48 protein-coding genes, 1 pseudogene and 1 riboswitch (2 of these 50 cut by a window edge) are annotated in these 57,671 nt (G+C 35.8%); of the genes and pseudogenes, 14 read left to right on the plus strand and 35 right to left on the minus strand.

Annotation, left to right across the window (positions count from 1 at the left end; translation table 11 throughout):
- Together BUA89_RS04215 and BUA89_RS04220 are read left to right on the plus strand one after the other, a co-directional pair.
- Window positions 1–1,452, plus strand: partial view of a UvrD-helicase domain-containing protein gene (locus BUA89_RS04215; RefSeq protein ID WP_072953430.1) — the 3' end only. It extends 1,689 nt beyond the left edge of the window; only the last 1,452 of its 3,141 coding nucleotides appear in the window; the start codon falls outside the window, past its left edge; the stop codon is at window positions 1,450–1,452.
- Window positions 1,453–1,454: 2 nt separating this feature from the next.
- Window positions 1,455–1,907 carry a hypothetical protein gene (locus BUA89_RS04220; RefSeq protein ID WP_072953431.1) on the plus strand — a complete coding sequence of 151 codons (453 nt, stop codon included), beginning with the start codon at window positions 1,455–1,457 and terminating at the stop codon, window positions 1,905–1,907.
- A gap of 58 nt (window positions 1,908–1,965) precedes the next feature.
- On the opposite strand, the gene BUA89_RS04225 is transcribed toward BUA89_RS04220, so the two are convergent.
- The 8 genes from BUA89_RS04225 to folE form a co-directional block, all read right to left on the minus strand.
- Entirely contained in the window at window positions 1,966–2,475 is a 510-nt protein-coding gene (locus BUA89_RS04225) for a ferritin (RefSeq protein WP_072953433.1), read from the minus strand.
- 127 nt (window positions 2,476–2,602) lie between these two features.
- Complete coding sequence (locus BUA89_RS04230; RefSeq protein WP_072953435.1) at window positions 2,603–3,058, minus strand: hypothetical protein; 456 nt, start codon at window positions 3,056–3,058, stop codon at window positions 2,603–2,605.
- Window positions 3,059–3,235: 177 nt separating this feature from the next.
- Entirely contained in the window at window positions 3,236–4,288 is a 1,053-nt protein-coding gene (locus BUA89_RS04235) for a hypothetical protein (protein ID WP_072953437.1), read from the minus strand.
- A 135-nt stretch (window positions 4,289–4,423) separates the two neighbouring features.
- Window positions 4,424–7,075 (minus strand): 4-alpha-glucanotransferase, encoded by a 2,652-nt coding sequence (locus tag BUA89_RS04240; RefSeq protein ID WP_072953440.1) that lies wholly within the window; start codon window positions 7,073–7,075, stop codon window positions 4,424–4,426.
- Window positions 7,076–7,197: 122 nt separating this feature from the next.
- Window positions 7,198–8,364, minus strand: a complete 1,167-nt coding sequence (locus BUA89_RS04245; RefSeq protein WP_072953441.1) for a T9SS type A sorting domain-containing protein — start codon at window positions 8,362–8,364, stop codon at window positions 7,198–7,200.
- 358 nt (window positions 8,365–8,722) lie between these two features.
- Window positions 8,723–10,189 carry a cysteine--tRNA ligase gene (gene cysS, locus BUA89_RS04250; protein WP_072953443.1) on the minus strand — a complete coding sequence of 489 codons (1,467 nt, stop codon included), beginning with the start codon at window positions 10,187–10,189 and terminating at the stop codon, window positions 8,723–8,725.
- Window positions 10,190–10,339: 150 nt separating this feature from the next.
- Window positions 10,340–10,771, minus strand: coding sequence for a DinB family protein (locus BUA89_RS04255; protein ID WP_072953445.1), 432 nt, complete (start codon window positions 10,769–10,771; stop codon window positions 10,340–10,342).
- Between the two features lie 14 nt (window positions 10,772–10,785).
- Window positions 10,786–11,451 carry a GTP cyclohydrolase I FolE gene (gene folE, locus BUA89_RS04260; RefSeq protein WP_072953447.1) on the minus strand — a complete coding sequence of 222 codons (666 nt, stop codon included), beginning with the start codon at window positions 11,449–11,451 and terminating at the stop codon, window positions 10,786–10,788.
- 53 nt (window positions 11,452–11,504) lie between these two features.
- Here folE and BUA89_RS04265 point away from each other — a divergent pair, with 53 nt between their 5' ends.
- Complete coding sequence (locus BUA89_RS04265; protein WP_317043374.1) at window positions 11,505–12,704, plus strand: hypothetical protein; 1,200 nt, start codon at window positions 11,505–11,507, stop codon at window positions 12,702–12,704.
- A gap of 65 nt (window positions 12,705–12,769) precedes the next feature.
- Here BUA89_RS04265 and metF read toward each other — a convergent pair whose 3' ends face one another.
- The 7 genes from metF to BUA89_RS23490 form a co-directional block, all read right to left on the minus strand.
- Complete coding sequence (gene metF / locus BUA89_RS04270; RefSeq protein WP_072953450.1) at window positions 12,770–13,729, minus strand: methylenetetrahydrofolate reductase [NAD(P)H]; 960 nt, start codon at window positions 13,727–13,729, stop codon at window positions 12,770–12,772.
- 151 nt (window positions 13,730–13,880) lie between these two features.
- Window positions 13,881–16,547, minus strand: coding sequence for a methionine synthase (metH, locus tag BUA89_RS04275; protein ID WP_072953452.1), 2,667 nt, complete (start codon window positions 16,545–16,547; stop codon window positions 13,881–13,883).
- Between the two features lie 5 nt (window positions 16,548–16,552).
- Window positions 16,553–17,644 (minus strand): fatty acid desaturase family protein, encoded by a 1,092-nt coding sequence (locus tag BUA89_RS04280; RefSeq protein WP_072953454.1) that lies wholly within the window; start codon window positions 17,642–17,644, stop codon window positions 16,553–16,555.
- Between the two features lie 82 nt (window positions 17,645–17,726).
- Window positions 17,727–18,737 (minus strand): homocysteine S-methyltransferase family protein, encoded by a 1,011-nt coding sequence (locus BUA89_RS04285; protein WP_072953456.1) that lies wholly within the window; start codon window positions 18,735–18,737, stop codon window positions 17,727–17,729.
- A 166-nt stretch (window positions 18,738–18,903) separates the two neighbouring features.
- Window positions 18,904–20,070 (minus strand): O-succinylhomoserine sulfhydrylase, encoded by a 1,167-nt coding sequence (locus BUA89_RS04290; protein WP_072953458.1) that lies wholly within the window; start codon window positions 20,068–20,070, stop codon window positions 18,904–18,906.
- A gap of 193 nt (window positions 20,071–20,263) precedes the next feature.
- Entirely contained in the window at window positions 20,264–21,805 is a 1,542-nt protein-coding gene (locus BUA89_RS23485) for an ACT domain-containing protein (RefSeq protein WP_378158505.1), read from the minus strand.
- 3 nt (window positions 21,806–21,808) lie between these two features.
- Window positions 21,809–22,747, minus strand: coding sequence for an alpha/beta fold hydrolase (locus tag BUA89_RS23490; RefSeq protein ID WP_378127362.1), 939 nt, complete (start codon window positions 22,745–22,747; stop codon window positions 21,809–21,811).
- Window positions 22,748–22,807: 60 nt separating this feature from the next.
- Window positions 22,808–22,915, minus strand: a riboswitch (SAM riboswitch).
- Window positions 22,916–23,103: 188 nt separating this feature from the next.
- Between BUA89_RS23490 and BUA89_RS04300 the strand changes: the two genes are divergently transcribed.
- Together BUA89_RS04300 and BUA89_RS04305 are read left to right on the plus strand one after the other, a co-directional pair.
- Window positions 23,104–25,719, plus strand: coding sequence for an MGH1-like glycoside hydrolase domain-containing protein (locus tag BUA89_RS04300; RefSeq protein ID WP_072953460.1), 2,616 nt, complete (start codon window positions 23,104–23,106; stop codon window positions 25,717–25,719).
- Window positions 25,720–25,949: 230 nt separating this feature from the next.
- Window positions 25,950–27,632 carry a T9SS type A sorting domain-containing protein gene (locus BUA89_RS04305; protein WP_072953462.1) on the plus strand — a complete coding sequence of 561 codons (1,683 nt, stop codon included), beginning with the start codon at window positions 25,950–25,952 and terminating at the stop codon, window positions 27,630–27,632.
- Window positions 27,633–27,709: 77 nt separating this feature from the next.
- Here BUA89_RS04305 and BUA89_RS04310 read toward each other — a convergent pair whose 3' ends face one another.
- The 8 genes and pseudogenes from BUA89_RS04310 to BUA89_RS04345 all read right to left on the minus strand — a co-directional run bounded on the left by BUA89_RS04310 (window position 27,710) and on the right by BUA89_RS04345 (window position 34,920).
- Window positions 27,710–28,135 carry an OsmC family protein gene (locus BUA89_RS04310; protein ID WP_072953464.1) on the minus strand — a complete coding sequence of 142 codons (426 nt, stop codon included), beginning with the start codon at window positions 28,133–28,135 and terminating at the stop codon, window positions 27,710–27,712.
- Window positions 28,136–28,163: 28 nt separating this feature from the next.
- Window positions 28,164–29,486, minus strand: a complete 1,323-nt coding sequence (locus BUA89_RS04315) for a DUF58 domain-containing protein (protein WP_072953466.1) — start codon at window positions 29,484–29,486, stop codon at window positions 28,164–28,166.
- A 57-nt stretch (window positions 29,487–29,543) separates the two neighbouring features.
- Window positions 29,544–29,900 (minus strand): annotated as a pseudogene (locus BUA89_RS04320) (four helix bundle protein).
- A gap of 58 nt (window positions 29,901–29,958) precedes the next feature.
- On the minus strand, window positions 29,959–30,990 hold the full coding sequence (locus tag BUA89_RS04325) for an AAA family ATPase (RefSeq protein ID WP_072953468.1): 1,032 nt from the start codon (window positions 30,988–30,990) through the stop codon (window positions 29,959–29,961).
- A 33-nt stretch (window positions 30,991–31,023) separates the two neighbouring features.
- Entirely contained in the window at window positions 31,024–32,178 is a 1,155-nt protein-coding gene (locus tag BUA89_RS04330) for a hypothetical protein (protein ID WP_072953470.1), read from the minus strand.
- A 19-nt stretch (window positions 32,179–32,197) separates the two neighbouring features.
- The gene (locus tag BUA89_RS04335; protein ID WP_083531598.1) at window positions 32,198–32,998 is read right to left on the minus strand and encodes a DUF4129 domain-containing protein; all 801 of its coding nucleotides are present in this window, start codon (window positions 32,996–32,998) and stop codon (window positions 32,198–32,200) included.
- The gene (locus tag BUA89_RS04340) at window positions 32,991–33,950 is read right to left on the minus strand and encodes a DUF4013 domain-containing protein (RefSeq protein WP_072953472.1); all 960 of its coding nucleotides are present in this window, start codon (window positions 33,948–33,950) and stop codon (window positions 32,991–32,993) included. Before BUA89_RS04340 ends, BUA89_RS04335 begins: the two co-directional genes overlap by 8 nt.
- Window positions 33,937–34,920: a stage II sporulation protein M gene (locus BUA89_RS04345; protein WP_072953474.1), complete on the minus strand. Its 984-nt coding sequence runs from the start codon at window positions 34,918–34,920 to the stop codon at window positions 33,937–33,939. Before BUA89_RS04345 ends, BUA89_RS04340 begins: the two co-directional genes overlap by 14 nt.
- A gap of 26 nt (window positions 34,921–34,946) precedes the next feature.
- Between BUA89_RS04345 and BUA89_RS04350 the strand changes: the two genes are divergently transcribed.
- Window positions 34,947–35,696 carry an RDD family protein gene (locus BUA89_RS04350; protein WP_072953476.1) on the plus strand — a complete coding sequence of 250 codons (750 nt, stop codon included), beginning with the start codon at window positions 34,947–34,949 and terminating at the stop codon, window positions 35,694–35,696.
- A gap of 144 nt (window positions 35,697–35,840) precedes the next feature.
- Window positions 35,841–36,131 (plus strand): GNAT family N-acetyltransferase, encoded by a 291-nt coding sequence (locus BUA89_RS04355; RefSeq protein WP_072953479.1) that lies wholly within the window; start codon window positions 35,841–35,843, stop codon window positions 36,129–36,131.
- On the opposite strand, the gene BUA89_RS04360 is transcribed toward BUA89_RS04355, so the two are convergent.
- The 5 genes from BUA89_RS04360 to smpB form a co-directional block, all read right to left on the minus strand.
- A complete protein-coding gene (locus BUA89_RS04360; RefSeq protein WP_072953481.1) occupies window positions 36,120–37,091 on the minus strand; it encodes a glycosyltransferase family protein in 972 nt (323 codons plus the stop codon). The genes BUA89_RS04355 and BUA89_RS04360 overlap by 12 nt on opposite strands.
- Entirely contained in the window at window positions 37,088–37,915 is an 828-nt protein-coding gene (locus tag BUA89_RS04365; RefSeq protein WP_072953483.1) for a UDP-2,3-diacylglucosamine diphosphatase, read from the minus strand. Before BUA89_RS04365 ends, BUA89_RS04360 begins: the two co-directional genes overlap by 4 nt.
- A 57-nt stretch (window positions 37,916–37,972) precedes the next feature.
- Entirely contained in the window at window positions 37,973–38,713 is a 741-nt protein-coding gene (locus tag BUA89_RS04370) for a YebC/PmpR family DNA-binding transcriptional regulator (protein ID WP_072953485.1), read from the minus strand.
- Between the two features lie 94 nt (window positions 38,714–38,807).
- On the minus strand, window positions 38,808–40,298 hold the full coding sequence (locus BUA89_RS04375; RefSeq protein WP_072953487.1) for an OmpA family protein: 1,491 nt from the start codon (window positions 40,296–40,298) through the stop codon (window positions 38,808–38,810).
- Between the two features lie 77 nt (window positions 40,299–40,375).
- On the minus strand, window positions 40,376–40,834 hold the full coding sequence (gene smpB, locus BUA89_RS04380) for an SsrA-binding protein SmpB (RefSeq protein ID WP_072953489.1): 459 nt from the start codon (window positions 40,832–40,834) through the stop codon (window positions 40,376–40,378).
- Window positions 40,835–41,025: 191 nt separating this feature from the next.
- Between smpB and BUA89_RS04385 the strand changes: the two genes are divergently transcribed.
- Window positions 41,026–42,648 carry an ABC-F family ATP-binding cassette domain-containing protein gene (locus BUA89_RS04385; RefSeq protein WP_072953491.1) on the plus strand — a complete coding sequence of 541 codons (1,623 nt, stop codon included), beginning with the start codon at window positions 41,026–41,028 and terminating at the stop codon, window positions 42,646–42,648.
- 78 nt (window positions 42,649–42,726) lie between these two features.
- Here BUA89_RS04385 and BUA89_RS04390 read toward each other — a convergent pair whose 3' ends face one another.
- The 3 genes from BUA89_RS04390 to BUA89_RS04400 all read right to left on the minus strand — a co-directional run bounded on the left by BUA89_RS04390 (window position 42,727) and on the right by BUA89_RS04400 (window position 45,481).
- Window positions 42,727–43,524, minus strand: a complete 798-nt coding sequence (locus tag BUA89_RS04390; RefSeq protein ID WP_072953493.1) for an SDR family NAD(P)-dependent oxidoreductase — start codon at window positions 43,522–43,524, stop codon at window positions 42,727–42,729.
- 26 nt (window positions 43,525–43,550) lie between these two features.
- Complete coding sequence (locus BUA89_RS04395; RefSeq protein WP_072953495.1) at window positions 43,551–44,357, minus strand: helix-turn-helix domain-containing protein; 807 nt, start codon at window positions 44,355–44,357, stop codon at window positions 43,551–43,553.
- Between the two features lie 308 nt (window positions 44,358–44,665).
- Window positions 44,666–45,481 (minus strand): M48 family metalloprotease, encoded by an 816-nt coding sequence (locus tag BUA89_RS04400; RefSeq protein ID WP_072953497.1) that lies wholly within the window; start codon window positions 45,479–45,481, stop codon window positions 44,666–44,668.
- 132 nt (window positions 45,482–45,613) lie between these two features.
- Here BUA89_RS04400 and recJ point away from each other — a divergent pair, with 132 nt between their 5' ends.
- The 6 genes from recJ to BUA89_RS04430 all read left to right on the plus strand — a co-directional run bounded on the left by recJ (window position 45,614) and on the right by BUA89_RS04430 (window position 52,688).
- The gene (gene recJ, locus BUA89_RS04405) at window positions 45,614–47,326 is read left to right on the plus strand and encodes a single-stranded-DNA-specific exonuclease RecJ (RefSeq protein WP_072953498.1); all 1,713 of its coding nucleotides are present in this window, start codon (window positions 45,614–45,616) and stop codon (window positions 47,324–47,326) included.
- Window positions 47,327–47,348: 22 nt separating this feature from the next.
- Window positions 47,349–47,933 (plus strand): nicotinate (nicotinamide) nucleotide adenylyltransferase, encoded by a 585-nt coding sequence (gene nadD, locus BUA89_RS04410; protein WP_072953500.1) that lies wholly within the window; start codon window positions 47,349–47,351, stop codon window positions 47,931–47,933.
- A gap of 5 nt (window positions 47,934–47,938) precedes the next feature.
- A complete protein-coding gene (locus tag BUA89_RS04415) occupies window positions 47,939–48,742 on the plus strand; it encodes a hypothetical protein (protein ID WP_072953502.1) in 804 nt (267 codons plus the stop codon).
- Between the two features lie 6 nt (window positions 48,743–48,748).
- Window positions 48,749–49,087 (plus strand): DUF3817 domain-containing protein, encoded by a 339-nt coding sequence (locus BUA89_RS04420; RefSeq protein ID WP_072953504.1) that lies wholly within the window; start codon window positions 48,749–48,751, stop codon window positions 49,085–49,087.
- 404 nt (window positions 49,088–49,491) lie between these two features.
- Window positions 49,492–51,744: a TonB-dependent receptor domain-containing protein gene (locus tag BUA89_RS04425; RefSeq protein ID WP_072953506.1), complete on the plus strand. Its 2,253-nt coding sequence runs from the start codon at window positions 49,492–49,494 to the stop codon at window positions 51,742–51,744.
- A gap of 98 nt (window positions 51,745–51,842) precedes the next feature.
- Window positions 51,843–52,688, plus strand: a complete 846-nt coding sequence (locus BUA89_RS04430) for an alpha/beta hydrolase (RefSeq protein WP_072953508.1) — start codon at window positions 51,843–51,845, stop codon at window positions 52,686–52,688.
- A gap of 45 nt (window positions 52,689–52,733) precedes the next feature.
- Here the strand turns inward: BUA89_RS04430 and BUA89_RS04435 are convergent, their stop codons facing one another.
- From BUA89_RS04435 to BUA89_RS04450, 4 genes are all read right to left on the minus strand, one after another.
- Window positions 52,734–53,948: a serine hydrolase domain-containing protein gene (locus tag BUA89_RS04435; RefSeq protein WP_072953510.1), complete on the minus strand. Its 1,215-nt coding sequence runs from the start codon at window positions 53,946–53,948 to the stop codon at window positions 52,734–52,736.
- A gap of 156 nt (window positions 53,949–54,104) precedes the next feature.
- On the minus strand, window positions 54,105–55,862 hold the full coding sequence (locus tag BUA89_RS04440; protein ID WP_072954240.1) for a discoidin domain-containing protein: 1,758 nt from the start codon (window positions 55,860–55,862) through the stop codon (window positions 54,105–54,107).
- Between the two features lie 215 nt (window positions 55,863–56,077).
- Window positions 56,078–57,103: a hypothetical protein gene (locus BUA89_RS04445; protein ID WP_072953511.1), complete on the minus strand. Its 1,026-nt coding sequence runs from the start codon at window positions 57,101–57,103 to the stop codon at window positions 56,078–56,080.
- Window positions 57,100–57,671: the final stretch of an NAD(P)-binding protein gene (locus tag BUA89_RS04450; protein WP_083531599.1), read on the minus strand. 1,015 nt of this gene lie beyond the right edge of the window; the window shows 572 of its 1,587 coding nt (coding positions 1,016–1,587); its start codon lies beyond the right edge, outside the window; its stop codon occupies window positions 57,100–57,102. The genes BUA89_RS04445 and BUA89_RS04450 overlap by 4 nt, the downstream gene beginning before the upstream one ends.

The raw sequence follows: 57,671 nt of genomic DNA on the forward strand, positions 1-57,671 counted from the left end.
ATTTTCAGCTACTCTCAAAAATTAGGTAATCTGAAAGTCAATTATAAAGGTGAAGAAACGAATATTAAAACCATTTCCGACAAAGGACTTACCTTAGAATTATCAAATACCTTAAAAGCCGTCATTGAATTTCTGAAATGGGAAACCAATCCGAAAAACAGACCGAATCTGATCATGATGATGTATTATCTGAACCAGCTGGAGAGAATCAGAATGGCAGATTTTACTTTGGAAATGAAAGAAATCTTGGCGATTGAAACGCATGAAGGGATTCTTCAGTTTATACAGCAGAAATATGCTCTGCACCTGAAACAGGATCATTTCCCGAGATTTAATTTGTATAATTTTGTGGAATACTACATCAATGAATTTTCAGTAGAGCATAAAGAAACGGATTTCCTTCTGAATTTTCTTGAAATGCTGTTCAACTTTACTCAAAATGCAGGGGCCAGCACAAAAGAATTTTTAAAATACTGGGACGAAGAAGCTTCTACCTACACGATTCAGGCTTCAGAAAATATCGATGCGATACAGATTATGACCATTCATAAGGCAAAAGGTTTGGAGTTCCCCATTGTTTTTATCCCAATGATGAATAAAAACCGTGATGCAGAATTTACGAATTGGTTTGAAACCTCTAATGACAGCCCTTTGAAGTCTGTAAACATCAATCAATTCAGTAAAAATCTGGAAGTTTATGATGAAGAAATCGAAATATTTAACAAATTAAATTCTTATAAAAACCTTGTTGACCGATTGTGCCTGCAATATGTGGCAACGACAAGGCCTGTGGAACAATTGTTCTTTTATATTCAGAAAGCCAATAAAACTTCCAATAATCTGGAACTGCTGGAATTTCTTCAGTCCAAAAATCCTGAAAGCTTGGATGAGTTTGATCTGTATGAGGTGAATCCTGAAATGCTGAAAAAACATTCAAAACATAAAACGTCACATTTCGAAACCAGAGATATCCAAAACCTCAAAAATATAGACGAAAAAAGTACTTCGATAAAAATTGCCACGCCTTCCAAAAATTATCAGGTAAGAAATGAGAAAGTAAGAATCGGGCTTTTCGTCCATGAGCTGCTTTCCCAGATTAATACAGCTAAAGATATTAGTAAAGTTTTGGAACGTTATGTCCTGGAAGGGCAAATCACCATCGAAGAAAGAGCAACCATTGAACTGGATCTCCTGCAAATTATTGAAACCTATTCTGAGTTTTTTGATGAAAAATGGGAAGTGATCAATGAAAAAGATATTATGATTTCCGCCAATGGAGAAAGCAGAATTTATCGCCCCGACAGGATACTGAAAAGTGATGAAGGCTACATTATTGTAGACTTTAAAACGGGTGAAGAGAACCAAAAGGATGAGCGACAGATTGAGAATTATAAACAAATTCTGGAAAGGTTGGGAAGAAAGGTGATAAAGACCCAGCTTATTTATTTGTAATCATGATGGATATTATAAAAAAATACCATATCTATTTTTGGGTTATCCTTATTATCGCTCTGCTTATTTATGACAATCATACACGAAATTTATATTCCAGATTTTATAAGACAGATGGTGTCTGTACTTCCGGAACCATAAAAGAAATTGAAGGATATGGAAGAGGAACGGGCTATGTTTTTGTCTACACGTTTTCTGTAAATAACAAGACGTATGATTCTAAAACAGATACTGGAAGTCTGAATTTTAATGATGCCCGAAAACTTAAAGGCAAAGACTTTTTAGTGGTTTATTTAAAAAGTAATGTTCATGTAAACAGAATGTATGTATCCATTCCTTCTTCCCAAAAAGTCGGTCAGACTGGATATAAAAACTTTCTCACAGAAAATCCGAAAATGAAAAATAAACTGGAAGCTATCCCCAATCCTGGCTGGTTTTGGGAAAATTATTTTTAAATAGTTTCGGCGGAGCCTTTGGCTCCGCCGAAACTATTATTCCTCAAAAATATTCAAATTAAGCTGTTGGATCCGGAGTAAAAACTCTCTGTGCCAATTCCTGATCAAAAAGGTATAAAGCTGATGGATTATCAGAAACCATTTTAATTTTTGTTACATACTGAGAAGCACTTGCTTCCTCTTCCACCTGCTCGTTGATGAACCACTGTAAAAAAGAAGTAGTTGCAAAATCTCCCTCTTCATTAGCATTTTTCACAATATTGAAAATACTCTTTGTTACTTTTTTTTCGTGTTCCAGTGCCTTTTCAAAAATGTCGATAGCATTTGCAAATTCATGCGGTGGTTTCGCAATTTCTCCTATGATGATTTCTCCCCCTACATCATTTAAATAATCAAACATTTTATCTGCATGCATCAGTTCCTCTTTGCTCTGCACTCTGAAATAATTTGCAATACCGTCTAAATCCTTGCTTGAAAACCAAGCAGACATAGAAAGGTAATATTGTGCAGCATATTGTTCGTGAGCTATCTGTTCGTTAATTAATTTTGCAATTTTCTCGCTAACCATAGTAATAAATTTATATTCAAAATTAGGGAATTAAACCCCGAAATCAAAAGTTTTAATGAAAATTAATAAAAAAGGACAGAATTATATTCCGTCCTTATTAACATTAAAAAATCAAAGCTGTATGCTACTAATTGGTTTCAGGAGCAGCCGTATTCATGGGTTTGTGCATTCTGCCTTTAAATCCTCTTTCCTTCATTGCCATCTTTCTCTGCTCCATTTTTGCCTTTCTGTCCGCCTGCCATTTATCATATTGCTGAGGAGTTAAGATCTGTTTCATTTCTGCATCCATCTGAGCTCTTTTCGCCTTCATTTCCTCCATTTTTGCCTGTCTCTGTTCTTTGTTTTTATCAAATTCGGCTTTCATTTCTGCTTTTCTCTTGTCCTGAAGTGCTTTGATTTTATCAACCTGAGTCTGATTCAAATTTAAATCTTTTTGCAATTGAACCAAACGTTCCTGCTCTTTTTGCTGACGTTTCTGCTGAAATTCTGCTTTTCTCGCTTCCTTATCCTGAGGAGTTATCTGCTGAGCCATTGCTAAGCTCCCCATTCCTATAAATGCTATTGCTAAAACTAACTTTTTCATCTTTTTAAAATCTTTAATTAATTGTTATACATCTTTTTGATTATTAGTTAAAACAAAAGTTAAAAAGAAAAATCCATAAAAAATGTTAAATTTCAATATTAAATAATCAATTTAAAAACAAAAAAAGAGCAGATCCTAAAATCTGCCCTCACACCACTTAAATATAATATATGAAAATTAATTTTTTGCAAATCCGTTTCGGAAACCACCGTTTCCTCTTCCTTCATTTCCGCCTCTGTTTTGTTCTCTCGGAGCAGAATTTTCATTTCTTCTGAATCCTCCATTATTTTCCCGTCTTGGCGCTTCCTGTCTTCTTACTTCATTTCCTCCCCGGAACCCGCTGTTATTTCTTCCACCTCCATTGTTTCCATTATCAGCTCTTTCAGCTCGGAAGCCTCCATTGTTCCTTACTCCACCGTCGTTATTTCCTCTGAAACCTCCGTTATTTCTTCCACCTCCATTGTTTCCGTTATCTGTTCTTTCATTTCTGAAACCTCCATTATTTCTCACTCCATTGTCATTGTTTCTAAAGCCTCCGTTATTTCTGTTTTCAGCCTGATTACGGTACCCTGCGTTGTTTCCGTTTCTTCCGTCATTTCTAAATCCGTTATTCGGTCTTTGAGTTCTGACGATCTTGAAAGTAGGATTATCCAGCCTGTTAAACCTTGCTCTGTCCACTCTGTAGACATTGATGTTCACATTTCTGTAACGAGGTATCGGTCTGCAGATTGCCGCATAATGAGATCTTCTGTAATTCTGGAAATAAACTACCGGTCTGTATCCGTGATAAAAGTTATTTTGGAAAACAACAAACACTCTCGGTCCCATAATTCTTTCTAACGCATAAAATCTGTCGTAATACCATCTGTCAGGATTGTATCTGTAATAATTATTCCAAGTGGAGAAGCTTACATACAGATTATTTAATCTTAAAATCTGATCAATCTGCCAAGGGCTAAGCCTATTCTGGTTAAAGAATACATTCCAGTTAATACTTACAATACTATTTCTGTAATCGTTATAGTTACTTTGATAATAATTGCTTGGATAATAATCCTGAGGATAATTGTAGTAATAATCATCCGGGAAATAATTCTGGTCATCTTCATCGCTGTAGTAGCCATCATTTTGATAATATCCGTCATCATTTCCCCATCCGTCGTTAGGATACTGCTGGGCAAAAGACAAAGTCGCAAGACCCAAAGCAAAACTGATTAATATTTTTTTCATTTTATAGTCGTTAATTGGTTAATATAGCAGAATTCTTAATTCTATCTTTTTGATATAAATAAAAAAAAGAAGTTAAATCTTTTGATAAAACTTCTTTTAATTTATTATTAAAACATTGATAATCAAATGTTAAATTTACATTCTCCCACTATCTTTCACCCAGTTTGCGATCTTTTTATTAAAATTTTCCTGCACTTTTAAGTCTTCCAGATTCAAATGCATTCTGTACCTCCAATAATGAGGAAAGACTGCAGGATTGTTGATTCTTTCGTTATCCATTTTCGGGTTGGTAAGTTCTTTATCTGTTGCCAAAAATTCCTGAATAGGAAAAACAGCCAGCATTGCATCATTATAAAGATGCTGTTTCATAATCATTTCAGATAGATGAGCATCTAATTCTTCAGGCGCTTTTCCGTACTGAATCAATTGCTGGTTAAAATATTTCTGTGTCAAAGCAGGATCTTCTTTCCACCACTGTCTGAGTGTAGAACTGTCGTGTGAAGAAGCCGTAACAACATTCAGATAGCTTGCTTTTTTAGGATTGTAAAACGGAATGTTTTCTGAAGGCATTCTCTGAACTTTTAAAGCAACAATGGCCAATTCGTCCATCACCACAGGAACACAATCCGGAACTAAGCCTAAATCTTCTCCACAAATCAACATTTTCGTGGCATTTAAAATCACCGGAAGCTTTTCCATGGCTTTTTCGTACCAAAGAGCATCCTGTCTTCTGAAAAAATAATCATGGTACAAATCGTAGATCGTTTTTTTCTCCCAATCTGAAAGATATTGATAAGAATCTGTATGATAAACATTGAATCTTGGGTGATAAACAACCTGTCCGTTTCGTTCTTCAATTAAGAATAAAACATTGGCACAAAGTGAAATCAATTGTTCTTCAATCGTTCCTCCCGGATTTTTTTTGAAGAAATCGGCTAATTTTCTCTGAGTATTAAATTCTTCTTTAAATGTGTATGTACCGTCATGATTATTGTTGATGAATTCCAGTGCTTTTTCAACATTTTCTCCAAAATAGTTCCAAAGAATCTGATCATTGATGAACGGTTTGCAATATCTGTCGAAATTAAATGGAATATGCCAGGCGTTGAACTCTTCCAATGTAACCGGAACTGCAGGATAAAAATAACCCAAAATCCCCTGTGTAGCAGAAATCGGCATTCTCCAGATCCTGAAAAACCCTAAAATATGGTCAATCCTCATGGCATCAAAATACTGTTCCAATGCCTTGAATCTGTTTTTCCACCATTTATAATCATCCGCTTTCATAGCTTCCCAATTATATGTTGGGAATTCCCAGTTTTGTCCCAATTCTGTAAACTGATCCGGCGGTGCTCCGGCCTGAAAATCCATTCCGAAAAGTTCTGGCTCTGTCCAGGCTTCAACCGAATGTCTGTAAATTCCGATTGGGAGATCTCCTTTTACCGAAATTCCGAGGTTATGCGTATAATCAATCGCATCTTTTAATTGCTTGTGAAGCTGATATTGTACCCACGCATGAAGCATTGAAGCATCATAATCTTTACTTTTAGCAGTAAAAAACGGAGCAATTTTTCCGGCGATATATTTTTTATGTGTTTTCCATTCGTTGAAATTCGGAGTCTTATATTTGTCTCGCAACACACAGAATGCTGAATAAGGAACCAGCCACAATTCATTATCTTTTATGAATTTTTTAAAATTCCTGTCTTTGTAAATTTTATCTTTTCCTTCAATAAAAACTGCTTTCAGATATTTCCATTTTCCTGAAATCATCTTTTCGTAATCGATTAATTCCAATGAATTTAAATCTGATTTTTCAACTTGGTATTCTTCAATTAAATCTTTCGGTAAGTCAAAATCAAGGTTTTCTAAAGAAATATATTGCGGATGCAAAGCGTAAACGGAAACCGCTGCGTAAGGATAAGAATCCGTCCATGTATAATTGGCAGTCGTATCATTGATCGGTAAGATCTGGATAATCCCAAGATTGGTTTCTTTCGCCCAATCTGCAAGTTTTTTCATATCCGAAAATTCCCCGACACCGAAACCATCCTGCGTCCTCAAAGAGAAAATCGGAACGGCAACTCCTGCATCGTGATACATCTGATACAATTTAAATTTAAAATAATGATTCGAAACGATCTGCAGAATATCTTTCGACTGATTAGGAACCGTAAATCTGTTTTCGCCTGTTTCCACATCAATTACTTTACCAACTTCCGAATCGTAAAGGCAATATTTAAACTGAATGTATTCATTTTCCGGAATTTCAAGAGAAGTTTCCCAAATTCCGAAATCCGTCTGAGATAAATGAATGGCTTTTTCATAATCCCAGTTTCCCAATGAAGCCGTACTTCCGAATACTACGATTTTCCAGTTCGGATTATAGACCGGCGCCTCAATTCTGAATAGGTGAGTATGTTTTTTTAATACCGAAAGCTTTTCCGGCTTAAATGTATTCAGCTTGTTATGAAGAATCTTGTTATTAAGATAATTTTCCGGAAAGTTCTTATTGTTCCATTCATCGAAAATCACAAATTCTTTATAATTGTGCGGAAAATTAAGATGATGCGGAACAAATTCTTCTCTCAAAAGATTTCCTCGTTCATCTACAAGCTGATATTGATAGGAAATTGATTTTGAAAAATAATCTACTTCACATTTCCAGAGCCCGTTTTCTCCGTAAAACATAGCATGAGTCTGATGTACAGCACCTTCGTCATTGATAATCAACTGTAGTTTTTCTCCAACTTTTGCACTGTAACCTACATTAAAGTATAGCTTCATTTATATTTTTTTATAAAAATACGTTATAATCCCGAAAAACAAAACTTATTGAATATCAAATATTCATTAAAAAAACCTTTCCAAATCGTTGAAAAGGTTTTAAGTTTTATATAAATTAAAGATTATTCTGTAACCAAAATTTTCTTGTTCAATAATATTTTTCCGGATTCGTCCGTGATACTTACCAAATAAGCCCCGCTTACTAAGTTTTTAAGATAAACCTGCTGATTGAGCGAACCGTCTTTTACTGAAAGATTATGCTTCATTATATTTTTGCCTGACAGATCGAAAACAGTAAGGTTAATATTCCCTTTTACAGCTTTATCGTTTACATTTACGTTAATGTATTTTTCATCAACTCTTGTCGGATAAATATCAAGATTCGCAAATACGTTGTTCGAAATTGCTTTATCATTAGCGAAATATTTACTAGCTAAATCATAAATATGTAAATTTTGTTCGCCTGCAAGCTGTTTTGCCTGTAAAGTATTCAAATCAACTTCATACAAAGGAGCTCCTTTTGCACTTGCGATCACCACTTTTCCTTTAGAATTCACTGCAGAACCATTCACAGAATAATTTTCAGGAATTCCCGAGATTTTTCCCACAAATTTTGCCTTCAATTCTTTAGGTGAAACTTTGAAAACATTTCCTGAAGCCGAAAAAACATAGAAATTATTATCTGCATCAGCGATCATGTCACCACCAAATCCTGTTTCAATGGTTGTGAAAGAATTTTTCCCATTGGAAGCATCATCTTTAATGATTCCCAAGTCGTTTACAACATATTGACTTCCTTTTCTGCTGATCTGCAAAAACTGGGTTCCGGAGTTATTGATTGCATAGATATTTCCGTCGTAGCCGGTTGCCATTCTGGTTACATGAGAATTGATATCGCATGAAGTTACTCTTGCAGTATTGTTTTCTACTAAAGTAATTTCCTTCGTTTTAGCATTTAAAACATAAATATTCGAAGAAAACATCGGCATGTACACCAAATTATTGTTGTGAGAATCGTAAGCCAAAGTTGCCATATTCATAGCCTGGGCGTTGTTGTAGGTGTTTTTATCTTCAGTTACAATACCCCTGTTTGTCTGCGAGAAAACTTTTGCAGAAGAATCTGTATTGAAAATCTGTTCTCCCGAAGTACCAGTTAATCCATCGACAGCACGGAAATCATTAAAAACAATATTCGGGGTGTCTTTTCCGACCAATGCAAAAAAATCTTGCTGCGCATTCACATTTGCTCCTAGTAAAAGCAGAAATAAAGGGAATAAATGTTTTTTCATAGTATATAAATTTTGATTTTAATCATTTTAGTATGACTAAGTTACATAATTTTTGGATTGGATTGTAATTTTTTTTAGCTTGAGACTAAGGTTTAAAAAATCTATTTTAAACGCAAAGAAACGCAAAGATTTTTTTGGACTACTATTCGTTTTTAAGTTCGCAAAGGCGTTTCACTCAGCAAAGGCGGTAAAGTTTAATTTTTATATTGAATAAAGGTATTTTTGTCATTCTGACGAAGGAAGAATCTATTTAGAGTTTGTAGATTCTTCATTTCGCTTTGCACCATTCAGAATGACAGCGCGACATAAAAAACTCCCACAAAAAATGCAGGAGTTTAGTATAAATATTTTTAAAATTCTAATTCAAAACGTAAGAAGTTCCGTCTCTTCCGTCTTTCAGCTCGATACCTTCTGCAAGAAGTTTATCACGGATTTGGTCTGAAAGTTCAAAGTTTTTCGATTTTCTTGCCTGATTTCTTAGTTCAATTAAAACTTTCAGCGTTTGATCTAATTTTTCGTTATTATTCTCTTCAATAGTCTGAAGTCCTAAAACATCGAAAACAAGAGCATGTAAAGTAGATTTTAATTCCTCTAGATCTTTCGTTGAAATCGTTTCTTTAGCATCATTCAAAGCAAAAATATATTTTACGGCTTCAAATAAATGCGCAATTAAAACCGGAGAATTGAAATCATCCGTTAACGCATCATACGCCTTATTTTTCCACTCTTCAAGGCTGAAACCGGATTGTTTTTCGTCATTTGGAGCAATATTATTTAAAACTTTAATCGCTTCCATTAATCTGATGAATCCTTTTTCACTCGCCAGCATGGCATCATTAGAAATATCCAAAACGCTTCTGTAATGAGCCTGTAAAAAGCAAAAACGTACAATTGACGGATGGAAAGGTTTTTCAAAGAAATCATTTTCACCAGTCACCAACTGCATTGGCAAAATGTAATTCCCTGTGGATTTACTCATACGTTGAGAATTCATCGTCAACATATTGGCGTGCATCCAATAATTTACAGGAGCGGTATCGTTGCAGGCTTTTCCTTGTGCAATTTCACATTCGTGGTGAGGGAATTTCAAATCCATTCCACCTCCGTGAATATCGAAAGTTTCCCCTAAATATTTCGTGCTCATTGCAGTACATTCAAGGTGCCATCCCGGGAAACCTTCTCCCCAAGGCGAATTCCATCTCATAATGTGTGCAGGGGAAGCTTTTTTCCACAATGCAAAATCCTGTGGATTTTTCTTTTCTCCTTGCCCGTCCAAATCACGAGTATTGGCAAAAAGTTCTTCAATATTTCTTTTTGAAAGTTCGCCATAATTTAAACCTCTTCTGTTGTATTCCAAAACATCGAAATACACAGAACCATTGCTTTCGTAGGCGAATCCTCTTTCAATTAATTTTTGTGTCAATTCAATTTGTTCCACGATATGACCTGTTGCAGTCGGTTCGATATTCGGAGGCAATAAATTGAACAGATCCAGAACTTTATGAAAATCTACCGTATATTTCTGTACAATTTCCATAGGTTCCAGTTTCTCAAGACGGGTCTGTTTTACGAATCGGTCGTTATTTACATCTCCATCGTCGGTAAGGTGACCGGCATCGGTGATATTTCTTACATATCTTACTTTATAGCCCAAATGCATCAAACTTCTGTAAATAAAGTCGAAAGAAAGGAAAGTTCTCACATTTCCCAAATGTACGTTGCTGTAAACCGTCGGCCCACAAACGTACATTCCCACATTTCCGTCTAAAATAGGTTTAAATATTTCTTTTTCTCCCGCAAGCGAGTTGTATATTTTTAATTGCATTTTTTTATTTTGATTTAATGATTTTTAAAATTTAGTGTAAAGTTTTATTTTATTAAAAGATGAAAACCTTTTAACAACAGCAAATACAGCAACAACAAATAATGGTTGTTACGAAAATCCTGTCTGAAACTTTTTTAAATTTTATCATTATTAAATTGCTTTTAAGTGATGTTGTAAATGACTAATATAATCATTAATAATAAATTCCAAAGTAAAAATTTGCGATTCTGTTTTAGTCATATCACAGGTTCTCTGCAAAGCTTCGTCCGGAATATTTTCGACAACATTAACAATCTGAAGATTGAGAAACTTCCAAAGATTAATAATATCCGAAGTCGGAACATTCTGATAATTCTGAGCTTTTACCCAAAAATTCTGATCATAAACAATATTCTCGTTTTCTTTGTATTGAGTAACTACAAATCTCCTGATATTTGCCAAAGCACTATCACAAAGGTGCCCTAAAATTTCTTTTTTCGACCATTTTTCAGGAGAAATCTTATACGACCAGTCTTCTTCATAAATTTCTTCAAATCTCAGAAGCTCGTCTTCAACAAGAGTTTTAAGAATCTGATAATCCATTACTATTCTAAATATTAATCCAACTTCGCATGGCTTCCCACATAATGAAGGAATTCCTGTCTGGTAATAGGATTGGTTCTGAAAATTCCGCTCAATTCTGCCGTAATCGTAGAACTTGCCGTGTCTTTTATTCCTCTGCAGTTTACACAAAGATGTTTTGCATCGATAATGCAGGCTACATCTTTCGTTCCCAAAGCTTCTTTTAAGGCATCCACAATCTGCATCGTCAGTCTTTCCTGAACCTGTGGTCTTTTTGCATAATAGTCCACAATTCTATTGATTTTTGAAAGACCGATCACTTCACCGTTCGAAATGTAAGCAACATGTGCTCTTCCGATAATCGGTAAAAAATGATGCTCGCAAAAAGAATATACCGTGATGTCTTTTTCCACCAACATCTGGCGGTATTTATATTTGTTCGAAAATGTGGAAATTCCCGGCTTATTTTCAGGAAGAAGCCCTCCAAAAATTTCGTTTACATACATCTTCGCAACACGTCTCGGAGAATCTTTCAAGGAATCGTCTGTCATATCCATTCCTAAAGTTTCCATGATTTCCCCAAAAAGCTCGGTAATTTTTTCTATCTTCTCTTCTGGTGATTTATCAAAAGCATCTTTCCTTATAGGCGTATGTTCTTTTCCAGTGAAAATATCATCGTCGTTATCAGTAAAATCAACCATTTTTTATTTAATTTGCACAAAAATACGGATAAAATCTGTTCGTCATATTTAATTTGGCCGAAAAACATTATCTTTCGCCTCCACTATCATTTTACATCATGATTATTGCTGAAGAAGTACAAAACGAATCCCAGAAAAAGGAATTTTTAGAGTTTCCGGCAAGGCTTTACCAACACGATAAAAACTATATCAGGCCTCGAAATATTGACATTGAAGATGTTTTTAATCCTGAAAAAAATAAATTCTTTAAAAACGGCGAATGCGTACAGTTTCTATTTAAAAATAAGCAAAATGAAACGGTAGGAAAAGTTGCGGTTTTCGTTAATGAAACTTATGAGCAAAAACAGCCAACCGGCGGATTTGGATTTTTCGACTGTATTAATGATCAGGAAACGGCCAATTTTATTTTCGATCATTGTAAAAACTGGCTTCAGCAGAGAGGGATGGAGGCGATGGATGGACCCATTAATTTCGGGGAACGGGATAAATTCTGGGGCCTTGTCATTGAGGGATTCGTAGAGCCATTGTATGGAATGAATTACAATTTTCCTTATTACAAAGACCTTTTTGAAAACTATGGTTTTAAAATTTACTTTGAACAGCTTTGTTTTTCGAGATCAATTTTCGCAGAAGTTTCAAGGGTTTTCACCGTAATGCACACAAAACACAGCAAGAATCCTGAAATTTCCGCAAGACCCATGACGAAAGATAAGCTGGGAAAATTTGCCAAAGATTTTACTGAAATTTATAACAGAGCCTGGGCTGCACATGGCGAAGGAAAATGCATGGAAGAATCGAAGGTTTTGAAAATGTTTAAGACCATGAAACCGATTATCAATGAGCATATTTCGTGGTTCGTCTATGAAAATGAAAAGCCGATTGCCATGTGGATGAATCTTCCGGACACGAACCAATGGTTTAAATATCTCAACGGAAAATTCGGACTTTGGGAAAAAATTAAATTTCTCTGGATTAAAAAGTTTAAGAAAAACGAAAAAATGGTGGGACTTGTTTTTGGTGTCGTCCCCGAATGGCAGCGAAAAGGCCTGGAAGGGTACATGATTTGGGAAGGAACACAGCACCTTAGAAAACACACTGATTTTAAAGTCACAGAAATGCAGTGGATTGGTGATTTTAATCCTAAAATGATCAAAATTGCCGAGAATCTTGATACTACAGTGACCCGAAAATTGGCGACTTATCGTTATTTATTCGATCAAAATAAGGAATTTGAAAGGCATCCGATGTTATGAAATAGAGTTTCGTGAAAAAAGCCTTGTCTTTCGACAAAGCTTCCGTCAAATATCATTTTACTTTATTAGAACAGCTCTGAGGCTACTTTTTTAATATTATCACTTTTCCCCATACTGTAGAAATGCAGAACAGGAACTCCGAAATCTAAAAGTTCTTTACTTTGAGTAATCGCCCATTCAATTCCGATCTGTTTTACGGCTTCATTATTCTTGGCATTTTCAACTTCATTGATTAGTTCTTCCGGCAAATCAATTTTAAAAATCTGAGGAAGAATTTTTAAGTGCTTTTTCGTTGCAATCGGCTTAATTCCCGGGATAATAGGAACTGTAATTCCCATTTCACGAGCCTTCTTAACAAACTCGATAAATTTTTTATTGTCAAAAAACATTTGTGTTACAATATAATCTGCTCCTGCATCTACTTTTTGTTTTAACCATTTCAAATCATAATTCATTGAAGGCGCTTCCATATGTTTTTCGGGATAACCGGCAACGCCAATGCAGAATTTATTATGCTCTTCACGTTCTTCGTCTTGGTTATGAAGATATTTTCCTCTTCCCAGATCATTAATTTGATGAACCAGATCCATCGCACTAGCATGACCTCCCTGAGTTGGCTCAAAATATTGATGACCTTTCATTGCATCGCCTCTCAAAGCCATGATATTATCAATTCCAAGATACATACAGTCTACCAAAAGATATTCTGTTTCCTCTTTGGTAAAACCTCCGCAAAGCAAATGAGGAACCGTATCTACATTATATTTATGTTGAATGGCCGCACAAATTCCCAATGTTCCGGGACGCATTCTTGTGATGCGGCGCTCCATCAAACCGTTTCCTTTGTCGATATAAATATATTCTTCTCTGGAAGTTGTCACATCGATAAATGGTGGTTTAAATTCCATCAAAGGATCAATGTTTTTATATAAATCTTCAATCCCAATTCCTTTTTGGGGCGGAACAACTTCGAGGGAAAACAAAGTTTTTCCGTTTGCGTTTTTTATATGATCAGTAATCTTCATTTTATATTTTTATTGCTTGTTGAAAGTTGTTATTTACGATTAAAAAGCCAAAGCCAACAACGATCAATCATGAGCTATTTGATAATCTGTTTTTAATATTTATTTTGAAGTTTTAGTTTCGGCGGCGGCTTTGCCGCCGCCGAAACTAAAACTAAATTCCGTCTGCTAAATTAGGATTCAGCCATTTCCTTGCTTCCTGCAAAGAAATTCCTTTTCTTACGGAATAATCTTTCAATTGGTCTTCTGCAATTTTTCCCAATCCAAAGTATTTGGCGTGCGGACTACCAAAATAATATCCGGAAACAGCTGCAGTCGGGAACATGGCTAAGCTTTCCGTTAAATAAACGCCAATGTTTTCTTCTACTTTTAAAAGATCCCAGATTGCATGTTTTTCCAGGTGATCCGGACACGCAGGATAACCTGGAGCCGGACGGATTCCTTTATATTTTTCGGCAATTAATTCTTCGTTGCTTAAATTTTCCTGATTCGCGTAACCCCAATATTCAGTTCTGACTTTTTTATGCAAAAATTCAGCATAAGCTTCTGCAAAACGGTCTGCCAAAGCTTTTACCATGATGGCGTTATAATCATCATTCGCTTTTTCATATTCTTCTGCCAATTCATCAGTTCCAAAACCTGTAGTTACACAGAAAGCTCCCATATAATCGGTTTTTCCTGAACTCTTTGGAGCAATAAAATCACTTAAAGCCAGATAATCTTTTCCTTTCGAACGCTGAGCCTGCTGTCTTAATGTTAAGAATTTTACTTTCTGTTCATTATTTTCATCGAAGATTAAAATATCATCCGTTTCATTCGAATTAGCCTTAAAAATTCCGAAAATGGCTTTTGCGGTTAATAATTTTTCATCTAAAATTCGATTTAAAATAACCTTTGCATCTTTGAACAATTCCTTCGCCTGAGCTCCTACAACTTCATCTTCTAAAATCTGCGGATATTTTCCATGCAAATCCCAGCTTCTGAAAAACGGCGACCAGTCGATGAAAGGTAATAATTCTCTCAAATCCTGATTTTCAAAAACCTTAATTCCTAATTGATTGGGTGTAAAAATCTCTTCATTTTCCCAGTCGATTTTAAATTTATTCTGTCTGGCTTCTTCAATAGAAACGTAGTCTTTTTCCACCTGTCTGTTGAGAAACTTTTCTCTGAATTCCGAATAGTCGTTCTTTAGATCCTCAACGTATTCTTTATTTCTGTCGCCCAGCAATGAACTTACCACGTTTACCGCTCTGGAAGCATCATTCACGTGAACAACTGCATTTTTATATTTTAAATCGATTTTCACCGCAGTATGTGCTTTTGAAGTTGTTGCACCACCAATTAATAAAGGAAAATCTAAATTTTGTCTTTCCAATTCTGAAGCGATATAGACCATTTCGTCCAAACTTGGCGTAATCAATCCGCTGAGTCCGATAACGTCCACTTTTTCCTCAATTGCCGTCTGGATAATTTTTTCGGCAGGAACCATTACTCCCAAATCAACGATTTCGTAATTGTTACAACCTAAAACTACGCTCACAATATTTTTACCAATATCGTGAACATCGCCTTTTACAGTCGCCATCAGGATCTTTCCGTTCGCAGGTTTTGAACCGTCTTTTTCAGCTTCAATAAACGGCTGTAAATAGGCCACCGCTTTTTTCATTACCCTTGCCGATTTTACAACTTGTGGTAAGAACATTTTTCCGCTTCCGAATAAATCTCCGACGACGCCCATCCCCGTCATTAAATTAATTTCAATAACGTGTAATGGTTTTTCTGCCTGCTGTCTTGCTTCCTCAACGTCTTCTTCAATAAAACGATCGATTCCTTTTACCAAAGCATGCGTAATCCTCTCCTGCAAAGGATGATTTCTCCATTCTAAATCCTCGACTTTTTCTTTTTTGACCGATTTATGTTTTTCCGAATAATCAAGAAGTCGTTCTGTCGCGTCTTCTCTCTTATCAAGAATTACATTTTCAACTAATTCTAGAAGCTCCTTATTAATTTCATCGTAGACCTCCAACATCGCAGGATTTACAATTCCCATATTCATTCCCGCCTGAATGGCATGATACAGGAAAACCGAATGCATCGCTTCTCTCACCGTATCATTTCCACGGAACGAAAACGAAACATTGGAAACTCCTCCACTTACAGACGCATACGGAAGATTCTGGCGAACCCATCTCGTTGCTTCAATGAAGTCGATTGCATTTCTTCTATGCTCATCCATTCCCGTTGCGACAGGGAAAATATTTAAATCGAAAATAATGTCTTCTGCAGGGAAATTTAAACGATTCACTAAGATATCATAAGAACGTTTTGATATTTCGATTCTACGATCGTAAGTATCAGCTTGTCCTACTTCATCGAATGCCATGACAATAACCGCTGCACCATATCTTTTAATTGCTTTTGCCTGTTTGATGAATTCTTCTTCACCACCCTTTAAGCTGATGGAATTCACTACACATTTACCTTGAGCAACCTGTAATCCAGCTTCCAAAATTTCCCATTTTGAAGAGTCGATCATCAAAGGAATTCTGGAAATATCCGGTTCGGAAGCAATTAAATTTAAAAATTTAATCATAGAAGCTTTTCCGTCAATCAATCCGTCGTCGAAATTGACATCAAGAATCTGTGCACCGCCTTCAACCTGATGACGGGCGATATCCAAAGCTTCCCCGAATTTTTCTTCTTTTATTAATCTTAAAAACTTCTTTGAACCGGCAACATTGGTTCTTTCCCCAACGTTGATAAAATTACTTTCCGGTGTAATAATCAAAGGCTCGAGCCCCGATAATCTTAAATATTTCATCAAATTTATTCTTCTAAAATAAAATATGCGTTATTCGCATTCTGCTTCAGCAAATCCACATGTTTGCCCAAAGCGGTGAAAATCGGAAACCGTTTGTAACCCAGGTTATGTTCTTTGGCAAACTCTTCGATTTCCTCTGTAATTTCATTATAATAGGCATAACTGTAATTTGGGAAAAGGTGATGGGCAACATGAAAGTTGAAATTTCCCAGCACATTTCTTACAAACCAGTTATTTTCTTTTAAATCATTGGTAACTTCAAACTGATGATGTAGCCAGCTGAAAGGCAGTCCGTTTTTTTCGTCCAGCTTCGGAAAAGCATTGTCTGGAAGCGGATGCAGAGGCAGCAACACAAAAAGTGCAAAAATACTCGCCGCAATCACCTGTAAAAACCAAGCTCCCAATGCCAAACCGATGGATACTTTAAAAAACAAAACCGGAACTGCAATCTGATAGAAAAAATAAAACAGTTTATAGGCAACCATCTTAATTTTTTCTTTTGCCGGAATGGCTCCCTGAGTTTTCAGAATCACCCTTTCATTATCGAAAAAGTCTCTGAAATCCCGGATAAACATCCAGTTGAAAAGATACAAAGGATACACCAGAAAGAAAAAGAAATGCTGATATTTCTGAACACCTTTTGCTTTGATCCACGGAACGATTAACAACAAGCCGCTCTGTTCGATGTCGGTATCCCATCCATCAACATTCGGATAAGCATGGTGGCTTGCAATATGTCTTTTTTTCCAGATATAGGAATTGGCTCCTACAAAATCGAAAATCTGTAAAACCAGACTGTTTAATCTCTTGCTTTTGTAAATATTATTGTGGGCCGCTTCGTGAATTAAATTTAAATAAATCAACACTAAAGAAATTCCCATCAACACAAAACTCGAAATATAAATCCACGGCTTATCAACATTGAAAAGCGCAAACACATATAAACCAAAATAGACCAAAGGCAAAATAATGGCTTTGATCTGAATGTAAAGATCCCTGTTTTCGGGAATAGTTTCTACGCGTTGGTTCACTCTTTTTCTTAGTTCATTAAACAGTTTTGCATCCTCTGAATCTTTAAGGTAAATCGGTTTTTCCATAGTATTAAATTTGCATGATATTTAAATTTAATATTAAAAACCATTCCTTTTATTATCGATTCAATAAAAAAAATCTATTAAATCAGACAAATTCCTTCAATTTTCTTGGCGGATATTGGGCTACCAGATCTGCAATCGCTTTGATGTGATCCGGCGTTGTTCCACAGCAACCTCCGATAATATTGATCAATCCTTTTTCCACGTATTCTTTGATCTGACTTGCCATATCTTCCGGAGTTTCATCATATTTTCCAAAAGCATTCGGAAGACCAGCGTTCGGATACGCCGAGACGTGGAATTCTGAATTGTGAGCCAAAGTTTCTAAATATGGCGTCAATTGGTTTGCTCCCAAAGCACAGTTGAAACCTACACTTAGTAAATTCAAATGCGAAACGGAGATTAAAAATGCTTCTGCAGTCTGTCCGCTCAATGTTCTTCCCGAAGCATCGGTAATTGTTCCGGAAACCATAATCGGGATTTTGATTCCTCTTTCATCCTGAAGTTCATCGATGGCAAAAAGGGCCGCTTTTGCATTTAATGTATCGAAAATAGTCTCAACCAAAAGAATATCTGAACCACCGTCTAATAAGGCCTCACACTGCTGTTTATAAGCTACTCTTAATTCTTCAAACGTAATCGCTCTGTAACCAGGGTCGTTTACATCCGGACTTAAGCTTGCCGTTCTGTTCGTTGGACCGATAGAACCTGCTACAAATCTTGGTTTGTCAGGATTTTGAGCCGTGAATTCGTCACAAACTTTTCTGGCAATTTTTGCAGATTCATAGTTCAATTCATAAACCAAATCTTCCATGTGATAATCTGCCATTGCAATAGTCGTTCCTGAAAATGTATTGGTTTCGATGATGTCTGCACCTGCTTCCAGATATTTTTTGTGAACTTCTTCAATTGCCTGAGGCTGTGTTAATGATAATAAATCATTATTTCCTTTCACAGGATGCTCCCAATCTTTGAAACGTTCGCCACGGTAATCTTCTTCCTCGAATTTGTATCGCTGAAGCATGGTTCCCATCGCTCCGTCAAGAATTAAAATTCTCTCGGATAATGCTTTGTATAGTTGTTCTGAATTTTTCATATTATGTTTTGACTAAGCCAATTTTTTATTTCATTATTGTAAAGCCTTGTCGAGGCTTTTTTGCGTTGAATCTTTTGCAGCCCGACTTGAACGGAGCTCTTTTTGCCGCAGCGAAGCGGAGGCAAAAAAGCGGGAGTGGAAGGCGGATAAAGCTGCCCAAATCAAATTAATCCAATGCCTGCTTTAAATCTGCAATAATATCATCCACGTTTTCCAAACCTACCGAGCAACGAACCAAACCAGCTGTAATTCCCACTTCATTTCTTTCTTCGTCCGATAATTTGGAATGTGTTGTAGAAGCCGGATGTGTTACAATTGTTCTTGTATCACCAAGGTTTGCGGAAAGTGAACACATTTTAATTTTATCTAAAAAGTTTCTTCCTCCTTCAATTCCGCCTTTGATTTCGAATGCTACGATATTTCCGCCCAATTTCATTTGCATCTTCGCTATTTCATAACTTGCATGAGATTTTAAGAAAGGATATTTTACCAATTCTACATTAGGATGATTTTCTAAAAACTCTGCTACTTTTAATGCATTTTCACAATGTTTTTCTACACGAATTGCTAATGTCTCCAAACTTTTTGACAACACCCATGCGTTGAAAGGAGACATCGCAGGACCTGTATTTCTTGCAAAAAGATAAATTTCACGAATCAAATCTTCTCTTCCTACCGCTACTCCCCCCAAAACACGACCTTGTCCGTCAATTAATTTTGTTGCGGAATGCACCACGATGTCTGCACCATATTTTATTGGCTGCTGCAAATAAGGCGTTGCAAAACAGTTATCTACAATGAAAATTAGGTTATGTTTCTTGGCAATCTGTCCGAAAAATTCTAAATCCAACACTTCAATGGCTGGATTCGTAGGCGTTTCCAGATATAAAATTTTCGTGTTTGGCTGGATATATTTTTCTACATTTTCAGCATCTTCTGCTTTGAAATACGTTGTTTCGATATTCCACTTCGGGAAATATTTTGTAAATAGCGTGTGTGTCGAACCAAAAACCGACTGACAGCTTACAATATGATCCCCCGCATTTAACAAAGTTGCAAACGTTGAATAAATCGCAGCCATCCCCGTTGCGAAAGCATATCCTGCTTCTGCGCCTTCCATTTTCGCAATTTTATCTGTAAATTCTGTTACATTTGGGTTTGAAAAGCGACTGTATAAATTCTTTGGCTTTTCTTCCGCAAAGCTCGCTCTCATATCTTCCGCATCCTGAAAAATAAAGCTGGATGTTAAATATAAAGGCGTTGAATGCTCATCAAACTGAGTTCTTTCAGTTTGGGTTCTTATGGCAAAGGTTTCAAAATTTTCGTTTTCCATATAGCTTTAAAATGTAACAATGTATCAGTTTAGCAATTTAACAATGAAATGCTTCGGCAGGCTCAGGACGACAATGGTAAAAAAAATTGATAAACTGGTACATTATTAATTGTTATATTAATATTATTATTTAGTTCCATAGGTTGCACCTACGGCTATTGATGTTGGACCCTTTCGGGTCCAACTTGCTGTTTTATTTCGTTTCGCTTACTCTTAAAATATCTCCGAAAACACCTCTTGCAGTTACTTTTGCTCCTGCTCCTGCTCCCATGATGACGATCGGATGTTCTCCATAACTTTCTGTATAGATTTCAAAGATGGAATCTGAACCTTTTAATTGTCCTAATGCAGAAGTTGCAGGAACAGAAATCAGTTTTACATCCAACTCACCTTTTTCTTTTTGCAAGTCTCCGTGCAAATCTCCGACGTATCTTAAAACATGACCTGGTTCTTGGTTTCCTTTGATTTTTTGATATTCTCCGTCTAATTCTTCAAGTCTTGAAAGGAATTCTGATTTTGAAACTTCAAGCAGACTTTCAGGAACAAGATTTTGAATATTGATATCTTCAAATTCATTAATCAAGTCTAATTCTCTGGCCAAAATCAATAATTTTCTCGCCACATCGTTTCCAGACAAATCTTCTCTTGGATCCGGTTCTGTATATCCTTTTTCTAAAGCTTCATTGATGATTGTTGAAAACTTATCGTCTCTTAAAGAAAAATTATTGAAAACATAGCTCAATGTTCCTGAGAAAACGCCTTTAATTCTTGTAATATTTTCTCCTGAAAGATGCAAAAGTTTTATGGTATCAATTAACGGCAAACCTGCACCAACATTGGTTTCATACAAATAACGTCTATTGTTTTTATTCAACGTATATCTTAGTTTACGGTATTCTTCGATAGGAAGCGTGTTGAAAATTTTGTTAGAAGAAACCAGATCGAAACCGTTTTCTGCCAAAGCATGATAATTGTGGACAAAATCTTTACTTGCTGTATTATCTACAACAATCAAATTTTCCAGTTGATTTTCTTTTGAGAAGTTGATTAACTCTTCAACATTAGAAGGATTTTGAGCCGTTACAACCTCATCATTCCAATTATTATCAAAACCTTTTTTGTTGAATGCAATCTTTCTGGAATTAGCAACTGCCACAACTTTTAAGTCGATTTTTTTACGTCTTTTAATTTCTTCAGATGATTCTAAAACCTGTTCTATTAAAGTCTTTCCAACGTTTCCGTGGCCGATAATTGCCAAGTGAACTGTTTTCGGTCTTTTAGAGATCTCAGACTCGATGATGTTTTTTGCTTTTTCGTCCTGAGATGAAGTTACAACAATATTTACCCTTTTTTCTGCCGCAATTTGGTTTAAAAGCAAGGGGAAAACATTATTTCTAGCCAGTTCTGCCAAAATTTTGTTAAAATCTTCTGCAACAAAGCCCAAAACCGATACATTATTTATGCTGTAAATCTGAGAAACTTTCCCTGATTTTCTTTCTGCTTCAAATTCATCAATCAGGCAATTGACCGCTTTTTCAGAATCACTTTCCTGAACAAGAATAGAAATTCCGTTTTCGATCGCCTGTTGAGAAATTACTCCCACACTGATTCGCGCCAACGTAAGCGCTTTGAAAATTCGTCCGTCAATCCCGATTTCGCCTAAGAAATCTTCTCCTTCAAACTTGATGATTGATCTGTTTTTTAAAAATTTTATTTCGTTAGCATTACTTTTCATCTTCTACAAAATATTTTTAATGATAGTATTTAATTGTTCGTATTCCATTAAGAAGGCGTCGTGCCCGTGAATTGAGGTGATCTCGTGATAGAAAACATTTTTCTTTTTTTCTTTCAGCTTTTGAAAGCACATTCGAATTTCAGAAGCGGGGAAAAATAGATCTGTATCAACGGAGATCATGTGCATTCGTGCCTGGATTTCTTCCAAATGGTCCTCCTTGGCATTTATATTCATCAGTAAATGATTCATCAGCTTGTAAGCTTTTAAACTAAACCTTTCGTTTAAAGCATTTCCGTGATAAATCAGCCAATCTTCTGACTCTAATCTCTGTTTTTCCTGATTGTATCTGTTTTGAAATCTATCATTTAACGATTCCGGAGTCCGGTAGCACAGCATTGCATGAATTCTGGCTTTCTGTAATGGTTCATCATTTTGATTTAGTAAAAATTTCTGAACCAGACATTGTGCATGAAGCCAATCGTGAGTTTTGAAGTCGCAGGCAATAGGAATGAAAATTTCAGCAAGATTTGGTTGTTTTACCAACATTTCCCAGCCGATTCCGCCTCCTAAAGAACCTCCAATAATGGCGTGTAAACTTTTAATATTTAAAATTTCAAGACCTTTTAAAAAGATATTGGCCATATCTGAAGGCGTGAAATCTTCGTAATCATCAATTAAAAAACCATCAAATCCGTTTCCGGGAATATTGAAACATAGAACTGTATATTTTTTGGTATCGATGACCTGATTTTCACCAATTAATTGTTTCCACCATCCCCTTTCGCCCGAAACATTGGAATTTCCGGTTAAGGCATGATTAACTAAAACAATCGGCGAAGAAAACAGATCCTGCCCGAAAATCTGATAGCTCAACGGGATATCATATTCCTTACCGGAATTAATTTGATACGAAAAATTAATATGTTTAAGTTCTGATTTCAATTCTATTATTTTTTAATAATACAATTGAAAATGCCACAGAAATGGCTGAAAAAGATTCAGTAGTTATCTGTCCAAAATAATTTTGGTAGAACGTAGCACCTTCATTGCTTGCGCAAAGGGTTGCTAAGGTTTCACAGGGTCTAATCCCTCAACCTTTCTTGATAACATTTTCAATATTTTAATGAACGAATGGTGCAAAGATAAAACTTTTCTTTTAAATATTTATAAAAATTTAATTTAATATAGAAAACACCGATAAACAGAAGCTTTTCAAAGGAATATTAATTATAATTCAAATTTGATGAGTTGGAATTTTTTACCAAAAAAACTAACTTCGTAAGGAAAAGTGACAAAATATGAATGCCGAAAAACAAAGATTACAAGATACAAACTGGAAAAACTGGGGACCTTACGTAAGCAACCGGCAATGGGGAAATGTACGTGAAGACTACAGTTCCAACGGCGATGCGTGGAATTTCGCCAATCATAACAATGCGGAAAGCTACACCTATCGCTGGGGCGAAGAAGGAATTGCAGGGATTTCTGATGTAAAGCAACTTTTCTGCTTTGCGCTTTCGTTCTGGAATAAGAAGGATAAAATGGTGAAAGAGCGTTTCTTTGGGTTGAGCAATCCTCAAGGAAATCATGGGGAAGACATTAAAGAGATCTTTTATTATTTGGATAATACACCAACACACAGCTATATGAAAATGCTGTACAAATATCCGATCAATGCTTTTCCTTACGATGACATCCGCGCTGAAAACGGGAGACGAAGCAAGAAAGAACCGGAATATGAGATTTTCGATACCGGAATTTTTGACAATGATGAATATTTTGATATTTTTATTGAATATGCCAAAGCTGAGCACAACGATATATTAGTTCGTGTTACGATTTTCAACAGAAGCCAGAATGATTCACCGATTGTAGTTGCGCCAACAGTTTGGTTCAGAAATAATTGGAAATGGGGCTACAATATTTATAAAGGACAAACCAATGCTTCTTATGAAGGTTGTATTGATATTAACCACGACAGTATTTCGATTAAGAAATTTTATTCAAGAAACATCAATGCAGAAAGTGTTTTTTGTGAAAATGAAACCAATTCTCCAAAATTATACGGAGCGCCTTATCCGGGAAATACTTATTATAAAGACGGGATTAACGATTATATTACTTATGGAAGCAATACGGTAAATCCCGAAAAAAGAGGAACAAAAGCTTCATTTTTAATTGATGATGTGATCGAAGCACAGCAATCGAAAACGTTTGATTTCAGATTATCTCCGAAAGAACTGGATGAACCGTTTTATCAGTTTGATGAAATCTTTAACACAAGAATTCAAGAAGCCAATGAGTTTTATAATGAGCTTCAGAACGATGTAACGAATGATGACGAAAAAAATGTTCAGAGACAGGCTTTTGCAGGCTTGCTTTGGAATAAACAGTTTTATCATTACAATGTCGGAAAATGGCTGAAAGGTGATCCAAATTTTGAAGCTCCTAGAGATTTCAACAATTATGTAAGAAATACGGAATGGAATCACATGCACAATAAGGACATCATTTCCATGCCCGACAAATGGGAATATCCTTGGTATGCAACCTGGGACCTGGCTTTCCATTGCGTCCCTTTTGCCATTATTGATGCTGAATTTGCCAAAGGGCAGCTTCTTTTATTAACAAAAGAATGGTACATGCATCCGAATGGGCAGCTTCCTGCTTATGAATGGAATTTGAGTGATGTAAACCCGCCTGTTCATGCATGGTCTTGCTTCAGGGTTTTTAAAATTGATGAAAAACAAAACGGAAAACCGGATCTTTTATTTTTAGAAAAAGTTTTTCAGAAATTATTATTGAATTTTACCTGGTGGGTGAACCGAAAAGATAAAAACGGTAAGAATATTTTCGGGGGAGGTTTCCTCGGACTCGATAATATTGGTGCTTTTGACCGCAATATGATCCTAAAAGACGGGCAACATCTTGAACAGGCTGACGGAACGAGCTGGATGGCAATGTACGCTCTGAACATGATGCGAATTGCGATGGAACTGGCTCAGTATTATCAGGTGTATGAAGATATGGCGATCAAGTTTTTTGAGCATTATCTTTATATTGCCGAAGCAATGGAAAATCTGGGGGAAGGAACAAAAGGACTCTGGAATGAAGAAGACGGATTTTTCTACGATGTTCTGCAACTTGGAAATGGTGATAGCGTTTCTTTAAAACTGAGAAGTATTGTAGGACTGATTCCAATGTTTGCCGTGGAAATTATAGATCACCATCTTCTTGACAAAATGCCAAACTTTGTAGAAAGAATGGAATGGGTTTTAAAAAATAAACCCGAACTCACCAAACTGGTCTCGCATTGGGAAGAAGAAGGACATGGCCGAAAACATCTGATGAGTATTCTGAGAAAAACAAGGCTGACCAAGGTTTTATCCAGAATGCTTGATGAAAAAGAATTCCTGAGTCAATACGGGATCCGGGCGATGTCTAAAGTATATGAAGAAAGTCCTTTCAAATTTTCTGTTCACGGGGTTGAAAACATCGTGTATTACACTCCTGCGGAAAGTGACAGCCGGATGTTTGGAGGGAACAGCAACTGGCGCGGCCCGATTTGGTTTCCTATTAACTTCCTGATTGTTGAGAGTTTGCAACGTTTTCATTTTTATTATGGAAACAGCTTGAAAGTGGAACTGCCTACCGGAAGTGGGGACAAAAGAAATCTGGATGAAGTTGCACAAAATATCAGTAACAGATTGTGTTCTATTTTCCTGAAAGATGAATTCGGACAACGCGCTTTCAATGGGGGAAACCCAAAGTTTAACTATGATGAAAATTTTAAAGATTATATTACCTTCTTTGAATATTTTCACGGAGATAACGGCCGCGGGGTGGGTGCTTCCCATCAAACGGGCTGGACGGCAACGGTCGCTAAACTTCTTAAACCTAAATTAATGATATAAAAAATAAACTTTTCATAGGCCTTACATCTGTAAGGCTTATTTATTATTCACCACATATTATTTATTGGATCAATGAAACAATAACAGACTATAGCTAAAATCGATATCTTATTCCAATACTTCTATCAAATAAATATTTCTCTTATAAAATTGATATTAAATTTTAAAATCTATTAATTTTCTCTCATTAAAATATTTATCTTAGCACCATAAAACCTAATAATTATTTTATGAAAGTAAAATTACTGCCTATCACAGCCATGGCGCTCTCAACCATGGCAATCTCTCAATTAACAGCACAAGAATACCAGCCGCTATTGATACAAAGCGGTCTGAATGCTGATGTTATTGCAAACGGAGTCGGGCCTTCCGCATCTTCAACTAACAATGATGTAGACGGAGTAAATTATGCATTTATTTCCAGAGATTTCCAGCTTACTGCCACAAGCTCACCGCTTACATACGGTTTACCTGTAAACGGAATCATCAATTCTGTTGTAGCCTCTACCCCCGGACTCTCTTATCAATTGGCTTCTTACAGTTCTAACAACTCGTTAAGACTGCAGAATACCAATGACACCGGAACCTTATTATTTTCTAACCCTCTTTCTGCCAATACAGTATATATGCTGGCTACGGGAGGAAGCGGCGACTGTACAGTAGATGTAAATGTGAATTTTAGCGATAACACTTTCCAAACTTTTACAGGAATAAACATTTCTGACTGGTACTATGGAAGCAATTTTGCCATTCAGGGAATTGGGAGAATTAATATTTCCAATGATGACTTAGAATCAGGTTACGGCTCAGATCCAAGACTTTACCAGATTCCTTTAACGATTGATGCTTCCAATTTATCTAAAACCATAAATGGAGTTACTGTAACCAAAAGCGGCACGGGAGGGATACCCAACATCTTTGCTTTTGCGGCAGATGCCTATAATCCTTGTGGTTCTCCGAACAACGTCGCCGCATCCACCACAATGGACACGGCCACTTTAAGCTGGGGCATTCCTACGAATGGCGCTCCGTCTTCTGGATATCAGTATTATTACAGTACTTCGCCAGCGGCTCCTACCTCTACAACAACTCCGACAGGAAGCGTAACATCAGGTACTTCGGTAACGTTAAACAGTCTGACAACAGGGCAAACGTATTATTTCTGGGTACGTTCTAATTGCGGAAACTCTTCATACAGCTTCTGGAAAATGAAAGAATTTATTCCTGGACAGGTATCTGCAACTTATACTCTTGGGGATATCAACACCCAATTTGACGAGTTAGGAGTTACACCTACATCAAGTACAAACTGCGCAGGCTCCTTATCAATTAATGTACCGGCAGGATATTCAATTCAATCGACATCAGTTTCTTATGCCATGACTGCAGCGAGCAGCGGATGGATGTCTGAGCAGAGAAGTATTCTTGTATGCTCCACAAATGGCAACACAGAAGCATCTATTTCATCAGGATCTGGTGGAACAAGCGGAACATATTCTTATAACAGAACCGGGCTTACGATAGCCAATGGCCTTACAGGAACTGTAAACTTCGACCTTAGAGCGTGGAGAACTTATGGCGGATCAGATTGCAGCTCCACTTACAATAAAGTAGACGACGGTACATTTACAGTAACAGTAACATTACAGCCTGTGGTATTAGCGACCAACGAAGCATCTGCGAAAGCAAAGGAAAGAATTGCTTATCCGAACCCGTTCATCGACACTTTGCATATTGAGAAATCGGAAAATGTGAAGAAAGCAGTAGTTACGGATCTTTCTGGAATTATAGTAAAAACAGTGGACAATCCATCTTCGTCACTATTCTTAGGAGAATTAAAGGCGGGAATGTATATGCTGACATTAACTATGAAAGACGGCTCTGTGAAAAGCACAAAAACAATTAAAAGATAATTTACACACACATTCATACTGAAAAACCCGGTTGAAAATATTTTTCAGCCGGGTTTTGTTTTTTATTTATAGTGAATCTAAGCTGTAACGATCTCTCCGTTTACATAAACTTCATAACTGATCTCTACTTTTGGCTCCAGCGTTTTAGAAACAGAACAGTATTTTTCAAAAGAAAGCTGAGCTGCTTTATACGCTTTTTTAGGATCAATATTTCCCTCCAGAAGAAATCTAACTTTAATTGATTTAAAAGGTTTGGCATCTTCCACAGGAATTCTCTCTCCTTCCACTTCTGCCTTAAAATCCGTAATTTCCTGTCTCTGTTTTTTCAGGATAGAAACTACATCAATTCCGCTGCATCCCGCAACAGCCATTAAAACACTTTCCATAGGAGAAACTCCTTTCGCTCCGGGCTGCGTTGTATTATCCAAAAGAATTGAGTTACCCTGAGAATTGGTAGCTTCAAACAAAAAATCGTCGTTGATTCTATTAAGTGTTATTTTCATTTGCTTATTGCTTATTGCTTATACAAAATTATAAAATTCCCCTTGCTTTTATCTCTAAATATTTATTGATAACATCGATATTTAAATTCTCAGGCAATGTATATACCGTATAAATTCCGTATTTGCGGAGTTCCTGGATAATCAGCTTTTTTTCAAACTCAAATTTTTCTGCAATAATTTCATCATAAATTTCCTGCATGCTTTCCGGATTTTTATGAATCAAAGTCTGTAGCTCTGAATTTTTAAAGAATACCACGACTAATAAATGGTTTTTGGCAATTCCGCGGAGATATTTTAGCTGACGGTTTAATCCGTCCAGTGTTTCAAAATTGGTAAATAGTAAGATTAAACTTCTCTGATTCAGTGAATATTTTACATCCTGATACAGCCGGTTAAAATCACTTTCAAAAAAATCAGTCTTGATATTGTAAAGCGCTTCGGAAATTTTTCTTAGCTGTCCTGATTTATTTTCTGCAGCAATTTTATTTTCCGTTTTCTTGGAGAAGGTCATCATTCCTGCACGGTCGCCTTTTTTCAGAATGATATGGGATAAAGCCATTGTTGCATTAATCGAATAATCCAATAAACTCAATCCTTTGAAAGGCATTTTCATAGTTCTGCCTTTATCAATCAGCATAAAAATACGCTGTGATCTTTCATCCTGAAATTGGTTCACCATCAAACGATTGGCTTTTGAAGTTGCTTTCCAATTGATCGTTCTGATATCGTCTCCGGGAACATATTCTTTGATCTGTTCAAACTCCATCGTATGTCCCAGTTTTCTTATTTTCCTGATTCCACCCAGCAAAAATTCACTTTGTAAAGCCATCAGCTCATACTTTCTTAAATGAATAAATGACGGATAAGCCGGTAAATTAGCATCTTTCTGAAAACTAAAACGCTTTGAAACAAAACCCAAAGGCGAAGAAACGTAGATATTTAAACTTCCAAAATTATATTCTCCTCTTTCTTTCGGTTCTAAAATATATTGGAAAAAGCTGTTTTTTCCGGATTCGATCTGTTTCTCAATCATGAAATCCCTCTTCTGAAACTGAAATGGGATTTCGTCGATTATTTTAGTATTAATTTTAAAACTGTAATTATTTTTAACATCAATTTTCACAGGATTTTCATCGCCATTTGACAGCTTTTCAGGTAAAATTCTTTGGGCTAAAATTCCATTTTTCTGATTAAAAATAAACAGATAATCCACCATCGCCGCCAAAAAACACAATAACAAAGCAATATGAGCCAACCACATCAAAAACGGAAAGAAAAATGCAAAAACATAAAGAATCCCCACTCCCATGAGTGCGAAGAAAAAACGTGTATTGATGTATAAGTTTTTCATTTCTTTAAAGGTGGCAGGTATTAGATTTTAGTAGCAGTTTATAATTGGTTAAAGATTTTAGTTTTCTTTCAAAGAGTTTATGAGTCCGTTTAACATTTTAGAAATTTCAATAATATCTTGATTAAATTTCAGGTAATTAGTTTCATCTAAATATTTGAGATTTTTTGAAATTATTATTTGCGTTTCAACCTCAGCACAACTTCCTCTCGCAATTTTTAAAAATTGTAAATAATCAGGCTTGCTTCTTCTTGAATTACCTTCTGCAATATTAGACGGAATAGAAACTGAGGCTCTTCTAATCTGAGATTATAAGCCAAAGGTTTCATCTTTTGGAAAGGATTCGGTTATCTTATAGATTTCAGTCACGAACTCAATAGATTTTTGCCAGACTAAAAGTTCTTTAAAATTTGCCATCTATAAAATTTTTAAACATCGAATTGCAACCTATTACCTATTACCTATTACCTATTACCTACCTAGGAATCTCTATTCCCTCTAAAATCTGTCTGATAATTTCGTCCGCCGTTAAGCCTTCCATTTCTCTTTCAGGCGATACAATGACTCTGTGTCTTAATACTGCATAACTTGCTTCTTTGATGTCCTCCGGTGTTACAAAATCTCTTCCTCTTAATGCAGCAAATGCCTTTGAAGCCGTTAATAATGCTAAACTTGCCCTTGGAGAAGCTCCCAGATATAAAAACTGATTTTCTCTTGTATTAACAATGATTTTTGCGATATATTCCATCAGCTGAGCCTCAACAATAATTTCCTTTACCAGATGCTGATAACTTTTTAATTGCTGGGCAGTAATCACTTTGTCTACAACCTCTGTTTTATCTTCTCTTTTGCTTTCGTGTTGGTTTTTGATAATTGCAATTTCCTGTTCTAGATTAGGATAGCCAACATTTATTTTGAATAAAAAACGGTCCAGCTGAGCTTCCGGAAGCCTGTAAGTTCCTTCATGCTCGATCGGGTTTTGGGTGGCAACCACAAGGAAAGGTTCTTCCATCGCGTAGCGTGTACCGTCCATTGTAATCTGCCTTTCCTCCATTACTTCGAATAATGCAGCCTGAGTTTTTGCCGGCGACCTGTTGATTTCATCAATTAAAACGAAATTCGAAAAAATAGGACCTTTTTTAAATTCAAATTCAGAATTTTTCACACTGAAAACTGAAGTCCCTAAAATATCGGAAGGCATCAGATCCGGTGTAAACTGAATTCTGCTGAAGCCAGTATCGATGGTCTTTGCCAACAATTTTGCCGTGATTGTTTTCGCTACCCCCGGCACACCTTCAATAAGGACATGGCCGTTGGATAACAATGCAGCCAGAAGGTGCTCTACCATATCTTCCTGGCCAACAATTACTTTTGCAATCTCCGATTTTACTTTATCTAAACTTGTACGCAGTTCAATCATATCAATTCTGGACTGAAACTGATTTTCTTTTTTATCAAGATTAATAGAATTCTGAGGTTCTATATTTTGGTTTTCAAGGTTTTCCATATACTATAATTTAATAATACAGATGGTTATCTTTTAAATAATTTCATCCAATAACTTATTCATTCTTGCCAGGTCTTCCTTCATCACATTGGCATAAGGATCCTGTGCTTTTTTTATAAAACCGATGGCTTCATGAATCATTTCCATAGGCTTTCCTGTTTTCAATTGCAGCTTTTTTGCAAATTCTTCATCCAGATTCTGGGTGTCAATTAATAAATCTACTCTTACTTTATTCAGGAAATACTGCGCTTTTTTTGCCATCATATCATGAAAATCGCCTTCCTGCAAGTATAAATTACCGATGCTTTTTACAAAATCTACCGACGTATTTTTTAGCGGCTCAATAATAGGGACGATGCGTTGCTTTCTTTTAACATTAAAGAAAATAAACAGAAGCAAGCCTCCTAAAAGCACCCACCACGCATATTTCAAGGCAGGATTCGAAAGAATAAATCTCAGGAAAAACTGAGACGACTTCGAGCTGCTTTCCACAAACCACAGTGTTTCTTTATTGTCAAGATATGAAAAAATATCCTGTGCATACTTGGTATTTCCTTTTTTTAAAAGATAATAATTGGTTATAAAAAGAGGTTCACAGTGAACATAAATAGTTCCTTCTCCGAATTTTGTCTTGATAAAATTGGCCTGATCTGTATTTCCTTTTTCAACGGTTTTCCCCAATACTTCAACCCCAGGTTTCACAAATGTAAAGCCTTTTCCCGAAGGAAATTTATCCAATACGATAAAATCGTTCTGATATTTTCTGTCCGTCAGCTTCAGCACATTCTGATCTTCAAATGAAATCTTAGAATCGTAATAGCCAATACTGTCTGAAATTTCTTTGGGGATTTCACCTGAAATAATCATGGCATCTGAACCTTTAGAAACCTGATCTAAAATCTTATTCCAGGACTGTTTATCAATTTTATGTTCAATGACTATAATATTATGGATTCCTTTTGAATTCTGATTATAATAATCGTAAGGACTCTGATTGATTTTTTTTATCTTATCTTTAAAAAGATCATTGATTTCATTATTAAAAACAAACAGCCCGAAAGGAGATTTCTGCGTGGTTTTGAAGTTCTTCCGCCAATCTGTACTTTCTGTTTTATTCACTTCAAACAATGCGAAAACAATCATCACAACGATGAAAATCACAGCATATATTTTGAAAGTTTTGTTCATGATAATTCCTGAAATTGCATTACGCTTTAAATGATTGGTACTGATTTTTAAACTTTATATAGCTTTCTTCATCTATCGTAAACTCTCCGTACCAAACATAGTCGAAGATGTAAGAAAGATCGTAAAATGCATTCTTCAAATGAGACGTCTGCAATTCTGCAACATAATCCTTATTCGTTTTTTCGGGATTCCAGGTGATTAATTTTTTATCACTGAGCTTTTTGAGGACAAATAAAAACTGATACCGAACCGCAGATCTGAAATCTCCGGATTTTTCAAATTTCAAAATACTTTCAGGGAAATTAATCTCATGAATATTTTCATGTAATTCTTCGTCTTTGATATCAAGTTTTCTATTTTTCTTCCCAAACAGGAAATTGCCATCTTTACCGAGTAAATATTTAATGATAAAATAAATCAGAAATCCAATTAGCAGAATCGCAAATAAACGGACTAAAATTCCGGCAAAATTCGCTGATTTTGTAAATGCCGTGTCTCCGAAAATGCTGTCTAATATTTTAATTATTTTCGCCATCAGCTTTTCCCAGAAAGACATTCTTGGTTTCACCGTGGTATAATCGAAATCTTTTCCTTGGTATCTTGATGGTATATTTTCTTTAAACTGTTTAGGGTATACAGCATTTTCGGTAATAGGATTTTTATATAATACAGAATCGGCACGGTACATATTTTTATAATGCCCCGTTTCCAGAGAATCGGTGTACACTGCTTCCACCGACGGTGGCGGATTGCTGTCTGTCTGTGCAAACGAAAATCCGGCAGCAAAAAATACTGTTGAAAGAAAAAGAACCTTACCCATTACTGCCAATCGTTTCTATTTCTTCAAGTTCGATTTTCTGATGAAAATCTGTTCTGCTGTCGTAATACATTAGGCTCGAACTGATGTATAAAACATTCATCAGCAAAGTAGAAATAAGCGATGAAATTCCATACAGGAAAAATATAAGAATCCCGAAACTTCCTGACATGGGATTTTGTTCAAAATCTGCATCCGGACTTGTGGTGGTAAGCTTCATGAAATAAAAAATCATAGGAATTGCAGAAAAAATCCCTGCGACAATATAAAAAAGGATTCCCATAATGGTAGTAGCTCCCCAATATTTCCAGTACGGAGAACTTTCTCTTCCGTTCGGGTAAGAAAACTGCGATCTTACCGCATAGCTTAAACTTTCAAAAAAATCCCTTTTGCCATTGAAATAATCGTAACACAGAAAAGTAACGACATTAAATAGCGTAGGTCCCACAAAAAGAACAAGAAAGATCCCTATAAAAATAAAAATCAGGAAGTAAGAGAATCCGAAAATTACTGAAGCAATAGGCAGTACGAGAAAAGTAAGCCCGAAATATGTGACAATAACTTTCTTTTTGTCTCTCTTAAAATCACTTAAAATATCATCCGTTTTAATGGAATTATTCCCTTCCGCAATTCTTTTCAGATAAAAAACAGGGAACAGCAAATTAATGGTTATTAAAGCCGTAGAAAGAATAAACAATAAAATCCCGGAAATAATAAATATTCCCAGATTATCATTAAAATATTGCTCCAAATAATACGATTCCCCACTGATATTGGATCCGAAAATCACTCCAAAGAATTCTCTGAAACCAAATATAATGACTGCCACCATAAGGATCAGCAATACACCGTTCAGCAGGATAAAATTCTTGAAATAGTTTTTACCATATACTTTAAAAAAAGTGAAAGCATCACTTATAAAAGCGCCAAAATCTCTCTTTTTATAAAACTGCATGCTGGATCTGGTTGTTAATTTTTTTATTCACCCAATAAGGATACACAATATAGTAAAATCCTATGATTATCAATGAACCGAAAATGATGATTAAATTAAAAAACAAAGGCATTTTCAGAGCATGTCTTGTAACATACCCCTCGATGATTCCTGCACAGATGGTAAATGGAACCGTGCTTAAAAATATCTTAAATGAATCTCTAAATCCGTTTTTAAAAGAATTAAATCTGGAAAGTGTTCTCGGAAATAAAATCGAGGCACCCAAAACCAATCCACACATCGCTTCTACAACCATAGAAAAAATCTCAAAGACACCATGCAACCATATTCCTCGTGCACTATCTTTCAAAGCCCCGTAATCATAGAAAAAGTATTGAAATGAGCCTAACATCACACTGTTTGTCAACAAAGCCCACAGTGTTCCGATTCCTCCTGTAATTCCATAAATATAAAGTCTTGCTCCTACCTTCAGGTTATTCAAGACTATGCCAATGCTACTTCCCCATGTAGAACCGCTCTGATAAACACCAACTGCATTTCCTGCTTTTATATTTTCGATAGTTTGGTTAACATAATCTTCTCCTAAAATAACTGTTGCAAAATCCTTATCGTAAATTCCGGAAAGCAACCCTATCAAAGTAAATAAAGTAAAAAACAGAAAAGCATAGCCTAAATATCTTCTGTACTGATACACCAACAAAGGAACTTCGGTTGTAAAGAAATACAGAAGCCTGTTTTGCTCTACTCTTTTGGTCTTATAAATTTTCTGGAAGATCTGGGAAGAAAGATGGTTCAGGTAAACCGTTGTATTACTTTTCGGATAATACGTCTGTGCAAAAGAAAGATCATTGATCAGGTTGATGTACAGCGAAGAAAGGTCATCAGGATTTTTTTTAATTTTCCCCTGTATAACCTGTTCGATTCCCAACCATTTTTCTTTATTTTGTTTAATGAAATAAACTTCTCTCATATTGTAAGGCTAAAATAATAAAAATTATGTCTCAAATTGCGATTAATACTTCACAAAATGTAAATATTAATTTCAACATTGCCGGTGTTGGAGAAAGGGTTTTGGCATTCGCTATTGATCTGCTGATAAAAGTGGCCTACATCATCTTTATATTTTATCTTTTTTTCAATATTTTAGATTTAGGGTATCTGCTAGACGGGCTTGATCAATGGTCGATCATTGCTGTTTACAGTATTCTGCTTTTTCCTACTGCTATTTATCCAGTAGTTTTAGAAAGCCTGATGGAGGGGCAAACTCCGGGTAAAAAAGCCATGAAAATACGGGTAGTAAAAATTGACGGTTACCAGGCGGGGTTCGGAGATTATATGATCCGTTGGATTTTCAGAATTATCGACACTTCCTTTTTAGGAGTGGTTGGATTAATTTCTATGGTCGTATCTAAAAACAATCAACGTTTGGGAGATATAGCTTCAGGAACCGCAGTTATCTCTCTGAAAAACAACATTAATATTTCCCACACGATTTTAGAACATATTAAAGAAGATTATATCCCAACTTTTCCGCAAGTTATTGCATTGAGTGATAATGATATGAGAATCATCAAAGACAATTACACAAAGGCTTTAAGAGTGGACGACAGACAAATCATTAATAAACTTTCCGATAAAATTAAAAGCATCCTGAAGCTTGAAATTGACCCTACAAAAATGACAGAACGACAGTTTATCGGAGTGGTGATTAAAGATTATAATTATTATACGGGGAAAGAAATTTAGTCAATTCTGAATTTTGCTTTGCAAGTGAGTAGAGAATTTTTTATTTCAATTTTAAAAATTGACAAGTGAAACGAATTGACAATTCACCATTCACCTCATCTCGGTTCGGTTTTTGTATTTTTACTAACAATTAAAACTTGAATTATGAGATTTGAAAATAATAAATCGGGAAACGGCGGTGTGATTACTTTAAACAACGAAATCAAAGAAATCGGTAGGTTAACTTATACTATTTTTCCTGAAGACAATAAGTTTATCATTTCGTTCGTATTGGTTCATCCTGAATTTGAAGGTCGAGGAATGGGAAAATACCTAGTGGAAGAAGCCATTAAATTTGCCCGTGAAAACAACTGGAAAGTTTATCCACACTGTTCTTACGCCAGAGCCGTTATGACAAGAATGAATGATGTAAGCGATATTTTTTTACAGAATTAAAACTTCGTTCACCAAGATTTCTTCAATATCATCAGGATAATCGACTCTCAGATGTTGGTCAGAACCCACCCAATTCTGAATTTCTTCCAGTTTTAAAACTTTAGAATTCGGAATTCCCATCTTGTCTAAAGCACAGGCATTGCATTCCTGTTCATATTGATTATGGATAGGGATGACGAATAATTTTTTATCCATAAACAAAGCTTCTGCCGGACTTTCAAAACCGGCGTTGCAAAGAATTCCGTCGCAGTTTTCGAAGGCTTTTAAGTATTGAGTTTCATCAATCGGAAAAACTTCAACATTGCTTTCTTTAAACTGAAGTTTGGAATATTTAGAAAAAATTTTCCATTCAACCGGAATTTGCTTTAAAACTTTAATGATATTTTCATCCGAAAAGCTTGGAAGATAAACCAAATAAAAACCTTTTTTGTCTGGATTAAGATTTCTTATTTTCCTTCTAATGACAGGCTTTTTGATCTGATGATGATAATTTTCAAAATGAAATCCAATTCTTCTTTCGCTTGGAACGTAATATTTAAGTACCATTTCACCAAGAAAATCTTTCTTTTCAGGTTTTGGTGTTTCTTTGAACAACATTGAAGCCTGATGGCTCAGTTCGATCATTGGAAGTTTTTTCAGCTTACAAGCCCATCCTGTCAAAGGTTCATAATCGTTGATGATTAAATCATATTTTGAAAGCTCTATTTCTCTTATGGTTTTAAATGCTTCAAGAAAACTATTGTCTGTAAACGTTTTTTTATAGGATAACCCGCCTGTTTTATCATAAAGTAAAGAAATTCCCTTATGTTGAAAATTAACGTCAAAATCAGCCTTTAATTGCGATTGATGTCCACTGATCAAAGTATCCACTAACGCATATTTTTTTAAAAGCGGAACAATTTCCTGTGCGCGTGCAACATGTCCGTTTCCGGTTCCCTGAAAGGCATATAAGATTTTCATTTTGTGAAATTGGTTACTATTTTTAAAAGTTCGGAATTATCGATATCCTGAATTTCGTCCGTTCCTTCATCATGCAAAAAATCTTTATGCTCATCATAATAAAAGATTTTCCATTCTTTATCATGGTATTCCAAGGCAGAAAGATTTTCGATCCAGTCTCCGGAATTCATATAAATGCAAGAACCTTTTTTGTTGACCACCTCGCGAATCTGTGGTTGGTGTATATGCCCACAAACTACGTAATCATAATGATTGTCGATAGCCAATTCGGAAGCCGTCAATTCAAAATCGCCGATGTACTTTACCGCTTTTTTTACATTGTTTTTAATCTTCTTCGAAAAAGAATATTTCTCCCTACCCATTTTCTCTAAGAACCAATTTACAACATTATTGATTACAATTAATAAATCGTACCCTTTTCCACCCAATTTCGCGATCCATTTTGAATGCTGAACAGACGCATCAAACACATCTCCGTGGAAGATCCATGTTTTTTTGTCGTTGATGTCTAAAAAGATTTTGTTGCAGACTTTCAGTTTACCCAATTCGAAATCGGTAAACTTTCGGAACATCTCGTCATGATTTCCTGTGATGTAGAACACATCGGTATTTTTTGTAGCGAATGAAAGGATCTTTTTGATCACCTTCAAATGAGGTTTAGGGAAGTAAGACTTTTTGAACTGCCAGATATCGATGATATCGCCGTTTAAAACTAAAGTTTTCGGCTGAATAGAATTAAGATATCTCAGTAATTCTTTAGCCTTACATCCATAAGTTCCCAAATGAACATCCGATATGACAACTAATTCAACGTTTCTTTTCATAGTTTTATGCAAAGAAACTACTTGAAAGTTAACTGTATATGAATGTTATATTATTTTTTATAGAGCTTCCATCAACTCTTCTGTAATTTCCATGTTGTGATACACGTTTTGTACATCATCATCGTCTTCAAAACGCTCCAGCATTTTCATATTTGCTTTGAATTGTTCTGCGTTTACTTCTTTTGTATTGTTTGGAATTCTCTGAAGTTCTGCACTTTTAGCTTCAATTTTAAGTTCATCCAATTTATGAGATAAAGAACCGAAATCTTCGAAAGCTGTTGTGATCATTACTTCTTCTTCGTCTTTTTCTACGTCTTCTGCTCCACCATCGATCATTTCCATTTCGAAATCATCCCAATCCATTTTAATTTGAGCTAAATCGATCGTAAAAATTCCTTTTCTGTCGAAAATAAAAGCTAATTCACCATTCTTACCAAGATTTCCGTCAAATTTATTGAAGATCGCTCTTACGTTGGCAACCGTTCTGGTAGGGTTGTTTGTTGTACATTCTACGAAAAATGCAACACCTCCTTGTCCGTATCCTTCATAAGTAATTTCTTCATACTGTTCTGCATCTGCACCACTTGCCTTTTTGATCGCTCTTTCCACATTATCTTTAGGCATGTTTGCTCCTTTTGCATTTTGGATACATCTTCTCAATGCCGGATTAGATTCAGGATCACTTCCACCTGCTTTTACAGCTAGTGCAATATCTTTACCTATTTTAGAGAAAGTTTTGGCCATTTTATCCCATCTGGCCATTTTAGAAGCTTTTCTATATTCAAACGCTCTTCCCATTTTTAATTTTTAATTTTCAACAAAATTAATTAAAAGTCAACGAAAAAAAAATACCCCCAGAAAACTGGAGGTATTTATATTTAGAAAAATTTAATTATTTTTTCTTTTTAGCTGGAGCTTTTTTCTTAGCTGGAGCTTTTTTCTTAACTTTTACCGGAGTCGGATCTTCGTAATCTCTTTTCTTAAGAGCTTCCCATTGAGCCGCATCTTCGATAGCAGTTACAACTACTTTTCTGTCAACTTGTCTTTCAGCATCAGTTGCTGTAGCAGGTACAGTAGCTTTAGCTTTACCTACACCAATTGACTTAAGAGCGTTAGCATCTACACCTCTTGCATCTAAAGCAGCAACTACCGCAGCAGCTCTTTCTCTAGATAACTTTAAGTTGTAGGCTTCAGATCCTTTAGCATCTGTTCTACCTTCTAATAGATAGTTACCACCATCTTTCTTAATTAGATCAGCAGCAGCATCTAAAGCACCTTTAGATTCAGCCTTAATTGTAGCTTTGTTGAAATCAAAGAATACACTTCCGAATTTTTGTTCTAATTCAATAGCAGTTTGTTTTTTAGGCTTAGGACATCCGTTGTATTCTGGAAGACCTGGAACAGTAGGACAAGCATCATCTTTATCTAAGATACCGTCGTTATCTGTATCTGGCCAAGGACAACCATTGTTTTCAGCAGGACCTGCAACAGTAGGACAAGCATCATCTTTGTCGATAATACCGTCACCGTCTGTATCTGGCCAAGGGCAACCGTTGTTTTCAACCGGACCAGCTACATCTGGACACTGATCGTCTTTATCTGGAACTCCATCACCGTCAGTATCAGGACATCCTTGGAATTCTGGTAAACCTGGTGTATCTGGACACAAATCGTCTTTATCTAAGATACCATCTTTATCTCTATCTCTGTTACCGAATCTGAAGTTCAATGAAGCAGACGCCTGCCAGAAGTTAGCAACAGTAGACTTATCACCCGGAGTTGATACGTAGTCTCCCTGCACACCTAAACCGAAGTTTTTAGTCACCCATAAGTTTAAACCAGCACCAGTAGCCACTGTAAAGAAGTTTGCTTTTCCGTTTTCGTTACCATTTTCTCCATTTCCAATAACTGCACCGTTAGCATCAGTTCTTGGGAAAGAAAGAGATGTGTAATCATGTCTTAGGTAGTTTGCACCAACTCTTAAGTATGGGTCAAACCAAGAATCTTCATTCTTCCACAAAAGACCTGCAGCGTGAGCCTGGAAACCAAGACCTGTTTGTAACATGAATTCTTTACCCATGTTAAATCTCTTGTTTTCAACGTTACCTACAGTAGTCTGCCAGTCGATTACTAAACCTTTACCAATGTTCCTAGCAACAGTAAGTTTAGACAATGGAGGAGTAATAGAGAAGTTGTTCAAATTGAACATTGTCTTCGTCAAATTATTAGCAGAGAACGTATTACTGAAGTTATTTCTCTGTGCCATGTGGTTCTCAGCGTGAGCACCAACTCCGATCAACCAAGGATTGTTGGTCGTCTGAGCGAACACAGTAGAAGCAACAGTAAGTGCCAATGCTGAAATTCCTAATTTTAGATTTTTCATAGAATTAAATGATTAAATAATTGATAATGCAAAATAAATATAATTTTTCTTTATATACAAAGTTTTTCAGATGATTTTTAACTTTTCTTTAATATTCTGTCGAGGTTTCGTTTATTTTCTCTATCTTTTATGCTCTCTCTTTTATCGAAGAGTTTTTTCCCTCTACCAAGGGCAATCAGCACTTTTGCTTTTCCCCTGTCGTTGATATATAGCTTTAAAGGAATTACAGTATTTCCAGCATCTTTTAACTTTTTTTCAAGTTTCTGTAATTCTTTTTTGTGCAAGAGCAATTTCCGTTCCCTTTTTGTTTTGTGATTATAAAATGTTCCCAATTTATACTCATCAATCATCATATTAATAATATATAATTCCCCATCAATAAACTGACAGAACGATTCTGTGATGGAAGCTTTAGAAGAACGTAAAGATTTTATTTCTGTACCCGTTAAAACCATGCCAGCTTCATATTCTTCAAGAATTTCGTACTCGAATCTGGCTCTTTTATTAAATATATTGACTGTTTTTTCAATCTTCATTTTTAAGTTTTTTGTATATATGATGTAATAATTTAATAAATCTGCACTCTCAAAACTTGTCGAATATGCATTTTATCAAATTTAATTAATGAAATATATAAAAAATACCCCACATTTAAAAACCTGACTATTACATTATTGCGAAATACCCAAATTCTTTTCGTATTTTTGCGCCAAATTTACAAAACTATATGTTAACAGTATCTAACTTATCTTTACAATTCGGGAAAAGAGTTCTTTTTGACGAGGTAAACATTATGTTTACGAAAGGAAACTGCTACGGGATTATCGGAGCAAATGGTGCAGGAAAGTCTACATTCCTTAAAATATTGACTGGAAAACAAGACCCAACAACAGGACACGTATCTTTGGAACCTGGAAAAAGAATGTCAGTTCTTGAGCAGGATCACTTTGCTTACGATCAATTTACGGTACTTGAAGCAGTTTTGAGAGGTAACAAGAAATTATTCGAGATAAAAGAAGAGATGGACGCGCTTTATGCGAAAGAAGACTTCTCTGATGAAGACGGAATTAAAGCAGGAGAATTAGGTGTAATCTATGATGAAATGGGTGGCTGGACTGCAGAATCTGATGCACAGACCATGCTTTCAAACGTTGGAATTAAAGATGATATGCACTGGCAAATGATGAGCGAGCTTGAAAACAAGGACAAAGTAAAGGTTCTATTGGCTCAGGCGCTTTTCGGAAATCCGGACGTATTGATTTTGGACGAACCTACGAATGATCTTGATATCGATACAATTTCTTGGTTGGAAGATTTCTTAGCTGATTATGAAAATACAGTAATCGTTGTATCTCACGACCGTCACTTCTTAGATACGGTTTGTACGCACATCGGTGACTTGGATTATACTAAATTAAACCTTTACACAGGTAACTACTCTTTCTGGTACCAAGCTTCTCAATTGGCAACAAGGCAAAGAGCTCAGGCTAACAAAAAAGCAGAAGAAAAGAAGAAAGAACTTCAGGACTTCATCGCGAGATTTAGTTCAAACGTTGCTAAAGCTAAACAGGCTACTGCAAGAAAGAAAATGATCGATAAATTAAACATCGACGATATTAAGCCATCTTCAAGAAGATATCCGGCAATTATTTTCGAAATGGAAAGAGAAGCTGGAGATCAGATCTTGGATGTTAAAGGTTTAGAAAAAACGAAAGACGGAGAATTGTTGTTCTCAAACATCGATTTAAATCTTAAAAAAGGAGATAAAGTTGCTGTTTTGTCTAAAAATTCATTGGCAATTACAGAGTTTTTCGAAATCTTAGCTGGAAATGTAGAAGCAGATAAAGGAACTGTTGCTTGGGGAGTTACGACAAACCAATCTCACATGCCTTTAGACAACACCAACTTCTTCCAGGAAGATTTAAGCTTGGTTGATTGGTTGAGACAATTCACTAAAAATGATGAAGAGCGTCACGAAGAATTTGTAAGAGGATTCTTAGGAAGAATGCTTTTCTCAGGTGATGAAGCCTTGAAATCTTGTAAAGTACTTTCAGGAGGTGAAAAAATGAGATGTATGTTCAGTAGAATGATGCTTCAGAAAGCAAACATCCTTTTATTAGACGAGCCTACTAACCACTTAGACTTGGAAAGTATTACAACTTTGAACAACTCATTGTCTAACTTCAAAGGAAATATTCTATTGGCTTCTCATGACCACGAAATGCTTTCAACAGTCTGTAACAGAATCATCGAATTGACTCCAAACGGAATCATAGACAGAGAAATGTCTTACGATGAATATCTTGCTGATAAAAAAGTAAAAGAATTGAGAGAGAAAATGTATTCTTAATCTCTGAGAACTTCAGATAAAAATTAAAGAGGCTGTCTCAAAAGACAGCCTCTTTTTTTTATTAAAATTTTTGAAATATTATAGACAACGAATGGTACCACCGTCAACCCTAAGCACAGAACCACTGATATAATCCGCAAAACGGCTGCAAAGGTATGCCACAGCTCCGGCAATTTCTTCAGGTTCACCGAATCTGCCTGTATCATTAGGAATAAGTTCCTGCACTGCTTTATATTTAATTTCCTCCGGATCGGTTCCCCAATTAAATTTTGGTGCAGCATTTTTAAGCCACTCTTCAACCATCGGATTGATAATTGCTCCCGGTGAAACAACATTTGAGGTAATTCCCGTATCCTTAAGAGATCTCGCCAATGAAACCGACATATTGTGACGAGCCGCCAATGTTGCATTATAATGAGGCTGTTCTTTTATGGGCTGTATTCCAAGACCTCCGCCAATATGTATCACTCTTCCCCAACCTAATGTTTTCATCTGAGGAACGATACGCTGTATCATACGGACATAAGAGACTACATTGGTGTTATAAATATCCAGCCAATCGTTGGCACTCGCTTCTCCCCATGATTTGTGAGAAGTTGCGCCTGCATTATTCACAAGAATATCGATCTGCCCGGATTTCAAAGCCATTGCTGCAACCTGGTCTGCACCTTCATCCGTTGAAAGATCGCCAATAGCAATTGCTGCAAAGCCTCCTTTCTCCAATATAGATTGCGCCACCTTTTCAGCACGCTCCTTATCTCTTCCGTGAATAATTACAGAAGCTCCTTCTTCTGCCAGCATTTTTCCAATCGCTTCGCCCAAACCTGAGCTGGAACCTGTAACAAGAGCTCTTTTACCTTTTAATTGTATATCCATTTTTAATTAATTTTAAATTATTTTAATTATCTGTTTTTGAATTTATGATTAGGAGCATAGCCAAAAGCTTTTTTATACGCATAAGAAAAATGTGAAAGATCTTCAAATCCCAGATCCAGATAGATATCGGACGATTTTTCTTTTTTATCCTCAATTCTGAATTTTGCATCTTCTAATCTTTTATGCACAAGCCATTTGCCAGGACTTATGTTAAAAAGTTTTTCAAAATCTCGTTTAAATCCCGAAAGGCTGCGTCCGGTAAGAAAAGCAAAACGATCGATGCTGATATTGTATCTGTAATGGTTGTTCATGAAGGCTTCAAGATCAATTTTTCCCGGTTCGCTAAAGTCGAAAAGAATATTTTTAATCTTAGGATTATTTTGCAACAACAGTAAAATAAGTTCCTGAGTTTTCAGCAATACAATTCTCTCATCCGGCTCTTGCTCCTGAAGATAAGGCATGAGCGACTCTACAAACCCCTGCAGCTTATGATCAGATTTTATCAACAAAGGTTCGGAGCTGATATCGTTTTTGTCTGATATAAATCTGTAATGGTGGCTCATCTCCTTTAATGTAGATTGATCAATATGAACAGCAACAGATTTGAAACCTCCATCCTTTGTTTTTTTCACATATTTTGCGAGCTGATTCCGTTGGAAGAATCTGAAATCACCTTCTGTAAAAGAATATTTTTCATTTCCAATCCATACTTCATGTTTTCCATGAATGATATAACTGAAAATATGATCCATTATAAATGCCTCTCCTTCCACATTTTTATCGGTGTAGGAATTTAAAATTAGCTTTGGATGTGAAGCAGACGACTTTTTCATGTTGAGATTGATTTTACTTTATTCAGCATTTTTAATAAAGCAAAATTACACAGTACATCATGATTTGATTTTGTTGAAAAGCTCAAATCACTTTGTTGAAAAGCCCATTTATTAATAGAAATTTATTGAAAAGAAATCGTGAAGTTGGGTAAGGATCCAAAGTCCGATATTATTAAAGTTGACTGAAACAACGATAAAAAACTGCCTTAAAAGTCTACATTATCCGAGATGATTGACTCCATTGTCAGCCCCCGAAAAAAATGACTTTTAAGACAGTTTTATTTATTTGAAAAAAATAGCTAATTAAACTATTTCGTTAATTTGGTTGTAGGCAGAGAAACTGTTCCCGGATCTTTCCAAAGACCGTCTTTTTCAGCTCTTTTCTTAATTGCTTCCGCCCTTTTATTGCTGTCCGGGTGAGAATTGAACATTTTCTGGAATCCTGTCTGAGCCGTTCCTCCTTCAGAAAGCAAAGCCAATTTTTTAAATGCCGTATAAGCTCCAACAACATTGTATTTATTAGCCTTCATAAAATCATATGAATAGATATCTGCTTCAGATTCCTGCTTTTTACTGTGTGACGCATCTAAAAATGCGTTTGCCATTTTACCAACCTGGCTTTCACTAAGGTTTGCCACAGCAGATGAAGCAGAAGAAGCCGCCTCCAAAGCAGCCGTTTTAAGGTAAGCTGTTTTCATCGCGTCTTTGGTATCCTGATTTTTAACGTGACCGATTTCATGGCCGATAACCGCCAATAGTTCATCGTCCGTCATAATATCCATCAACGAAGAAAAAACCCGTACACTTCCGTCTGCACAGGCAAATGCGTTGATATCTTTTACTTTATAGACCTTGTAATTAAGGTTTAAGCCGTCCTGTGATTTGTGTTTTGAAAAAAGCTTATTCAATCGGATTGTGTATGGATCTTTCGGACCTGCTACAGGATTATTTTTATCCATATAATCCACAGATTCTTTAGACAGCTTTACAGCGTCTTCATTTGAGAATGTAAGTCCTTTTGCCCCATTGGCAACAACGTTTGCTGCTTTTCCTAGATTGATTTTTTGTGCATTCATAGAATGCATTGCCCCGATGAATATCAGGCAGAATGTAATTTTTTTCATAATCGTTATTTTAATTTGGAGGGCGAAGATACTTCTTTTTAAAATAATTTAAAAGTTAAACTTCCGAAACAATGGCCTGAAAGTATTTTTTTTACCTTGGGCATTTAAAACTTTTTTCCCTATTTTTGTGAAATGAGTCAAAAATGGATTTACAAGCCCGAACCCGATGAGGAAGTTGTGGACGGATTAAGTTCGTCTCTTGGTTTTGGAACTTTTGAATCTAAACTCCTCGTTCTCAGAGGAATTGACAATTATCAAAAGGCAAGAGAATTTTTCAAACCCAACCTTACCGATATCCACAATCCTTTTTTAATGGCTGATATGCAAAAAGCCGTAGAGCGTATTGCCACTGCCATTGAAAACGGAGAAAAAATACTGGTATACGGAGATTACGACGTAGACGGAACTACCGCCGTTGCTCTAATGTACCTATACCTTAGCAAAATTGTTCAGAAAAAATATCTGGATTATTATATCCCCGACAGAAATTCTGAAGGCTATGGAATTTCAACGGAAGGGATAGATTTTGCCAAAGAAAATGGTTTCTCTTTAATCATTGCATTAGACTGCGGAATCAAATCTCTGGATATGATCAATTATGCTAAAAATCTGAATATTGATTTTATTATTTGTGATCATCACTTGCCAGGCGAAGAAATTCCTGATGCCGTGGCTGTTTTAGATCCCAAAAGAAGCGACTGCCGATATCCTTTCAAGGAACTTTCGGGTTGCGGAGTTGGTTTTAAGCTTTGCCAGGGATTAAATACCATCTATAAACTTCCTGAAGCTGAACTGTTTGAACTCACAGACCTTTTAGCTATTTCCATCGCTGCCGATATTGTTTCGATGACCGGCGAAAACCGTGTGCTGGCTAAAATGGGTTTAAAAATATTGAGAAAAACAAGAAATTTAGGTTTAAGATTATTAATTCCTGAAGATAAACTTTCTCACTTCGAAATTTCAAATATTGTTTTTGAAATCGCTCCGAAAATCAATGCTGCCGGCAGAATTTCCCACGGAAAAGCCGCTGTAGAACTAATGGTTTCCGATAATCTGAAACACGCCCACCAGATTGTAAGCGATATCATGAACCTCAACGACGAAAGACGTGAACTCGATATGAATTCTACACTTTCTGCTTTAAACCAGATTATAGAATCTCAGCAGGAAACAAAATATTCTACTATTGTTTACCACCCGGAATGGAACAAAGGTGTGATCGGAATTGTAGCTTCAAGACTTATTGAAACCTATTACAAGCCGACCTTAGTTTTCACAGATGGGAATAACGGGGAAATGGTAGCCTCAGCAAGATCTGTTTCAGATTTTGATGTTCATGAGGCATTGGACATGTGCTCGGAATATTTCTTAAAATTCGGAGGACACCACGCCGCTGCAGGATTATCAATGGAAAAAGATAAATTCGATGCCTTCAAAGAAAAATTTGAGAGGATTGTTTCCGAAAAAATTAAAGAACATCAGAAAGAACCTTCCATAACGATAGATTCTGAAATTGGAATTGATGATATCAACAGAGAATTTATCAATTTCCACAGAAAATTAGCTCCTTTCGGGCCACAGAATATGAAACCTATTTTTACATTGAGCAACCAGAAACTTTCGGGGTACGTAAAAACGATGGGTAAGGATAACAATCACCTTAAATTCTACATCAGACAGGAATCTACCGGAAGAAATATTGAGTGTGTAGGTTTTAAACTTGGGCAGTTTGTAGAAGATTTTAAAACAAAGAATTTTGACCTGGCTTTCACTTTAGAAGAAAACCACTGGAAAGGAAATGTAACGCATTATCTGAATATTAAGGACGTTAAGTTCAGAGATTAATTATTATCCACTTTCAATATCAATGAAAAAGATCGGCTTATTTTTCGGGTCTTTCAATCCCATCCATATCGGGCATTTAATTTTAGCCAACTATATTCTGGAGAATTCTGATATGGACGAACTTTGGTTTGTGGTAAGCCCGCAAAACCCTTTCAAAGAAAAAAAATCTTTACTGAAAGACCATAACAGGCTGGATATGGTGCAGCTTGCTGTGAAGAATTATCCTAAAATGCGTGCTTCCAACGTAGAGTTTTCGTTGCCTCAACCGAGTTATACGATTGATACGCTGACTTACCTTCATGAAAAGTATCCCGACTATTCTTTTAGTTTAATCATGGGAGAAGATAATCTGAACGGGCTGCACAAATGGAAAAATTCTGATATTTTGATTAAAAACCATCACATTATTGTGTATCCAAGAGTTTTTGATGAAGAGAAAAAAGATTCTGAATATCTTCAGCATGAAAATATTTCTTTGATAAAAGCCCCAATTATTGAATTGTCTGCCACAGAGATCCGGAATATGATTAAAACAGGCAAAAACGTGAGACCTATGCTCCCGCCGGAGGTTTTTGAATATCTGGATGGAAGTAGTTTTTATAAATAGCTAAAATGAGATTCTATTTATTTTCACTCTTTTTACTTACTCAATCTTTTGTTTTTGGACAAAATATTTCTAAAGAAGATTCAGTTCAAATAAGAAAAGAAACTAAAATAAGTCAGTGGCTTGAGGAAAGACTAAGATATAATCGTGAACAGTGTCATAATGATTCATTAAGAGCAGTTACTGATTCTAAACTTGAAAATAAATATTATATGAATATTGCAGCTCCTCACGGTAGAAGTTTTATTCCTTCTGAAGAGCTGAAAATAATTCTGCAAAAACATAATATCACCTGGGGAGGTGAATGGATGGGAAGTGATCTCGGAGCTTATGCATCAAGCTCCTGCTATTACCAATTCATGACACAATTCACAGTAGAAAAATTTGGTAAAGAATTTATTGATAATCTTGTAAAACAATCTGTTTCAGATTACGTCAAAAAACATCCGGATAAAATTTTTAACAATGACGAGCATACGGATTGGAATTATAAAGAAACTTACGGGGATTCTCATGAAAAAGATCTCTTAAATAAAGATTTTTCCGAAAGTTTTGTTTACCCTAAAGATTATAATTACACAAAAAATGAGTATGATTCTCAAACTATTGTAACTTTAAATCTTGATAATAAAGGAAAGGTTTTAAGAATTGTAAGGTTTAATCATCATATTTCCAATGAAAATAATCTAAAATACATACCGTATTTTGAAGAGGAAATTAAAAAATTTATAAAAACCTGTAAATTTGAACCTCTAAAATATAAAGGTTATCCTGTAAGGTCTAAAATCGCATTAAGATTTTTTTATAAATAATTAAATATGAATTTCATCGATAAGTTTTTCTCAAAATATTCTCAGGAAAAAATCATTAAATGGTTTAAGCAGGTGTGTATTGCAGAAGCTATTTCCTGCGTGCTGCTGTATGGAGTTGCCATGATATGGATCCGGTATGCTGAAAATGTATATTCCATTGTATTCATCAGTGTGATCGGAAGTCTGCACGGCCTTTTCTTTACACTTTATCTTTTGCTTTGCCTTCCGGCTAGAAAAATCTATCAATGGGATGATGAGGATTTTGTTTTTGCCTTGCTCTCGGCATTTTTTCCTTTTGCCACCATTTGGGTGGACAAAAAACTCGCCCGTTTCGACAGAGAATAATTACAATATGTAAAAGGCCATTTTTGGTTTTTTTTATTTATTACCTTTTCCGTTTACATTCTTTTTCACTCAATTTTAATACAAGAAATTCAAACCTTGTATTATCATTTCCTATATAAAATCATTCAAATATTCCTTGAAATTTCGATCGAAGGTAGATCATTCTCTAAAGGATTTTCTGATGAAAATGTAACAGATCGGAGTTTTCAATTGTCTAATTAGAGTATAAAGTTAATTATAGCAAAAATTTATTCTAAAATTTAACAACTGTAAATCAGTAAGTTAAATTTATTTTAAAAACATTTTAAGTACTTTGTATTGCATAATACTTAATTTATTATATATCTTTGCAATGTAAAATAATTATAAATACAAGCTATTAAACTCTCTAAAATATAAAAAACATGAAAACGCCAATTCTCATCGCAGCCATATTCTTCAGCGGATTAACCTTCGCACAGGAAAAAAAACAAGACACCGTAAAAACAAAAAGCATAGAAGCCGTTACTTTAACAAAGCAGGTTTTCAAAAAACAGAGCGACCGTTTTGTATATGATGTTGCCGCTTCACCAGTTTCCAAGGGAAATACAACTTTTGATCTTTTGAAGCAGACACCTCTTTTATCCACCACCGATGACAAAACCCTGAAAATTGTAGGAAAAAACAATGCACTGATCTATATCAACGGTAGAAAAACCAACATGGATGCGGAATCTCTGACACAATTCCTAAAAAATACCCCTGCAGAAAATATCCAGAAAATCGAGGTGATTACTGTTCCGGGAAGTGAATATCAGGTAGAATCTTCAGACGGGATCATCAATATCATTTTAAAGAAAAAAATGAGTGACGGTACAAGCGGAAACATGAGAATGTCTAACACTCAGAATAAATACAATGCAAGCAGTGCGAGCTTCTCTGTAAATTACAGAAAAGACAAACTGGGAATCAATGCCAATTTAAGCGGTGGTGAAAATATTAATCCACAATCTTATATTCTAAGAAACGGAATTGGAAATGTTACCAACGAATCGGTAGGAAATATCGACGATCCCAATAAAAACATCGGTGGTTATTTAAATATTGATTATCAACTAACTGAAAAAAGCAACTTGGCACTTTCATGGAATTCCTGGGCTAATAAAAGTTACAATTCTACGATTGATTTATACAATACTTTGACTCAGCCGAAAGATGGTAACCTAGTAACAAGCCATACCTGGACAAAAAATAAAGAAGATGCGAGAAATTATAACAATTCCGTTAATTTAAATTATGAAATAAAATTGGATTCATTAGGCAGTAAATTCAATGCGAATGCGGCTTATCTTAATTATAAAAGGTTCCAGTTTTCAAATAATAATACATTAAATGAAGGCTTAACTCCAATAAAAACAATTACTCAGGATATTCCTCAGATTATCAATAATTTTTCAGGAACGGTTGATTACATTCAAAAATTTAAAAATGATTTTACCGTTTCCGTAGGTGGAAATTTCAACACTACTAAAACGGATAACGATACTAAAAACTTTACATATTTATTTGATGACAATGGTGATTTACAAGATTTAAGTCCGCTTCCAAATCCAAAAACAGATTTCAATCATTTTATTTATAATGAAAAAATTTATGGAGCTTATATCACTTTTGAAAAAAAATTCTCCGATAAATTTTCCGGAAAAGTAGGAGCAAGGTATGAAATCACCAATAGTTTGGGAACAGCAGACAGTTTTAAAGATGGTGTAGAATCTAATCAAAAAATTGAAAGAAATTACAACAACTTGTTGCCTTATATAAGCTTTAATTATGCCATCAATGATAAGAACAACCTTTCTTATTCATTTTCAAGCAGAATGAGAAGACCAAGTTTCTGGGAGCTGAATCCTGTGAAAAATATTATTACAGAAGACAATTACACCCAAAATAATCCTTTTGTAAAAGCTTCTTCAACCTATAATCAGGAACTTACGTATATGTATAAAAACTCATATTTCCTGATTCTGAATCACTCTTATCAGAAAGATCAGATCACACAAGTTCCATTACAAAAGAGATATACTAAGGACGGTATGGAAAGAGTGAGATTAGCATATATCAGAACTAATTTCGGCGACAGACAGGAAATGTCTGCGATGCTGGGAGTTCAAAAGTCTCTTTTCAAGCAATATTTAACCTTGAATTTCAATGCCGGAGTTCAGTATAATATCAACAATGGAACACTGGATACAGATCCTACAACGGGTGAAGTTTTTGATACTTATATTAACAACAGAAAATCGGCGAGTTTTATCGTTACAAGTAACAACACCATCCGTTTAGACAAAAAGAAAACGTGGTTCTTAGGTGTCAATTATTTCTACGTTGACAAACAACAAATCGAACTGGGAATGCTGAAAAACTTAATGAGTTTAGACTTGAGCATCAAGAAAAACTGGAACGACTGGACGTTTGCCGTAAACGTAAACGATGTATTAAGAACAAATGTTGTAGAAATTGAAGATTACCAGGACAACGGAAACTATAATTACATCAAAAACGATATGTACAGAAGAAGCGTGAGCGTGAGCATTACTTACTCTTTCGGAAACCAGAAAGTGAAAAAAGTAAGAGATATTGAGGCAGCTTCTGATGCCATTAAAAACAGAACAAGATAAAAACAATCATTTTCTTCATATAATTATTTTGTGGTAAACCTGTCGGGAAATCGGCAGGTTTCTTTATTTTTAGAACTCAGAAAATACATCCACCCATCATGAAAAAACAGATATTGATATTCGGAATTGTGCTGCTTATTTTTACAGCCTGTCAACAGAAAACCATTGAATTTGGAAAAAATTCTTTCACCATCGAGAAAAATATTTCCTATGGAAGCGACCCAAACCAAAAGATGAATGTATATATCCCTGAGAATACGGCTCATAAAAAAGATGTTTTCATCATTATTCATGGAGGCGGATGGCGTGCCGGAGAGAAATCTCAACTAACGGGTTTTACCCATCAGCTGATGAAAAAATTCCCTCAGTATATTTTTGTTAATATGGATTACCGATTGGCTTCCACTACACAGTATGCCCTTCCCCATCAGACGGATGATATAAAAAATGTCATGATGTATCTAGAAAAAACATTAAAGATCAAGCCTAATTATATTCTACTCGGAAACAGTGCAGGGGGGCATTTATCTATGTTCTATGCTTATCAGTTTAATCAGAATAAAAAGATAAAAGCTGTGGTAAATATCGTCGGCCCGGCAGATCTGAATGATCCCGGATTTAAAAATTATGATGAATATTCTTTTGTTGAAAAACATCTTATTGATCCCAACATCGTTAAAAACAAGACATCATTAATGGATTTCGGCAGCCCGACTCATTGGGTTACCAAAACCTCAACACCTACTCTCTCATTTTACGGGACTCAGGATACCGTTGTCCCTTTATCACAAAAGGAAATCTTAGATTCAGTCTTAGATAAAAATAAGGTTTACCACCAATCTTATGAATTTAACGGAACTCATCTTTCATGGGAAAATGAGATTAATTCTGCCTTCCTCATTGAAAAAATTGATCTGTTTCTTAAAAATATCGACAAAAAATAAACGCTCCGATTTCTCAAAGCGTTTACTAAAATTATTTAAATATAATTAATATCCCAATGTTCTTTTAGCTTCAATAGCTGTGGAATTTAATGTAGCGATACATTTGTTAAGATTATTTCCTCTCAAATCCCAGAACGGAAGCAGCACTACCACGGACACATCAGATGCCGGATCATAAGCCATTAATGAAAGATATCCTTCCGTTGCTCCGTTGTGTCCATACCCGATTCCCTGAAAATTAGAACATCCCAGGCCATAGCCGTTTGTTGTGGCAGGGCCTTTGTTCGTTCTCATCAGTTCTGCGCTTGATGCATACAGCACATTTTCCCCCTTCATCAAAGTCCTGATGTATTGTGAAAGCATTGCCATTGTTCCTACCCCATTTCCTTCTCCGATATGGGCGCTGGCATTTTTCAGATCTGTAATCTCATCGTGAGTATCATATTTAATGAAACCTTTGATATAAGGCGATGGCAGCTGTTTGTCTGAAGCAAGCTCAGGAAATGTTATTGCCAAAGGTTTTACCGAAGAAGGGCCAACAATTTTATCATACATAAAATCGCCGTAAGTTTTGTTCGAATTCACTTTTTGAGAATATACCCTCGCAATAATTTCGCTTAAAATGGTATATCCCGTGTTTGAATAATGATACACTGTATTGGGTGTACCATAGGTAAGATTATGATCTTTCAAAAGCTTTACATAGTCAGAAGCAGAAAACTGAAAATCCGGATTGGTTGTCAGCATATAATCTGCATAGGTTTCGCCACCGATGTTATATTGAGAGGCATCATTCGTTAAATCATAGATTCCTGCATTATGCTGTAAAATCTGGCGGATGGTGATTTCATTTTTATGCGGAAAATTCCAGTCTGCAACATCCGGCGTGTAAGGAACCGTTGTCCCCGGGATGTTATCTGTAATTTTATCATCAAGCTTCAGCCACCCGTCCTGCATCATTTTCAAAATTGCCGTAGAAGTGAAATTCTTGGTATTGCTTGCAAAACGGAAATAACTGTACGGAGTTACAGCTGCCCCGTTAGCTCCTTTTGCCGTACTGAAATAAGTACCTCTCGGAGAAACAATATACACGCTCAGTGAAGGCACATCCGTCCCAAGGCTTGTCTGAAGATTGGTATGAACGTTTTTCACGACAGCATCCAACTCTACCTGATATTCTTTCTCATTCTCATCGTCACTGCATCCCGCAAAAGCGAAAGGCAAAAACAACGAAAGAGCAAAAAGTCTGAATTTTTTCATAGTTTACTGATTAGATTTTTTAACAGCCGCTAATTTCGTCAATTTTTACAAATATTTCAATGGATTGGGATTATGAGTTTACATTTTTCTTTTTATTAAACTTATTTAAAACAAAACCCTCAAGGTATCTGAGGGTTTAAAAATATTATTGTAAAACTATTCCGATTTGAAAACTTCCGATTTCTCCGAAACTCCATTGGCATTAAAAGCCTCAATCTGGAAATAATAAGCATCTGTTCTGTCGGCTCCCGTAAAGAAATATTCGTTTTTACCATACACCATGATGCTTCCATATAATTTGTCCGGAGATTTTCCCCAATAGATTACATATCCGTCTGCCTCAGAATTCTGCTGCCATTTCATCCAGATGCTTCTTCTCTCACCGTATTTTTTTGGATCGGCTCTCAGCGGAACAAAATTCTGAACTTTTGCAGGAACAGCTCCCGCACCTTTCCCGAAAACTCTGAAACCGCTTAAAGCAAATTTACCTGTTGGCATTTTTAAGTTTTCCATTTTAAGAAATCTTGCCTTTGCTGGCTTTTCCAATTCTACATAATCATGAGGAACGTCTTTCGTATTTTTGCTTTTATCAACAATCACATTCCATTTTTTACCGTCGTTTGAACCGTAAATTTTATACTGATGCATTTTGCCTAAAGTCTTACCCATAAACTCAACATCCTGATCAGCATAATTAATCTGAATGGCATTAATCGTAGAAACTTCACCCAAATCTGTCTGAAACCATTCTCCCGAATTTCCGGTTTTAGCGCTCCAATAGGTTTTAATATCTTCATCTACCGCGTAATTGGAATGATACCCGCCTAATGTTGATGAAACCTGAACCGGCTTGTTATAATTCAGCAACATCCAACCTGCAAAAAGTCCCTTAGAAAAATCTTTTCCCTGAGCAAATTGAGGCAAAAATGTAGGATAATCTCCGTAAGCCGTGTTGGTATACATGACATCATCTTTATCAAAGCCGGCAGGCCAGATTCCCAAACGTCTTTCAAAATTATTTTTAGTGGAAATAAAAATCGTTGAAATATGCCACCAGTTTTTATAATTATCTTCAAAAGTTGCACCGTGTCCTGCTCCTCTTGCAAAACCTCCCGGTTTATAAGAAAACGGATTGTGCTGCTGATATTCGAAACCTTCCAACGGATTATTACTCACATATACCCCGTCAGAATATCCGCTGAACTCTGTTGCGGGCGCACCATACTGCATATAGTATTTCCCGTTGTGCTTTGTCATCCAAGCTCCTTCCACAAAGGGCTGCAGAAAAACATTATCATTATATTCCCCGAATCTTTCCCAGCCATGATCTTCAGGTTTTAATCTTAAAATCGGTTTTACAAAACCTTCGGATTGCAGATTTTTAACCTTCACTTCCGTTCCCAGCAAAGGCCATTCGTTGCTGGATCCCCAGTATAAGTAAAGTTTATTTTTATCTTCATCATAATGAAAAGCCGGATCCCAGGCACCTACTTTTAACGTATCTGTGGCAATTTTCCACTCGTCTTTTGTAGGGTTTGTACTTTTCCAGATCGGGAAATCCTGTTCCCAGGTAGATCCGAAAACATATAAGGTATCTTTCATCGCCCAAACTGCGGGAGCATTCAGGTCATGGATATATTTATTGTCTCTCAGAAATTTTCTTTTCACAAATTTCCAGTCGAGCATATCGTCGCTGTACCAATATCCTTCCTGATTGGTAGAAAAAAGAAACAGTTTATTTTTAAAATTAACGATCACCGGATCGGCTGTTGCACGGTGTTTTCCCTGTTTCGAAAAAACCTCGAACGGAGTATACCCGTAATCGATATTGATCGGGTTACAAAATGTCTTCTGCTGGGCTTTCAGACTAAAGATTCCTAACAGAATCGTTAATGAAAGGAGATACTTCTGCATTTTCATATGTTTAACTTTGGGAACAAAAATACTTAACTTTTTCGGGTTTATTCATGATAAAATAACGAATAACGTTCCAGAAGTTTTCTAAACAACTTTCTCCCACTGCTTCACCTCTCAAGAAGTTGTATATCGGTTAAAAGGACTGTGATAAGCATCGGCGGCCAGTTATGAACAGTCTGCATACCTTTACAACACTGCATTTAAGGATTGGATCAAACAGTTTTTTTCGGTTTCTTCCAGATAAAACCATCCAATAAATAGTGGGTGAGTTGTGGGACAACCAATAAGGGCACCAGAAACTGAAACCAATTCATTGCTATGTCCAGATGTAGAGAAAAGTGTTCGTTCCAGACTAAAACTTCCCATAAAAATTCTTCAAAAAAAGCGAATCCCAAAATTACCCCGATGAATAAAAATATTCCGAAAGTAGATTGAAAAATTGATTTTTTGCCGGTGTGCGCAATTTCTTTCTGTTTGATTTCCCGGATGTAAATTAATGCAACATAAGGAATTCCGTGTGAGATGACATTCAGAAAAGTGAAAACCAAATCATTATTAAAATAGACGATTCCAAAATACCATGACAGATACGTTCCGCTAATTAAGGCAATTTTTGGAATATTGAATTGTTTGGTTTTAAAAATTTCAAAAACGGTTTTAACGATCCAAAGAGATAAAATGGAGATATATAAGATGGTAATATAATTTATATAATCCGGTAAATTCTTTAGCCAGTTAAATTCATTTTCAACAAACCAGGTGAAAGCTCTCGGGGTTTTAAACCAATACAGCATCGGAAAAACAGTAGCGGAATAGACTGCAATTTCATCCATTCTTTTACTCCAGTTATCGGGTTCGAATCTTGCGTAAATTCTCATAAAGCCATATTGCTGACGAATGAAATGAAAAACCGCCACCAATGCTAATGCCGACCAGAACGTCAGGCTTCCGAATTGGTAGAGTATTAACCCTAACATCCAGCTTAACACAGGCATTCCGTAATATAAAAGCTTTCTTTTCTGAACCTCAGTTTTTACAAAATAAGTTTTAAATAAAGTAGAATACACATGCGCAACGTCCACAAAAACTATCAGGAAAAGCCATATATAAAAGGAATAATGATTTTCTAACCCCTGAATCTGTTTCTGAAAAAGGAAAATAATCAACAGAATAAGAAAAGGCGGCGATACGATGAACCAGCCATCAGTTTTTGCATTATGGATCCAAGGCTGTCTCATATCATTTTCTGTGCTGTTCTTAATCCCTGATAAAATGCTTCTTCGAAAATCGAAATTCCCGAAAGATCTGAATGAGCAAAGAAAACCTTTCCTTCAATCGGCTGTTTTGCTTTTTCAGCATATCCGAAAATCTGATTCGGAACGGGAGCAATCATTGCATGACCGATCTTGTGAAACTGCATTTCAATGATAAAATCTTCGATCAGGGGATGCGCTTTCTTCAGATCTTCCAACACCAGATTTTTAAGCTGATCTTCTTTTAAGGCATATAGTTTCTTTCTTGCTTTTTTGCTGTCGGCCGTTGAAAAGCTTCTGTAATATGTAATTACCTTTTCACCCAAAATCTGGTCCACATTCTGGTGCTGATCATAGATATACCCTAATCCATCTGAGCCATAAATCACATTATCCCAAGCCAATTCTTCATCACCCCCGAAATCATTCTGCAGTGTAATCGTCGTTAAAAACCATGGAACATAATTGAAATTCTCAGCTCTTTTATGATTAAAAATTCTTTCATTCACAAACTGTGGTGTTGCGAACAGAACTTTTTCAGCAATGATTTTTT

Origin of the sequence: Chryseobacterium arachidis (assembly GCF_900129245.1) — a bacterium.
In the GTDB taxonomy this organism is placed as follows: domain Bacteria; phylum Bacteroidota; class Bacteroidia; order Flavobacteriales; family Weeksellaceae; genus Chryseobacterium; species Chryseobacterium arachidis.

Bases quoted from the DNA above. Each gene is read 5' to 3' on its own strand.
- smpB (WP_072953489.1), bottom strand. From the start codon at position 40,834: ATGAAGATTGAAAAAACAGTCAATATATTTAATAAAAGAGCCAGATTC.
- BUA89_RS04445 (WP_072953511.1), bottom strand. From the start codon at position 57,103: ATGAGACAGCCTTGGATCCATAATGCAAAAACTGATGGCTGGTTCATC.
- BUA89_RS04305 (WP_072953462.1), top strand. From the start codon at position 25,950: ATGAAAGTAAAATTACTGCCTATCACAGCCATGGCGCTCTCAACCATG.
- BUA89_RS04440 (WP_072954240.1), bottom strand. From the start codon at position 55,862: ATGCAGAAGTATCTCCTTTCATTAACGATTCTGTTAGGAATCTTTAGT.
- recJ (WP_072953498.1), top strand. From the start codon at position 45,614: ATGAGTCAAAAATGGATTTACAAGCCCGAACCCGATGAGGAAGTTGTG.
- BUA89_RS04370 (WP_072953485.1), bottom strand. From the start codon at position 38,713: ATGGGAAGAGCGTTTGAATATAGAAAAGCTTCTAAAATGGCCAGATGG.
- BUA89_RS04390 (WP_072953493.1), bottom strand. From the start codon at position 43,524: ATGGATATACAATTAAAAGGTAAAAGAGCTCTTGTTACAGGTTCCAGC.
- BUA89_RS04235 (WP_072953437.1), bottom strand. From the start codon at position 4,288: ATGAAAAAAATATTAATCAGTTTTGCTTTGGGTCTTGCGACTTTGTCT.
- BUA89_RS04255 (WP_072953445.1), bottom strand. From the start codon at position 10,771: ATGGATTATCAGATTCTTAAAACTCTTGTTGAAGACGAGCTTCTGAGA.
- BUA89_RS04400 (WP_072953497.1), bottom strand. From the start codon at position 45,481: ATGAAAAAAATTACATTCTGCCTGATATTCATCGGGGCAATGCATTCT.
- BUA89_RS04435 (WP_072953510.1), bottom strand. From the start codon at position 53,948: ATGAAAAAATTCAGACTTTTTGCTCTTTCGTTGTTTTTGCCTTTCGCT.
- BUA89_RS04240 (WP_072953440.1), bottom strand. From the start codon at position 7,075: ATGAAGCTATACTTTAATGTAGGTTACAGTGCAAAAGTTGGAGAAAAA.
- BUA89_RS04280 (WP_072953454.1), bottom strand. From the start codon at position 17,644: ATGGAAAAACCGATTTACCTTAAAGATTCAGAGGATGCAAAACTGTTT.
- BUA89_RS04220 (WP_072953431.1), top strand. From the start codon at position 1,455: ATGATGGATATTATAAAAAAATACCATATCTATTTTTGGGTTATCCTT.
- BUA89_RS04420 (WP_072953504.1), top strand. From the start codon at position 48,749: ATGAATTTCATCGATAAGTTTTTCTCAAAATATTCTCAGGAAAAAATC.
- BUA89_RS04315 (WP_072953466.1), bottom strand. From the start codon at position 29,486: ATGAAAAACTTATACATCAATACACGTTTTTTCTTCGCACTCATGGGA.
- BUA89_RS04335 (WP_083531598.1), bottom strand. From the start codon at position 32,998: ATGGGTAAGGTTCTTTTTCTTTCAACAGTATTTTTTGCTGCCGGATTT.
- BUA89_RS04355 (WP_072953479.1), top strand. From the start codon at position 35,841: ATGAGATTTGAAAATAATAAATCGGGAAACGGCGGTGTGATTACTTTA.
- BUA89_RS04245 (WP_072953441.1), bottom strand. From the start codon at position 8,364: ATGAAAAAACATTTATTCCCTTTATTTCTGCTTTTACTAGGAGCAAAT.
- BUA89_RS23485 (WP_378158505.1), bottom strand. From the start codon at position 21,805: ATGAAAAGTAATGCTAACGAAATAAAATTTTTAAAAAACAGATCAATC.
- BUA89_RS04385 (WP_072953491.1), top strand. From the start codon at position 41,026: ATGTTAACAGTATCTAACTTATCTTTACAATTCGGGAAAAGAGTTCTT.
- BUA89_RS04365 (WP_072953483.1), bottom strand. From the start codon at position 37,915: ATGAAAAGAAACGTTGAATTAGTTGTCATATCGGATGTTCATTTGGGA.
- BUA89_RS04330 (WP_072953470.1), bottom strand. From the start codon at position 32,178: ATGAACAAAACTTTCAAAATATATGCTGTGATTTTCATCGTTGTGATG.
- metF (WP_072953450.1), bottom strand. From the start codon at position 13,729: ATGAAGATTACTGATCATATAAAAAACGCAAACGGAAAAACTTTGTTT.
- BUA89_RS04350 (WP_072953476.1), top strand. From the start codon at position 34,947: ATGTCTCAAATTGCGATTAATACTTCACAAAATGTAAATATTAATTTC.
- BUA89_RS04225 (WP_072953433.1), bottom strand. From the start codon at position 2,475: ATGGTTAGCGAGAAAATTGCAAAATTAATTAACGAACAGATAGCTCAC.
- BUA89_RS04310 (WP_072953464.1), bottom strand. From the start codon at position 28,135: ATGAAAATAACACTTAATAGAATCAACGACGATTTTTTGTTTGAAGCT.
- BUA89_RS04415 (WP_072953502.1), top strand. From the start codon at position 47,939: ATGAGATTCTATTTATTTTCACTCTTTTTACTTACTCAATCTTTTGTT.
- cysS (WP_072953443.1), bottom strand. From the start codon at position 10,189: ATGCAATTAAAAATATACAACTCGCTTGCGGGAGAAAAAGAAATATTT.
- metH (WP_072953452.1), bottom strand. From the start codon at position 16,547: ATGAAATATTTAAGATTATCGGGGCTCGAGCCTTTGATTATTACACCG.
- BUA89_RS04300 (WP_072953460.1), top strand. From the start codon at position 23,104: ATGAATGCCGAAAAACAAAGATTACAAGATACAAACTGGAAAAACTGG.
- BUA89_RS04230 (WP_072953435.1), bottom strand. From the start codon at position 3,058: ATGAAAAAGTTAGTTTTAGCAATAGCATTTATAGGAATGGGGAGCTTA.
- BUA89_RS04375 (WP_072953487.1), bottom strand. From the start codon at position 40,298: ATGAAAAATCTAAAATTAGGAATTTCAGCATTGGCACTTACTGTTGCT.
- BUA89_RS04340 (WP_072953472.1), bottom strand. From the start codon at position 33,950: ATGCAGTTTTATAAAAAGAGAGATTTTGGCGCTTTTATAAGTGATGCT.
- BUA89_RS04285 (WP_072953456.1), bottom strand. From the start codon at position 18,737: ATGAAAAATTCAGAACAACTATACAAAGCATTATCCGAGAGAATTTTA.
- nadD (WP_072953500.1), top strand. From the start codon at position 47,349: ATGAAAAAGATCGGCTTATTTTTCGGGTCTTTCAATCCCATCCATATC.
- BUA89_RS04290 (WP_072953458.1), bottom strand. From the start codon at position 20,070: ATGGAAAACGAAAATTTTGAAACCTTTGCCATAAGAACCCAAACTGAA.
- BUA89_RS04360 (WP_072953481.1), bottom strand. From the start codon at position 37,091: ATGAAAATCTTATATGCCTTTCAGGGAACCGGAAACGGACATGTTGCA.
- BUA89_RS04430 (WP_072953508.1), top strand. From the start codon at position 51,843: ATGAAAAAACAGATATTGATATTCGGAATTGTGCTGCTTATTTTTACA.
- BUA89_RS04425 (WP_072953506.1), top strand. From the start codon at position 49,492: ATGAAAACGCCAATTCTCATCGCAGCCATATTCTTCAGCGGATTAACC.
- folE (WP_072953447.1), bottom strand. From the start codon at position 11,451: ATGGTTGATTTTACTGATAACGACGATGATATTTTCACTGGAAAAGAA.
- BUA89_RS04345 (WP_072953474.1), bottom strand. From the start codon at position 34,920: ATGAGAGAAGTTTATTTCATTAAACAAAATAAAGAAAAATGGTTGGGA.
- BUA89_RS04395 (WP_072953495.1), bottom strand. From the start codon at position 44,357: ATGAAAAAGTCGTCTGCTTCACATCCAAAGCTAATTTTAAATTCCTAC.
- BUA89_RS04325 (WP_072953468.1), bottom strand. From the start codon at position 30,990: ATGGAAAACCTTGAAAACCAAAATATAGAACCTCAGAATTCTATTAAT.